48 protein-coding genes and 1 riboswitch (2 of these 49 cut by a window edge) are annotated in these 57,671 nt (G+C 50.2%); of the genes, 28 read left to right on the plus strand and 20 right to left on the minus strand.

The features are described 5' to 3' along the window. Together rapA and JKP77_RS12815 are read right to left on the minus strand one after the other, a co-directional pair. On the minus strand, positions 1-2,522 hold the 5' portion of the coding sequence (gene rapA, locus JKP77_RS12810; protein WP_218311630.1) for an RNA polymerase-associated protein RapA. The gene continues 304 nt to the left of window position 1, outside the view; 2,522 of the gene's 2,826 nt are visible here — the first part of the coding sequence; the start codon lies at positions 2,520-2,522; its stop codon lies beyond the left edge, outside the window. Positions 2,523-2,806: 284 nt separating this feature from the next. Continuing rightward, positions 2,807-3,205, minus strand: a complete 399-nt coding sequence (locus tag JKP77_RS12815; protein ID WP_218311631.1) for a hypothetical protein — start codon at positions 3,203-3,205, stop codon at positions 2,807-2,809. A gap of 282 nt (positions 3,206-3,487) precedes the next feature. On the opposite strand from JKP77_RS12815, the gene JKP77_RS12820 reads away from it, so the two are divergent. Further along, positions 3,488-4,885 (plus strand): PhoH family protein, encoded by a 1,398-nt coding sequence (locus JKP77_RS12820; RefSeq protein WP_218311632.1) that lies wholly within the window; start codon positions 3,488-3,490, stop codon positions 4,883-4,885. A gap of 148 nt (positions 4,886-5,033) precedes the next feature. Here JKP77_RS12820 and JKP77_RS12825 read toward each other — a convergent pair whose 3' ends face one another. The 3 genes from JKP77_RS12825 to JKP77_RS12835 form a co-directional block, all read right to left on the minus strand. Beyond that, positions 5,034-6,005 carry a hypothetical protein gene (locus JKP77_RS12825; RefSeq protein ID WP_246601200.1) on the minus strand — a complete coding sequence of 324 codons (972 nt, stop codon included), beginning with the start codon at positions 6,003-6,005 and terminating at the stop codon, positions 5,034-5,036. Positions 6,006-6,115: 110 nt separating this feature from the next. Beyond that, positions 6,116-7,513, minus strand: coding sequence for a siroheme synthase CysG (gene cysG, locus JKP77_RS12830; protein ID WP_218311633.1), 1,398 nt, complete (start codon positions 7,511-7,513; stop codon positions 6,116-6,118). A gap of 117 nt (positions 7,514-7,630) precedes the next feature. Then, on the minus strand, positions 7,631-9,385 hold the full coding sequence (locus tag JKP77_RS12835; RefSeq protein ID WP_218311634.1) for a DEAD/DEAH box helicase: 1,755 nt from the start codon (positions 9,383-9,385) through the stop codon (positions 7,631-7,633). Positions 9,386-9,542: 157 nt separating this feature from the next. Here JKP77_RS12835 and prsT point away from each other — a divergent pair, with 157 nt between their 5' ends. Beyond that, entirely contained in the window at positions 9,543-12,314 is a 2,772-nt protein-coding gene (prsT, locus tag JKP77_RS12840) for an XrtA/PEP-CTERM system TPR-repeat protein PrsT (protein WP_218311635.1), read from the plus strand. A gap of 249 nt (positions 12,315-12,563) precedes the next feature. On the opposite strand, the gene JKP77_RS12845 is transcribed toward prsT, so the two are convergent. Further along, complete coding sequence (locus JKP77_RS12845) at positions 12,564-13,385, minus strand: ion transporter (RefSeq protein WP_218311636.1); 822 nt, start codon at positions 13,383-13,385, stop codon at positions 12,564-12,566. Positions 13,386-13,977: 592 nt separating this feature from the next. Next, positions 13,978-15,342, minus strand: a complete 1,365-nt coding sequence (gene tolC, locus JKP77_RS12850; RefSeq protein WP_218311637.1) for an outer membrane channel protein TolC — start codon at positions 15,340-15,342, stop codon at positions 13,978-13,980. Positions 15,343-15,619: 277 nt separating this feature from the next. On the opposite strand from tolC, the gene nudF reads away from it, so the two are divergent. The 9 genes from nudF to JKP77_RS12895 all read left to right on the plus strand — a co-directional run bounded on the left by nudF (position 15,620) and on the right by JKP77_RS12895 (position 28,734). Continuing rightward, a complete protein-coding gene (nudF, locus tag JKP77_RS12855) occupies positions 15,620-16,246 on the plus strand; it encodes an ADP-ribose diphosphatase (protein ID WP_218311638.1) in 627 nt (208 codons plus the stop codon). A 38-nt stretch (positions 16,247-16,284) separates the two neighbouring features. Beyond that, positions 16,285-16,680, plus strand: a complete 396-nt coding sequence (locus JKP77_RS12860; RefSeq protein WP_218311693.1) for a DUF1249 domain-containing protein — start codon at positions 16,285-16,287, stop codon at positions 16,678-16,680. Further along, entirely contained in the window at positions 16,677-17,414 is a 738-nt protein-coding gene (locus JKP77_RS12865; protein WP_218311639.1) for a metallophosphoesterase family protein, read from the plus strand. The genes JKP77_RS12860 and JKP77_RS12865 overlap by 4 nt, the downstream gene beginning before the upstream one ends. After that, on the plus strand, positions 17,411-17,995 hold the full coding sequence (locus JKP77_RS12870; RefSeq protein ID WP_218311640.1) for a YqiA/YcfP family alpha/beta fold hydrolase: 585 nt from the start codon (positions 17,411-17,413) through the stop codon (positions 17,993-17,995). Before JKP77_RS12865 ends, JKP77_RS12870 begins: the two co-directional genes overlap by 4 nt. 221 nt (positions 17,996-18,216) lie before the next feature. Beyond that, positions 18,217-20,109: a DNA topoisomerase IV subunit B gene (parE, locus tag JKP77_RS12875; protein ID WP_218311641.1), complete on the plus strand. Its 1,893-nt coding sequence runs from the start codon at positions 18,217-18,219 to the stop codon at positions 20,107-20,109. A 459-nt stretch (positions 20,110-20,568) separates the two neighbouring features. After that, positions 20,569-25,113 carry an EAL domain-containing protein gene (locus tag JKP77_RS12880; protein ID WP_218311642.1) on the plus strand — a complete coding sequence of 1,515 codons (4,545 nt, stop codon included), beginning with the start codon at positions 20,569-20,571 and terminating at the stop codon, positions 25,111-25,113. Beyond that, positions 25,110-26,618, plus strand: a complete 1,509-nt coding sequence (locus tag JKP77_RS12885) for a GAF domain-containing protein (RefSeq protein WP_218311643.1) — start codon at positions 25,110-25,112, stop codon at positions 26,616-26,618. Before JKP77_RS12880 ends, JKP77_RS12885 begins: the two co-directional genes overlap by 4 nt. A 33-nt stretch (positions 26,619-26,651) precedes the next feature. Then, positions 26,652-27,332: an HAD family hydrolase gene (locus JKP77_RS12890; protein ID WP_218311644.1), complete on the plus strand. Its 681-nt coding sequence runs from the start codon at positions 26,652-26,654 to the stop codon at positions 27,330-27,332. A gap of 124 nt (positions 27,333-27,456) precedes the next feature. Then, complete coding sequence (locus tag JKP77_RS12895; protein WP_218311645.1) at positions 27,457-28,734, plus strand: YfiM family lipoprotein; 1,278 nt, start codon at positions 27,457-27,459, stop codon at positions 28,732-28,734. A gap of 298 nt (positions 28,735-29,032) precedes the next feature. Here the strand turns inward: JKP77_RS12895 and JKP77_RS12900 are convergent, their stop codons facing one another. Continuing rightward, positions 29,033-29,347 carry a hypothetical protein gene (locus JKP77_RS12900; RefSeq protein ID WP_218311646.1) on the minus strand — a complete coding sequence of 105 codons (315 nt, stop codon included), beginning with the start codon at positions 29,345-29,347 and terminating at the stop codon, positions 29,033-29,035. A 119-nt stretch (positions 29,348-29,466) separates the two neighbouring features. On the opposite strand from JKP77_RS12900, the gene JKP77_RS12905 reads away from it, so the two are divergent. Then, positions 29,467-29,658: a hypothetical protein gene (locus JKP77_RS12905; protein WP_218311647.1), complete on the plus strand. Its 192-nt coding sequence runs from the start codon at positions 29,467-29,469 to the stop codon at positions 29,656-29,658. Position 29,659: 1 nt separating this feature from the next. Here the strand turns inward: JKP77_RS12905 and epmB are convergent, their stop codons facing one another. Next, a complete protein-coding gene (gene epmB / locus JKP77_RS12910; protein ID WP_218311648.1) occupies positions 29,660-30,685 on the minus strand; it encodes an EF-P beta-lysylation protein EpmB in 1,026 nt (341 codons plus the stop codon). A 36-nt stretch (positions 30,686-30,721) separates the two neighbouring features. On the opposite strand from epmB, the gene efp reads away from it, so the two are divergent. Both efp and epmA read left to right on the plus strand, forming a co-directional pair. Beyond that, positions 30,722-31,291 (plus strand): elongation factor P, encoded by a 570-nt coding sequence (gene efp, locus JKP77_RS12915; RefSeq protein WP_218311649.1) that lies wholly within the window; start codon positions 30,722-30,724, stop codon positions 31,289-31,291. Positions 31,292-31,328: 37 nt separating this feature from the next. Further along, on the plus strand, positions 31,329-32,294 hold the full coding sequence (gene epmA / locus JKP77_RS12920; protein WP_218311650.1) for an elongation factor P--(R)-beta-lysine ligase: 966 nt from the start codon (positions 31,329-31,331) through the stop codon (positions 32,292-32,294). A 44-nt stretch (positions 32,295-32,338) separates the two neighbouring features. On the opposite strand, the gene JKP77_RS12925 is transcribed toward epmA, so the two are convergent. Continuing rightward, positions 32,339-33,106, minus strand: coding sequence for a PEP-CTERM sorting domain-containing protein (locus tag JKP77_RS12925; protein WP_218311651.1), 768 nt, complete (start codon positions 33,104-33,106; stop codon positions 32,339-32,341). Between the two features lie 327 nt (positions 33,107-33,433). Here JKP77_RS12925 and JKP77_RS12930 point away from each other — a divergent pair, with 327 nt between their 5' ends. The 3 genes from JKP77_RS12930 to JKP77_RS12940 all read left to right on the plus strand — a co-directional run bounded on the left by JKP77_RS12930 (position 33,434) and on the right by JKP77_RS12940 (position 37,351). Continuing rightward, on the plus strand, positions 33,434-35,947 hold the full coding sequence (locus JKP77_RS12930) for a TonB-dependent receptor (protein ID WP_218311652.1): 2,514 nt from the start codon (positions 33,434-33,436) through the stop codon (positions 35,945-35,947). 271 nt (positions 35,948-36,218) lie between these two features. Further along, positions 36,219-36,848, plus strand: a complete 630-nt coding sequence (locus JKP77_RS12935; protein WP_218311653.1) for a gamma-glutamylcyclotransferase family protein — start codon at positions 36,219-36,221, stop codon at positions 36,846-36,848. Then, positions 36,845-37,351: a GNAT family N-acetyltransferase gene (locus JKP77_RS12940; RefSeq protein ID WP_218311654.1), complete on the plus strand. Its 507-nt coding sequence runs from the start codon at positions 36,845-36,847 to the stop codon at positions 37,349-37,351. Before JKP77_RS12935 ends, JKP77_RS12940 begins: the two co-directional genes overlap by 4 nt. A 134-nt stretch (positions 37,352-37,485) precedes the next feature. Here the strand turns inward: JKP77_RS12940 and JKP77_RS12945 are convergent, their stop codons facing one another. Both JKP77_RS12945 and JKP77_RS12950 read right to left on the minus strand, forming a co-directional pair. Beyond that, complete coding sequence (locus JKP77_RS12945) at positions 37,486-38,082, minus strand: peptidylprolyl isomerase (protein WP_218311655.1); 597 nt, start codon at positions 38,080-38,082, stop codon at positions 37,486-37,488. Positions 38,083-38,091: 9 nt separating this feature from the next. Continuing rightward, positions 38,092-39,279, minus strand: coding sequence for a methyltransferase (locus JKP77_RS12950; protein WP_218311656.1), 1,188 nt, complete (start codon positions 39,277-39,279; stop codon positions 38,092-38,094). A 37-nt stretch (positions 39,280-39,316) separates the two neighbouring features. On the opposite strand from JKP77_RS12950, the gene JKP77_RS12955 reads away from it, so the two are divergent. The 4 genes from JKP77_RS12955 to JKP77_RS12970 all read left to right on the plus strand — a co-directional run bounded on the left by JKP77_RS12955 (position 39,317) and on the right by JKP77_RS12970 (position 42,072). Beyond that, entirely contained in the window at positions 39,317-39,946 is a 630-nt protein-coding gene (locus JKP77_RS12955; RefSeq protein ID WP_218311657.1) for an alpha-ketoglutarate-dependent dioxygenase AlkB family protein, read from the plus strand. 23 nt (positions 39,947-39,969) lie between these two features. Further along, a complete protein-coding gene (locus JKP77_RS12960; protein WP_218311658.1) occupies positions 39,970-40,293 on the plus strand; it encodes a BolA family protein in 324 nt (107 codons plus the stop codon). Positions 40,294-40,482: 189 nt separating this feature from the next. Continuing rightward, the gene (locus JKP77_RS12965) at positions 40,483-40,911 is read left to right on the plus strand and encodes a DUF2177 family protein (RefSeq protein WP_218311659.1); all 429 of its coding nucleotides are present in this window, start codon (positions 40,483-40,485) and stop codon (positions 40,909-40,911) included. A gap of 285 nt (positions 40,912-41,196) precedes the next feature. Continuing rightward, positions 41,197-42,072, plus strand: a complete 876-nt coding sequence (locus JKP77_RS12970) for a carbohydrate porin (RefSeq protein WP_218311660.1) — start codon at positions 41,197-41,199, stop codon at positions 42,070-42,072. 23 nt (positions 42,073-42,095) lie between these two features. Here the strand turns inward: JKP77_RS12970 and JKP77_RS12975 are convergent, their stop codons facing one another. Then, entirely contained in the window at positions 42,096-43,040 is a 945-nt protein-coding gene (locus JKP77_RS12975) for an AEC family transporter (RefSeq protein WP_218311661.1), read from the minus strand. A 197-nt stretch (positions 43,041-43,237) separates the two neighbouring features. Between JKP77_RS12975 and JKP77_RS12980 the strand changes: the two genes are divergently transcribed. Both JKP77_RS12980 and JKP77_RS12985 read left to right on the plus strand, forming a co-directional pair. Continuing rightward, on the plus strand, positions 43,238-43,912 hold the full coding sequence (locus JKP77_RS12980; protein ID WP_218311662.1) for a phosphatase PAP2 family protein: 675 nt from the start codon (positions 43,238-43,240) through the stop codon (positions 43,910-43,912). 60 nt (positions 43,913-43,972) lie between these two features. Then, the gene (locus tag JKP77_RS12985; RefSeq protein ID WP_218311663.1) at positions 43,973-44,530 is read left to right on the plus strand and encodes a nucleotidyltransferase family protein; all 558 of its coding nucleotides are present in this window, start codon (positions 43,973-43,975) and stop codon (positions 44,528-44,530) included. Positions 44,531-44,594: 64 nt separating this feature from the next. Here the strand turns inward: JKP77_RS12985 and JKP77_RS12990 are convergent, their stop codons facing one another. Further along, positions 44,595-44,882, minus strand: coding sequence for a hypothetical protein (locus JKP77_RS12990; protein WP_218311664.1), 288 nt, complete (start codon positions 44,880-44,882; stop codon positions 44,595-44,597). Between the two features lie 235 nt (positions 44,883-45,117). Next, entirely contained in the window at positions 45,118-46,248 is a 1,131-nt protein-coding gene (locus JKP77_RS12995; RefSeq protein ID WP_218311665.1) for a tetratricopeptide repeat protein, read from the minus strand. A gap of 110 nt (positions 46,249-46,358) precedes the next feature. Here JKP77_RS12995 and JKP77_RS13000 point away from each other — a divergent pair, with 110 nt between their 5' ends. From JKP77_RS13000 to JKP77_RS13010, 3 genes are all read left to right on the plus strand, one after another. Next, positions 46,359-47,924, plus strand: a complete 1,566-nt coding sequence (locus JKP77_RS13000; RefSeq protein ID WP_218311666.1) for a SulP family inorganic anion transporter — start codon at positions 46,359-46,361, stop codon at positions 47,922-47,924. Positions 47,925-48,135: 211 nt separating this feature from the next. Continuing rightward, positions 48,136-49,125: a glycosyl transferase family protein gene (locus tag JKP77_RS13005; protein ID WP_218311667.1), complete on the plus strand. Its 990-nt coding sequence runs from the start codon at positions 48,136-48,138 to the stop codon at positions 49,123-49,125. A 236-nt stretch (positions 49,126-49,361) separates the two neighbouring features. Then, the gene (locus JKP77_RS13010; RefSeq protein ID WP_218311668.1) at positions 49,362-49,844 is read left to right on the plus strand and encodes a GAF domain-containing protein; all 483 of its coding nucleotides are present in this window, start codon (positions 49,362-49,364) and stop codon (positions 49,842-49,844) included. 32 nt (positions 49,845-49,876) lie between these two features. Here JKP77_RS13010 and JKP77_RS13015 read toward each other — a convergent pair whose 3' ends face one another. From JKP77_RS13015 to ccoG, 5 genes are all read right to left on the minus strand, one after another. Continuing rightward, positions 49,877-50,470, minus strand: coding sequence for an HD domain-containing protein (locus JKP77_RS13015; protein WP_218311669.1), 594 nt, complete (start codon positions 50,468-50,470; stop codon positions 49,877-49,879). Between the two features lie 63 nt (positions 50,471-50,533). Continuing rightward, positions 50,534-51,166: a thiol:disulfide interchange protein DsbA/DsbL gene (locus JKP77_RS13020; protein ID WP_218311670.1), complete on the minus strand. Its 633-nt coding sequence runs from the start codon at positions 51,164-51,166 to the stop codon at positions 50,534-50,536. A 391-nt stretch (positions 51,167-51,557) separates the two neighbouring features. Beyond that, complete coding sequence (locus JKP77_RS13025) at positions 51,558-53,477, minus strand: TonB-dependent receptor plug domain-containing protein (protein WP_218311671.1); 1,920 nt, start codon at positions 53,475-53,477, stop codon at positions 51,558-51,560. Between the two features lie 55 nt (positions 53,478-53,532). Then, a riboswitch (cobalamin riboswitch) is annotated at positions 53,533-53,760 on the minus strand. 50 nt (positions 53,761-53,810) lie between these two features. Next, on the minus strand, positions 53,811-54,782 hold the full coding sequence (locus JKP77_RS13030; RefSeq protein WP_218311672.1) for a serine/threonine protein kinase: 972 nt from the start codon (positions 54,780-54,782) through the stop codon (positions 53,811-53,813). 5 nt (positions 54,783-54,787) lie between these two features. Then, entirely contained in the window at positions 54,788-56,221 is a 1,434-nt protein-coding gene (gene ccoG, locus JKP77_RS13035) for a cytochrome c oxidase accessory protein CcoG (protein ID WP_218311673.1), read from the minus strand. A gap of 662 nt (positions 56,222-56,883) precedes the next feature. Here ccoG and JKP77_RS13040 point away from each other — a divergent pair. Together JKP77_RS13040 and JKP77_RS13045 are read left to right on the plus strand one after the other, a co-directional pair. Beyond that, positions 56,884-57,186 carry a hypothetical protein gene (locus JKP77_RS13040; protein ID WP_218311674.1) on the plus strand — a complete coding sequence of 101 codons (303 nt, stop codon included), beginning with the start codon at positions 56,884-56,886 and terminating at the stop codon, positions 57,184-57,186. Between the two features lie 93 nt (positions 57,187-57,279). After that, on the plus strand, positions 57,280-57,671 hold the 5' portion of the coding sequence (locus JKP77_RS13045; RefSeq protein ID WP_218311675.1) for a DUF3016 domain-containing protein. It continues 133 nt past the right edge of the window; the window shows 392 of its 525 coding nt (coding positions 1-392); its start codon is at positions 57,280-57,282; its stop codon lies off the right edge, out of view.

Here is a 57,671-nt window from a genome sequence, read left to right on the forward strand (position 1 = left end):
GGGCGATGGATATCAAATTCCAGGTCGACCTCGCGACCTTGCGCATCCAGACAAATTCGTACCGGCGTTTGCGGCAGGAAGCGGCCAAGTTGCAGGCTTTTGGGCGCATTGGCGTCAAGCACAAACAGAGCTTCCAACCAGTAAGCGCCTTTGGGCAGGTCGGGCTCTTTGATGAAGCCCATACTGGCTTTGCCGTTGACGTCAGTGAGGATCATATCAATGGCGTTGTGTACCAGCGGGTGGTCCCAGCTTAAGTAGTGCACGTGCTCCAGCGTCGTTGCCGCGCGCCGCTTGTATGTCACTGTCATCCCTTCAGGATCCAGCCCAGGCAGTTGCGATACCATCGATTCTGTCGGACGCAATAGGAAACAGTCATTCCCCTGTTCTTCCTGCTGAACGCCGATCGCATCGAACATCCGGCCCATAAACCGTGACAGGTCCTGTGCGCTGTCCAGCTCAATGATCGATTCCAGTAACCCTTCGACGCGGCCTTCTCCAGAGGCATTTAATTCAAGCAGACGGTCGCGACCTTCTTCAAGGCGGGTTTTGAGTTGGTGATTAATGGTCTGGCTGGCTTCAATCAGCTCTTCACGGGCAATAATGTCATCGGGTTGCAGGCACACGCCAAGTAACTGCGTCTGAACCTGTTCGTAAACGCCTGCACCGGTCGGACAGGTGTTCTCGAAAGCACCCAGGCCTTCGTGGTACCAGTCAAGAAGCACATGCTGTGCGGTGTCTTCCAGGTACGGTACGTGAATTTGAATATCCTGTTGCTGACCTATCCGGTCCAGACGGCCAATCCGCTGCTCCAGCAAATCCGGTGTCATTGGCAAATCAAAAAGTACCAGATGATGAGCAAACTGGAAGTTACGGCCTTCACTGCCTATCTCACTGCACAGTAGAATTTGTGCACCATCTTCTTCTTCAGAGAAGTAGTGGGCGGCTTTGTCACGCTCTACTATGCTCATGCCTTCGTGAAAAACGCTGTGACGAATGCCGGTTTGCTGGCGGATCACTTCGCCGAGCTGTTGTGCGGTGACAGCACTGGCACAGATCAGCAGCACTTTTTCCGGTTTGACCGAAGGCAGAAACTCCAGTAACCAGCTGACACGCGGGTCGATCTGAGTCCAGCTGGATACCAGAGCTGGCTGACGTTCAGGGTAGAGTGCGTCAATTAAGTCGGTGTTGGTGACAACGCTTTCGTATGCCTGTGGAATCGGAAGCGGGTAACTCACAAGCTGGCGCTGCGGAAAGCCTTCAATGTTGGCCCGGCGGTTACGGAATAACAGCCGCCCGGTGCCGTGGCAATCGATTAGCTGGTGCAGTAAAGCATCACGTGCGTCTGCGTCGGTTAAATCGCCCGCGTGCTGCATGACATCCGGGGCCAGTGCTTCTAAGGCTTTGCGTTGCTTCGCGTCTGGCTCTGCATCCGATAACAGCGGTGCCACCGCATCGGCTAACTGACTGTATCTGGACTCCTCTTCCAAAAAGGCGTTGTAGTCGTGAAAGCGGGCAGGATCAAGCAGTCGCAGGCGGGCAAAGTGGCTTTCATGGCCCAGCTGGTCTGGCGTTGCTGTTAGCAGCAGTACTGACGGTGTGCTCTCAGCCAGCGCCTCAATACACTGATATTCTTCAGAAGGCGCTTCAGGTGACCAGGCGAGGTGATGAGCCTCGTCCACTACCAGCATATCCCAGTCGGCGGCAAGCGCCTGTTGTAAGCGTTTCGGATGCTGACTCAGTAAATCCAGGCTGCAGAGCACCAGTTGATCATTGTCAAACGGGTTGCCGCCTTCCTCGTCAAGCGCCTCACAACGACTTTCGTCAAAAATAGAAAAGGCCAGATTTACCCGGCGCAGCATTTCAACCAGCCATTGGTGCAGCAAGGAGTCAGGTACGGCTATCAGCACACGGGAGACTTTGCCGGTTTTGATTTGCTGGTGGATAATAAGGGCAGCTTCAATGGTCTTACCCAAGCCTACCTCGTCTGCCAGTAACACGCGTGGCGCATGACGACTGCCCACTTCTGAGGCAATATGCAACTGGTGCGGAATAAGTTCGATGCGGGCTCCCGCCAGACCAATCGTATCTGATTGCAGGTAATCATACTGATGACGCAGAGAGTTAAGGCGCAAATCGAACCATTTGGGTTTATCCAGCTGGTTATTGAAAAGCCGTTTTTCCGGTTGGTTCAGACGAATATGATGATCCAGCAGCGTTTCGGACAGTCGCACATCGGCTTTGGTATCTTCACGCAAACCGTGATAGATGATAACACCCTGATTTTCTTCCACTTCTGAAACGGTCAAAGACCAGCCATCCTGGCTCTTCACCGTCTCGCCGGGCTCGAATGTCAGACGCGTGAGTGGGGCTTCCTGCTTGGTATAAATACGGCTTTCTCCGGTCGCCGGGAACAGCATTTCGACGGATCGGAAATCGACACTAATTACCGCACCAAGACCCAACTCAGTCTCAGTATTACTTAACCAGCGCTGACCCACCGAAAATGGTTTTTCTGTACTCATATTTCACCTACCTGACAAACGGGGGGCGGTATTGTACGCATTGCGACGTGAACTGAAAAGCGCTGCGTGAAAAGCGTTGTCGGCGCAACTCGCCCGGTAAGGCCTGTCATCCTCCGGATTGTCGTGGCCGGATCCACCGTTATGGCCTTGCGCAAAAGACGATATGACATCAAAAAAGCAAAACCGCGGGTTGTCTCACGTCACCGTCAAACACAGATACCACGGGTTGCCACGCTGAAGCATCCGGTCGCGATAATACGCTTTGTTGAGTGTAGCACAGCAAATTAATGGCACCGGTTTGAGGCCCACAGCTTTTCCAGGCGTCGGGTTGGCAGATTTTGGTTATTAAAATGTTTGATTTGCTGAAGGGTCTGACATATCGCTGTACGTGCTGCTTCGACCCGTATAGCGCGTTGCGATTCGGTAATGCTACTATCTTCAAATGCTCGAATTAACGCCTCATGGTGTGTCGCCAGCGTGGCATTCATGGCTGTAAGTAGCTCGTCATCAATCACTTGACTGACCACTTTGGTGCCGGTTTTCAACGGCGACGCCGCACGCTCTCCGGCTTTTCTCAGCGTACTTTTCTTTACCGCGCGTTGGTCCTGTCGTGCGACATAATAAGCCTGCACAAGTGTACCCAGTGCGCTGATACCTGCGACGAGTAAACCTGCTATATCCATTGTAATTTCTCTTTCTGGCAACCGCGTCTGAGTATCATGCCGCAATGAAGGTAAATGTAAACTGTCGTTCGTATGGCAGAGTGCAGATGCGTGTTAGTAATCATGGGATACAAAAATTTTTAAGAAAAAAAGTGCGAAGGGACGAAAACTGGATTATGGTGGAATTGAAAGTCGACGCGACACGGAGTGGTAGTCCGACTCGACCGGTATCCTCTCCAAAGCGAGACTCTTGATTGCACGTCAGCAGTTAGGCGGGCCTGGTTTTACACACTGGAGCGACGGATGCCACGACAAAAATCCACAGATACCAAGATCTACGTCTTAGACACCAACATCCTGCTACACGAACCTCACGCATTTTTATCCTTTAAAGAGCACGACGTTGTCGTTCCGATGACGGTGCTTGAAGAGCTTGATTACATCAAAGACAGTAAAAAAGATGTTGCCCGCGATGCGCGCGTGTCGATTCGCGCGATGGAAGATTTACTTCATGAGGCGACACCGGAAGATATGCTCGCAGGGGTATCGATGGAAGGAATGGGGGCGGGAGAAACCGCACCAACAGGATGTCTGTCTATTTTTACTGACCTCACGATGGCTGAGTCACAGCAGGTTTTTACCAGCAACGAGAATGATAATCGCATCATTAATGTTGCCCTGCATTTGCAAAAGACCTACGCCCCCCAGCAAGTGGTGCTGGTAACCAAAGATATCAATATGCGCCTGAAAGCAAAAGGGGCGGGACTGGCTCATGTTGAAGACTATCGTACCGATCAGCTGATCAGCGACATCAAGTATCTTTCCAAGGGGTATCATACTTTTGAGGGGAATTTCTGGGAGCAGGTAAAAAGTGTCGACAGTCGTACAGAAGGGCGCGATACCATTCACACCGTGCCCCGTTCTGTGTTGCCGGAAGCTTACGTCAATGAATTCCTGCTTGACGATACTAAGCAGTTCGCCGGCCTTGTCGAGGCAAAAACTGAAGAGTCACTGGAAGTGCTGGATTTGGGCTACGACAGGCTGATGGGTCGTCATGCCTGGGGAATTACGCCAAAGAATATTGGGCAGGCACTGGCGCTGCATTCGTTATTAGACCCGCACATTGATCTTGTGATCCTCACCGGGCCTGCGGGCAGCGGTAAAACCTTACTGGCACTGGCGGCGGCCCTGGAAATGGTGGTAGAGCGAAACATGTACGATAAAATTATCGTGACACGCAGTACGCCTGAAATTGCCGAGTCAATTGGTTTCCTGCCAGGCACCGAAGAGGAAAAAATGCTGCCATGGCTGGCGGCGATTACCGATTCGCTGGAAGTGCTGCACAAGCATGATGAGAACACGAAAGGCTCGATGAGCTATATCATGGAAAAGGCCAATATCCAGTATAAATCGGTTAACTTTATGCGCGGTCGCAGCATTCAGAATGCCATTGTGATCCTCGATGAGTCGCAGAACCTGACCGCATCTCAGCTGAAAACGATCATCACCCGCTGTGGTGAAGGAACCAAGCTGATTGTTGGTGGTAACCTTGCACAAATTGACAGTAATTACCTAAGTGCCGTTACCTCAGGTCTGACGTATCTGGTGGAGAAGTTTAAGGACTTTTCTGGCAGTGCGACCATCAATCTGGACGGCGTAGTGCGCTCAAGGCTGGCAGAGTTTGCCGAAGAGCAGCTATAACCGCAATTAAGAAACCGTACAGGCAATGTGAAAAGCGCCGCGATAGTCGCGGCGTTTTTTGTTTTTAATATAGCAATTCCTTTTTTCTCTGAGCTGAGCACACATTAATACCGGTTGGTATTCCACTACCTATTCTGAAAGGTAACCGTTACTGAATTGTTTCAAGTGTATAACGGCGGTTGGCGATTGCCATCGTGGTATCGGGTGACACCTTACCAAAGGGCAGTAACGCCGGCCCTGTGGGGTCAAACATCACGTAGGTTATGCCGTTTTGCTTTATGGTTTTGTCGCCTGCTCGTGGCGGCAGAGCGATCCCCAGAAGCGCATGTTCTTCCAGCAGTACCAGCACCATCGGAGTAGAAGGCAAAAAGGCGCGCACAATTGAGGCGGTCAGCACCGCTTTGCTGTCACAGTCACCTTTGTTCTGGGACAACAGCGTAAATGGCGGTGAGAAACCGGAACCATGACTTTCAGAGCGATCTTCTAGGGTATTGTAGGGAATATTCTGCACCCAGCCGAGCAACAGGTTCATGTAATGGCGGGCGTCTGAATTCTGTTGCAGTTGCTCATAAAACGCCTGCGATAAGGGAATTAGCGCCATGGTGCTTTCACGAATGTAGCGTACGTGGTCAGGCTTGATCGCTTCCTGATTCAGCGGTGTCAGGTATTCTGTATAGTAATGCTTATCAAGATAGTCGTTAAAGGCGGTGTTTTTTGCACTGCTTAACTGTTCCTGGACATCCGCAATAATAGCATCACTGGCAGCGCGCACACCTACCTGAATTTCATCGCCGCGCTGCTGAACATTAACGCGCGCAACCCTCGGGTCGATATCCCGGGCAGCTTTGGTCATCTCTACAGCTACGTAGCGCTGAGCAATGTCCGGGCGGTAGCTGGTTTGCTGAAGCGGAATATCCTGTAGCGCTTCTCGTTCTAGCGCAAACTGAATGGCCTGCTGCTCTCCCTGTTCATCCAGCCAGACGTATTCAAACTGATACTGCGTGTCAGTATTAAGTCGTTTGAACAGGCGTTGCTGGGCCGCTGTCGTAAAAGACAGCATCAGCGCACTCGTGGCAAGTAGCCCCAGGTGCAACAGGCGGGGAGAAATCCAACGTTGCATAGCCTCATTATGGATAGACTATGGGAAAGTACAAGTTTTTGTCGTACGCACCGTCTCGGCGCGCTATGGCGAAGAGTACACCTGCGCCAGCAAGGCCGCTAAAGCGCGGACTATTCGGTAGTGGTCGTCGTGAACCAGTCCAGCGATGGGTGCAAGGTGACAACACCGCCAACAATAATCAGGGTAGGAGGTTGTAACTCAGCCACTTCCTGCTTTCCACATATTGTAGCAAGCGTGCCGGTGACAACGCGCTGATTCTGAAGGGTAGCGGATTGCACCAGTGCGATCGGGGTGTGTTCGGACAATCCGTGCTCAATAAGCTTTTGGCAGATAATCGGCAGGCCGGTAAGCCCCATGTAAAAAACCAGCGTTTGTTCAGGTTGCGCCAGCGAATCCCATTTCAGGTTGATCGTATTGTCTTTGAGATGCCCCGTGGTAAACACAACCGACTGTGCGTGATCGCGGTGTGTCAGCGGGATCCCTGCATAACTTGCTGCGCCACTGGCTGCAGTAATACCCGGAACAACCTGAAAGCCAATACCGGCGTCTATCAGTGTTTGGATCTCTTCACCACCACGGCCGAAAATAAAGGGGTCGCCGCCTTTTAATCGCACCACCCGGTTCCCTTTCTTCGCTTCGCGAACCATCAGCGCGTTTATTTCCTCTTGCGGAAGGGTATGGTTGCTGCGTGCTTTACCGACATACACTTTTTCCGCGTCGCGGCGAACCAGCTCGAGTATTTGCGGTGACACTAAGCGGTCATAAACTACGACATCTGCTTTTTGCATAAGGCGGAGTGCTCGGAAGGTTAACAGATCCGGATCACCTGGCCCGGCACCCACCAGATATACCTGGCCTTCCGGCTTGTTGTTCTCCGCCGCAGCCTGTAGTGCAATTTCAAAGGCATTGTCGGCTTTATCTTCCTGACCTTTTTCCACCAGTTCAGCAATATCGCCATCCAGCACATCCTCCCAGAAGTAACGTCGGGCGGTGACACCGGACAGCGTCTGTTTTACTTTCTCCCGGAATTTTTCTGAAAACGCGCCCAGCCGGCTTAGGTTAGCCGGTAATACCGTTTCCAGTTTTTGTCGCAGGTAGCGAAGCAAAACGGGAGCAACACCGCCGCTGCTCATCGCGACAATGATAGGTGAACGATCCACAATCGAAGGAGTAATGAACTGGCAAAGCGGTGTGTTATCTACCACGTTTACCAGGACTTTCTGTGCTCTGGCCAGATCGTGAACGTGTTGATTTACTGCATTATCATCGGTGGCCACAAATACCATATCCTGCTGATGCAAATCGGTATCGATGAATTTACGCTCGATAAGCGTGACGTTAGGATCTTCCGACAGCTGCTTTACCGTGTCGCACACCCACGGTGCCACCACCGTGACGGTCGCAGGGGTTTTCATGATCAACTCAAGCTTGCGCGCAGCCACTTCACCGGCACCTACAATCAGGCAACGAAGGTTTTTGGCATCAAGAAAGAGTGGAAAGTAGTCCATGAGATCAACGTGCTAAAACAAGAATTGGCGCTATTTTGCGCCAATTCTTATAAGTTAAAAAACAATTTATCGCGCCAAGTTATTTTAAAAAGTTATAACGAGACGGCGGAGTCGTTGTTATGAGCGTTTCTTACGCGCGCCCTTATTTCCGTCTCGACTTCCGTCCCGGCTGTCGCGGCGTTTCGGCGGCGTGTCTGACCATTCACGAATGTTCAGACGCTGACCGGCAACGCGGGTGCCGGTTAACAGGTCGCGTGTTTCACCTGGCATACCGGCAGGTAAATCGACGGTACTGAAATTATCGTAAATTTCGATAGCACCAATGTTCTTTGAACTGATATTTGCCTCGTTAGCAATGGCGCCAACAATGTTACCTGGTTTCGCACCATGCGCATGACCTACCTCGATACGGTAGCGTTGCATACCTTCTTCAGGACGGCGCTGCGTGCGCGGGCCCTTACCTTTACGGTCGCCGCGTTCGCCACGGTCACGTCCCTGACTGCCACGCTCTTTATCGCGTGGTGGCTTGCTGTTTAGGTCCGGTCTGTCGCCTTCTTTAAGCAACAGAGGTTCATCACCCTGTGCAACTTTAATCAGGGCGGCAATCAGTACTTCCGGTGACGCTTCAGACTCACTTTGAATCATGTCCACAATTGGCATCAGTGATTCGAGGTTGTCGTCTTTGGTGGCTTCCAGTACAGATTGTTTGAATCGCGTCAGACGGGTTTCATTTAGCTCGCTGATAGACGGGATCGGCATCTGCTCGATAGTCTGACGTGTGGTTTTCTCAATAGCAAAAAGCAAACGTTTTTCGCGGTGTGAGATAAACAGAATCGCGTCGCCGCTTCTTCCTGCACGACCGGTCCGGCCGATACGGTGAACATAAGACTCGGTATCGTATGGAATATCGAAGTTAATCACGTGACTAACGCGCTCAACATCCAGGCCGCGGGCTACAACATCGGTGGCAACCAGAATATCGATTTTGCCCTGCTTCAGTTTATCTACGGTACGCTCACGCGCAGACTGCGGAATATCCCCGTTCAGAGGTTCAACATCAAAACCACGTGCGGCCAGCTTTTCAGCCAGCTCAACGGTCGCCGTTTTGGTGCGCACAAAGATGATCATGCCGTCAAACGGTTCCACTTCCATGATGCGGGTAAGTGCTTCCAGTTTGTGGTGCTGGGCAACCTGACAGAAACGCTGGCGAATGGTGCTTGCCGTGCTGACTTTAGACGCAATTTTTACGTGCTTGGGATCTTTTAAATAACGCTGCGTGATTTTCTTAATCGGTCCGGGCATGGTCGCAGAGAAAAGCGCAGTCTGACGTTCAGCCGGTGCGTGGCTTAAGATCAGTTCCACGTCATCAATAAAGCCCATTCGAAGCATCTCATCCGCTTCGTCGAGTACCAGAAACTTAAGGCCGCTTAAATCCAGCGTTTTACGTTTTATGTGGTCGATAATACGACCAGGTGTGCCGACAACAACCTGGACACCGCGCTTTAACTGGCGAATTTGGTTGTCATATGACTGGCCACCATACACGGGCAATACTTTAATTTTCTTGCTGAAACTGGCGTATACCTGGAACGCTTCGGCGACCTGAATCGCCAGTTCACGGGTTGGAGCTAAAACAAGAAGTTGCGGGCTTTTTTCGTCGGCATCAATATTTGCCAGCATTGGCAAGGCAAAAGCGGCTGTTTTGCCGGTACCGGTTTGTGCCTGACCCAGCAGATCATGACCCTGCAGTAGCAACGGAATGCTTTCTGCCTGAATTGGGGAGGGTTTCTCGTAGCCAACTTTCTCTAAGGCTTGTAAGATGGGTTCAGGTAGGTTGAGGTCGCTAAATGTCAATTCGACAGTAGTGGTCATTAAGGGTCCTGGTGCTAAGGCGGGCGCTGCGTCGGGATGACTTGCCGGCAAAGGTTGCAAAACCTGTATTATATTAGAATAACGGACGAGTTGCCATGCAATGTTGCATACTCTCTCCAAAGGGAACAAGAATTATAATTATTAGTAGGTGTACAGGATGAATAAAACAGGCTTCATGAGACGGTCTTTGCTCTCGGCAACACTGGCCGCATGCGTAATCACTGGCCTTACCGGTTGCAGCGAAAAAACGGTGGAAGAACACCTTCAGGCAGCCAAAGCCCATATCGACGCTGAAGATACTCAGGCTGCCGTCATCGAATATAAAAATGCCATTCAGCTTGACCCTAAGGCTGCGCAGCCACGATTTGAGCTGGGTAAGCTTTATCTGACACAGGGCGATTATGCCGGTGCAGAAAAGGAGCTGAACCGGGCGATGGATCTTGGGCAGCCGGCGTCAGACGTTATTCCGTTGCTGTCTCAGGCCTACCAGCGAACCGGCGCGGAAAATGCCCTTGCTGATGTTGATCATAAAACCGCCGGGCTTTCCGCGGTTGAAAAAGCCGAAGTGGGATTTTATAAACTTCAGGCACTGATGCAGCTGGAAAAAAACGAAGAAGCTGAAGCCTTACTGGAAGAGCTGTCTGGGCTGGATACGGCCTCGGTGTATAAAGGTCTTATTGACACCTATTCATCCATTATCCAGAAAGATTATGAAACCGCCCTGACCCAAACTCAGGCGTTACGAGAGCAGGCCCCGTCGAACAAAGATGTGCTGATGCAGCTGTCGAGACTTTATCTGATACTTCAGCAACCCGAAGAAGCGGTTGAGGTTTATCAGGCCTATATCGACCGTTATCCGTCTGATATCACCAGCCGCTTTGCACTGATTTCATTATTGATTGAGCTTAGACAGCTCGACGCCGCGAAGCCTCACGTAGATGAACTGCTGAAAATTAATGACGATCACGGACTACTGAATCAGTACAAAGGCATTATCGCTTCTTCTGAGGGCGATTACGAAACCGCGCTGATGCGCCTGGAAAAAGCGATTCAGAACGGTCGTAACGATCCGGTTGTACGTCTCATCGCCGGATTCAGCGCCTATCAAATGCAGGACTTTGATGCCGCCAGCCGCCACCTGACGATGATTGCATCGCAACTGCCGGACAATCATCCGGGGCTGAGAATGCTTGCTGACAGCCTGCTCCAGCAAGGAGAGAGTGAAGATGCTACCGCCATACTGGACCGCGTTGAGGGTGGCATGCAGGAAGACGCAGCATTGTTCTCTAAAGCCGGCTTCCAACTGCTTCGAGAAGGCAATATCGTCGATGCGCAGAAAATGGTCGACCGTACTGAGACGGTCAGCACAACGTCTGACGATTTAGCGCGTCTGGGCATATTGCAGTTATCGTTAAATAACGTAAGTGGGTTGGTGAATCTGGAAGCGGCAGTAGAAAAAGCGCCGGAATCCGTCGCTACTCAGCGCACACTGATGACAGCCTATATTGCCACCGGCGAGCTGGAGAAAGCCCGTGCACTGGCGGAGCAAATCAGGGAAGCCAAGCCAGAAACCGTGCTTCCCTATGTTTACCTTGCCGATATCAGCTTGCTTGAGGGTAACCTTGAGCAGTCACAAAGCTACCTTTCACAAGCCAAAAGTGTCGACGCAAGCGCACCAACAGTGAGGATGCTGGAGGCGCGGTATGCGCTGGCCAACGATAATCAGGAAAATGCAGTTAGCGTGCTCAATGCGCTTATTGAAGACACACCTGACAACGTGGAAGCCATCACGCTGCTGTACTCCATTAAAAAGGAGAACGGCGGAGAGTCTGTGGTGCGTCACGTTGAACAGCGGTTGAAAGCCCGCCCTGGTAACCTGGCAATGCGCATACTATTGTCGCGGATGTATTTTGCAAACGACAAGCTGGACAGCGCACTGGCAACCTTAAGCGAAGTGAAGCCAGATAAAAATACACCAATGACGTACTGGAACCTTAAAGGTCAGGCTTTGGTGAAAAGTAATGATGTAAAAGAGGCAACTGCGCATTTCAGCCAATGGCTGGAGCTTTACCCGCAGGACAAAAACGCCGCATTGGGGATGCTTCTCATCCTGGATGTTCAGAATAAGTTTGCTGATGCGATTTCACTAACCGAGGCGTTTCTGAACAAACGTCCCGATTCGCAAATTCGGGTGTTGAAGGCTTATTTTCACGCCATGAACAGAGAGCCGCAGAAAGCCCGGAACATTATTGAACCGTTGCCTGACAATGTGAAGTCACTGCCGTTTGTACGCGGCATTCTCGGTCGAGTATTGGTACTGGAAAATAAACCTGCGGAAGCCATTCCGCATATACAAGCAGCCTATGAGGCGAAACCAAACGAGCAAAACGCTCTGTTACTGGGCACTGCTCACGAGCTTGCGGGGCAGGGTGAGGAGGCGTTGGAGTTTTTACAACTGCATGCTAACGCCGAACCGCAGGACATCCGCGTGTATATGCTGTATGCCGAGCGTCTTATTCCCCACGACAGGAATAAAGCGAAGCTGGCTTACGAGCATGTGCTGGAACTTGTGCCGGATAACTACGTGGTTTTGAATAATCTTGCGTATATCTACTTTGAAGAAGGTAATCTGGAAAAAGCTGAACCGCTGGCAGCCCGTGCTGTTGAGCAGCAGCCCAGAAATCCGGACATCGTGGACACGCTTGCGCAAATCGAAATGAGCCTCGGGAAAACACAAAAAGCATTGTCGCTGTATGAAGGGATTGCCAATGAGCGTATTCGCTCTGATGATGTTTTTCTTAATTACGTCGAGGCACTGCTGTTGACGGATAAGACTGCGCTGGCGAAACGCAAGCTGGAAGACCGTACATTAACGTCGCAGGCAGCAATCTCACGTCTGGAAGAGATGAAGCAGACGTTCGGGCTCTGATCCGCTTCAGTCAGGTTAGGGCCACGTGCGTAGCGAACCATGGCCCTGACAGATGAGGCACGTATTCTTTGTCAGGTGATACGGTAGGATGCCAATTTGGGCAGGTAGTATGTCGTGGTCTTTAGGTATCAGGCAGATATCCCGGCAATTTTAGCCGTCCACCTGGGTGTTCTTAGTCGTCAGGACGCGCTGCCGGTATACTTAAGGATGAAATAATTAGAGAAAGGGAGTTGATAACTCCCTTTTTTCTTACTCGTTCTCTTTCCCGCCTTGCTTGATGGTATGCAATTCACGTCGCATAACCCGCAACTCCTCCATGACATCCTGTAATGTAGGCTCGTTATTTTCTTCCGCCTCTTCTTTTCTGAGCTTCTCGTTTTCCTGCTCCATGACATTGACCACAATACCAATAACCATATTTAAAAAGGCAAATGCGGTTAAGAAAATAAAGCTGATATAGAAGAAGGGGCTCAACGGATAGACTTCCATCGTTTCATACATAACATCAGTCCAGTCTTCAAATGTCATAACTCGGAACAAGGTTAGCAATGAGATGGTGATGTCACCCCACAGCGTCGGGTTGATATTTTCAAACAAGGTGCTGCCTATCGCTGCGTAAATATAGAAAATAATGAACATCAGCAGCATAACGTAGCCAAGCTGTGGCAGCGCCTTTACCAGCGACACCAGCAACAGCCGCAGCTCCGGGATGATAGATATCATCCTCAGGACGCGAAATACTCTGACCAGGCGTGCTACCAGCGCCAGCTCGGTATCGTCCGCAGGAATGAGCGAGACAATAACAATGACGGTGTCGAACCAATTCCAGAAACTCTTGAAGAAATTGCGCTTACGCTTCTCGCCGAGGAAGCGAATGGTAATTTCGGTGAGAAAAAATGCGCTGATAAACCAGTCGAGAAACAACGTGACGGTGGCGACACCGGCAGGCATATCGTAGGTCTTAGCGCCAACCAGTAATGCAGACGCAATAATGACGACGATAACAAACGTCTCGAATAATTTGTTCGCTCGAATACGTTCAAATTTTGCTTGAAGAACAGAGGCTTGCATTTCTTATTTTTCCACCTGGGAATCGCTGGGGTTGATAGGATGGTTTATCGGTTTCGAAACCACCTGCTTGCTGGCTGCATTATCATAAAGAGCAAACAGAGACCGTTTCATGGACGAAAAACATAAACTACGTAAGGGATGAGGTTTCACCTCGCCCGATTATCAGGGGGGATGCGAACAAGTCCAAAGCGACTTTGCTGTGTGCCAGCGCAGCCAAAGACGTATTCATCTCTTCCCGGAAGGATTGTAATCTTACCCGCGATAACGCTCAACAGTTGAAATGCGAAGTTCTGGCAACACCGACAATACATTCTCTCTCGTAACGTTAAAATTCGAACGAAAATGGCGTGCTCGGTATCATCACCTTTACCCAAAATGGCCTAATACACAGGGTAAGATATTTTTTCATCAGATTAGTATCGCACAGCATTTTACGATGGTAGTGAACTGTACTGTCAGTGAGAGTGCGACGGCGTTTGTTGTCACCTGGCAAGTAAGACGTTGTTCCCGGGCAGGGACGCATAAACTGGTGTGAGGTGACGTGAACTAAGTGAAAAAACGGAGAGACTTATGCAGTCTCTCCAGCATAATATTATTCCGCTGAGACCGGCTCCAGTCCGCGGTTGATTTGCTCAATGTCTTCGTTAGTCAGTGTTCCTGCAGCCTCTTTCAGGCCAACAACAGACTGGATGAAGTCGTAGCGTGCACCGGCAAGATTCCGGCGTGCATCGAATAGGTTACGTGTGCTGTCCAGAACATCTACGATAGTACGGGTACCAACATCAAAGCCGGCTTCTGTGGCTTTTAATGCACTTTCTGCAGATACTACAGCTTGTTCCAGCGCCCGGATCGTAGAGATTGCGGCTTTCACATCATTGTAAGAGCTGCGCACTGACTGCACGGTTTCACGGTAGGTCTGCTCAGCCTGCTGGCTTGCCGCTACGTACTGGTAACGTGCCTGATCGGTCTGGGCGCTTACACGCAGGCCCTGGAAAATAGGTACACTTAACTGTACGCCAACGCTGTAGTCATCCAGAGAAGGAAGCGAGATGTCACGGCCCTGACTCTCAAAGTCACTTTTGGTTCTGCCGGCTGAAGCATTTAACCCCAGTGTTGGCAGGTGACCTGCGCGGGCTGACGAAATGTCTTCTTTCGCAATATCTACCGCCAGTTTATCAACTAACAGTGCCAGGTTCTTATCCTGTGCGGTTTCCAGCCAGGATTCTACGGCATTGGGGGTAGGTACCGATGCTGAGAAGGTGCTGGTGTCCAGGCCGTAAAGACGGTCATGGTACTTACCGGTAATCACGCGCATCGCTTCCAGTGCCGACTCAAGCTGATTCTCAGCCTGAATTTCCTGAGCGACGGTGTTATCGAAATTCGCCTGCGCTTCGTGAACGTCAGTGATAGCCGTTAAGCCCACTTCAAAACGCTGACGGGTTTGTTCAAGCTGGCGTTCAATAGCGCGTTTTTCTGCACGAACAAAGTCTACGTTATCGCGTGCACGCAACACATCAAAGTAGGCTGTGACGACGCGGACAATCAACTGTTGCATGGTGGCAGCATACTGAGCATCGCTTTGCTGAGCGACTTTCTCGGCGCGATCCAGTCCAACCCAGTTCGCATGGTCGTATAAAGACATATCCAGATTGAGCCCGTAAGACAATGTCTCGGTATCTGAATCAATGATGTTGATAGCCAGCGTGCCGTCATCATTTTGGGCAAAGTCGGTACGCTCTGAGCTACCCATTGTGTAGCCGACTGAGCCTGAAATCTGGGGTAACAGGTTCGCACGGCTAATAGAAATACCTTCATAGGCGGCATCGCGTTGTGCTTTCGCCTGGTTTACCAGCGGATCATTGGCCAGGGCCTGTTGGTAAACCTGGAGTAAATCATCGGCTAATGCGGATGAGGTGATTCCCATGCCAATCATCAGCGACAGTAGAGTTCGTTTCATGCTTGCGCCTTCCTGTTTGTAAAATTTTAGTCCCTGGGACTGCTAATGGTTGAAAGTGTATGAAAATCAACGGCAAACCAACAGCCTAGAGTGGTAACAGTCTTTGTTCAACTGTAACAGAATATGTTTCCACACCGGTTTTGATTCAAAAATGCACCTGGATGGGCTTCTTGATTTATCCAGAATGAAAAGCTTGGAGCGCAGGGCACGCATTCACAACGGGCTTTCCAATCTGTACTATGCATCATAAATCTTTTACAGGCAAAAGTGACTGCTAATGAGCAAAGAAATCCCCGCATTTACCTCAAATGATGTGGAAATAACTGATGTTACTCCGGTATATAGTGGCTTTTTTAAAATGCAGCAGTATACCTTTCGCCACAAACTTTTCGCTGGCGGCTGGAGTGGCGACGTAAAACGCGAGATTTTTGAACGTGGCCATGCAGTGGGTGTCTTACCCTATGATCCCGAGCGCCAGGAGTTTGTGTTAATCGAGCAGGTAAGAATTGGGGCGCTGGCAACATCTTCAAGCCCATGGCTGATAGAAATTATCGCCGGTATCATTGATAAAGGGGAGACGACCGAATCAGTGTGTCACCGTGAGGCGATGGAAGAAGCCGGAATTGCCTTACAGCACCTGACTCCTGCCTGTAGTTATCTGTCAAGCCCAGGGGGCACAACCGAGCGTTTACACATTTTTGTGGCTCAGACCGATGCTTCAACGGCTGAAGGGATCCACGGACTTGAGGAAGAGTCAGAGGATATTCGCGTTCACCGCGTTGCAGAAAAAACTGCCCTTGAATGGCTGAAAAACGGCCATATTGACAACGCAGCGTCGATAATTGCGCTACAATGGTTTTTCTTACATAAATCCGAACTTATGGAGCAGTGGCAGTCACAGTGACTCAATCAACGCGCAAGTACGTCCCCCATTTACCCACCATGCAAGCGCTCGGTGAGCTGAATTATACGCATTTTATGCGGATTCTGCCTGACTGCGATACCGAAGAGCTGTGCTATCAGTTTCGCGTGGGTAAATCGTTGTGCTATGCCATAACCATCACTGACTCTGCGCGCTACACCAGCACCTTAACGATAGAGCAGCGTCATGCTGCAGGGCCCGCGTATCTTAAGCCAGCCATGACGGTACGTTTGTATCATGACGCCAGAATGGCAGAAGTGATAAGCAGTCAGAATACAGGCGCATTCAAGCCGTCATATTCCTATCCAAACAGTAAGATGCGTCAGCGCAATGAAAAGCATATGGTTAATGTTTTTCTGGCTGAATGGCTGGATTTTTGTCTTAAGCAAAAGCCGCAGGTGATGACGGAAGCGTGAAGCGTCTTATACAGATAAGCGATTGTCACTTGCTTGGCGATCCTTCACGATATGCTTACAACATCAATCCTGCAGCATCGCTGCAAGCGGTATTATCGAATCTGATGCAAGCGTCACCGGATATGCTGATAGTCACAGGCGACATCAGCGGCGATGATTCTGTACAAAGTTACCGCTTATTTCTGAGATTACTCACCGACGCTCTGGGTGACACGCCCTGGTATGTGATACCCGGAAACCATGACGGAAATCCCTCGTTTGAATCCTTGCTGGGTCACAAGCAGCTGCGCGCCGGCAGTCCGGTCAGCCTGGGCAACTGGCAGATTCACGGTATAGATACACGTTTTAAAGGCACGTTGGGGCATGCCAGCGTGTCCGAACTGGACGCAGTAGCCAAAGTGATGCAAGCAAATCCGCAACATCACCATTTGCTTGCCTTGCATCATCATATCCGGCCTTCTGACAGCTGGATGGACAAGCATTATCTGACTAACGCTGACGACGTAGCGAAGTGGATTGCCCGGCAGTCCGGGCTGCGTGCAGCGATACACGGACATATTCACGCGCAAGACCATTATCCGCTTTCTGACTGTACAGTGATATCGGTGCCATCGACGTGCTGGCAATGGGCAATGCAGCCGGACTTCGGGGTAGCCGACACACAACCCGGATACCGCGAGTTATTGCTGGGGGATGATGGAAACTGGACGACAACAATCAGGAGACTCCCTTGACACATGTGCTGTACCTTCATGGCTTTCTTAGTTCGCCACAATCCGTAAAAGCACAGGCGACCAAAGCCTGGTTTGAAAAGCATCGCCCGGATGTCACACTGCATACCCCGCAGCTCTCAAATTATCCGGCTAAAGTGAAAGCACAGTTGCTCGATTTGCTGGATACACAGCCCGCTATCAGAGAGGGTGGTTTGAAAGTGATTGGCAGCTCGATGGGCGGCTTTCTGGCCACCTGGCTGGTTGAATCCTTTGGTGGAAAAGCGGTGTTGGTGAACCCTGCGGTTGCACCCTATGAATTGCTTAAAGACTTTCTGGGTAAACATGTAAATCCGTATAGCGGCGAAGAGTTTGAACTGGTGGCCGATGACATGCAGTTTCTGCGTGATCTTGATTCAGCCGAAATCCGTCAGCCAGAGAGCTATCATGTGATGCTGCAAACCGGCGATGAAACACTGGACTATCGCGAAGCAAAACAGAAATATAAGGCCAGTGCGTTGGTGGTGGAAGAGGGCGGCGATCACAGCTTTACTACCTATGAAACGCATCTGCCTGCCGTTGCCTCGTTTTTGCTGGAGACGTGAGTGCGGATTGTCTGATGCCGTCGTCAGAAGGCGTAAGCGCAATCTGACCGGGAGCGTCTGGATGGAGGCGTCAGCCTGTTTTTGCTGGCTACGTCAGCGTATCTCAACAGGCCGGCGGTCTGGTTTACGATAGAACACAGTGGGGCATTGCCGGTATACCAAACCCCTGATAACATCATCAAAGAAATGACCTCTAACTGCGCGCAACCATAACGATAACTATGTCTAATCAATATAATTCTGATGCCATTGAGGTGTTAAACGGCCTGGAGCCTGTCAAACGTCGTCCTGGCATGTATACCGATACCACTCGCCCGAATCACCTTGGGCAGGAAGTCATTGATAACTCCGTAGATGAAGCGCTGGCTGGTCATGCTACGAATATCAAAGTCATATTGCATGAAGACCAGTCGCTGGAAGTTATCGACGATGGTCGGGGAATGCCGGTAGATATTCACCCGGAAGAGAAAATATCCGGTGTGGAACTGATCATGAGCAAGCTTCATGCGGGCGGTAAATTCTCCAACAAAAATTACGAGTTTTCCGGTGGTCTTCACGGCGTGGGGATTTCGGTAGTCAATGCGTTGTCGAATCGTGTTGAGGTGACAATTCGTCGCGACAGTAATGTGTACCAGATTGTCTTTGCCAGCGGAGATAAAATTGAAGAGCTGCAGGTAATCGATACCTGCGGTAAACGCAATACCGGTACACGGGTACATTTTTGGCCTGACCCGCAGTATTTCGACTCGGCAAAGTTCTCTGTCACGCGACTAAAGCATAACCTGCGAGCCAAAGCGGTGCTTTGTCCGGGCCTTCGTATTCGCTTTGACAACAAAATTGCCAAAGAAACCGATGAATGGTATTTCGAGGATGGGCTGCGCGATTACCTGTACCAGGCCGTTGAGCAATATGAAACTGTGCCTCAGGATGATCCGTTTGTTGGTACTTTCAGCGGTAACCATGAAGCTGCCGACTGGGCGGTAATGTGGCTGCCTGAGGGCGGTGAACTGGTTACTGAAAGCTATGTGAACCTTATCCCGACAGCACAGGGCGGAACGCACGTAAACGGATTGCGGCAGGGGCTGCTGGAGTCGATGCGCGAGTTTTGTGAGTTTCGTAATCTGATGCCACGCGGTGTGAAATTATCGCCTGATGATATCTGGGACCGCTGTGCCTACATTCTCTCAACGAAAATGCAGGATCCGCAGTTTGCAGGCCAGACCAAAGAGCGTTTATCTTCTCGTCAGGCATCGGCGTTTGTTTCCGGTGTGGTAAAAGATGCATTCAGTCTGTGGCTCAACCAGCACACTGATATTGCCGAGGCGCTCGCGGAAATGTGTATTAGTAACGCACAGCGCCGCTTGCGTCAGAATAAGAAGGTGGCGCGCAAAAAGGTCACGCAGGGACCCGCATTACCGGGCAAACTGACAGATTGTTCATCTCAGGATATCTCAATGTCAGAGCTGTTCCTGGTGGAAGGGGATTCTGCTGGCGGGTCGGCTAAACAGGCACGCGACCGTGAATATCAGGCGATCATGCCGCTGCGAGGAAAAATCCTTAACAGCTGGGAAGTGGATTCTTCGCAGGTGCTTGGCTCACAGGAAATACACGATATTTCTGTGGCGCTGGGCATTGACCCGGATTCAACAGATCTTAGTGGTCTGCGCTACGGCAAGATCTGTATTCTTGCTGATGCTGACTCGGACGGGCTTCACATCGCAACATTGCTATGTGCGCTTTTCGTTAAACATTTCCGAACGCTGGTCGATAATGGCCACGTGTATGTTGCGATGCCGCCGCTGTTCAGAATTGATGTCGGCAAGGAAGTGTTTTACGCCCTCGATGAGGGAGAAAAACAGGGAATTCTGGACCGCATTGAAGCGGAGAAAAAGCGCGGTAAAGTGAATGTTCAGCGGTTTAAAGGTCTGGGCGAAATGAACCCGATCCAGTTGCGTGAAACGACAATGGATCCGAATACCCGCCGACTGGTGCAGCTTACCTGTGATGACGCTGAGGATATGCTGGAGCTGATGGACATGCTACTGGCAAAAAAACGCTCTGGCGACAGAAAAACCTGGCTGGAAAGCAAAGGCAATATGGCGGAAGTCGTATAAGCTTGTTTTCGTTCAGCTATGTCTCTTCGTGGTATGTCTTGCCTGCCACGAGGCGACTCTCAATAGTAAGCTAACGGAATCTGATGAGTTATCGTGGCGGCGAATGTATTGACACCGTACACCTTCTCCAGGCTGTGCAATTGCCACGATAACGCGCTAAACCGTTTGATATGAAAAAACCTTCATTTTCATGCGGGATCCCTTTTGGAATGTGTAGACCGATTTTTTACCTCCTGGTCGTTTCTCAAAGGTATTTCGTTATAACGGTAACAAGTTTTAAAGCATAAAAACACGAAACCTCTGATAGTGCCTGACAGCATGAGATTCACTTACTTAAAGAGGTATAAAGTGCTGTCTGTTTTGTGAGCAATTGTTTAATGTCACGGCGTAAAAAATTGTGCTACCGTCTCGTTTTAGACTTAAGTCTAAGATGAATTAACCGAAGAATTTTAAGAATAAGTGAAAGGTCAATCTGACAAGATGGAAAAGGACACCGAAAAAGCAGAAAAGCACTCACAGAAAGCACCATTTGTCGTAGGCGTGGGCTCTTCTGCTGGTGGTATTGAGGCGCTGATTGGGCTGGTTTCAGGGCTCCCCGATGATCTCAATGCGTCATTAATTGTTGCACAGCATCTTTCACCCAGCCACAAAAGTCAGATGGCGGATATCCTCTCCCGTGAAACAACGTTTCCGGTAAAAGAAATCAGTCACGGCATGGTGGTAGAAAAAAATACGGTTTACGTGGGTCCGCCCGGCCGCCATATCCTCTTCCGTAACGGTACCTTGCATCTTGAGAAAGAGCCCGCTGAAATCGCGCCCAAACCGGCAGTGAACCTGCTGTTCGAAAGTCTGGCCGATGAGTTGGGTGATCATGCAATAGGGGTGGTGCTCTCCGGAACGGGCAACGACGGCTCACGTGGTCTGAAGGCAATAAAGAGTGTTGGCGGTTTTGCGCTGGTACAGGATCCCCGGTCCAGTAAATATGACGGCATGCCGCAGTCCGCACTGGAAACGGTAGATGTAGATAAAATCCTTGAACCTGAAGATATCGGTCAGGAAATTGCACATATTTCGCAGAACTTTGCGCGCAGTTTCTTTCCACCTTCAGAAGAGGCCAGAGCCGAATTGATGTCAGCGCTTTACAACAAAATTCGTGAAGCGACAAAAATTGATTTTAGTTTTTATAAGCAGTCTACGCTATTGCGGCGGGTTAACCGGCGGCTGATCGCAACTCAAAAGAGTAGTCTGACTGAATACCTGACTTATCTGGATCAACATCCTGAAGAAGTGACCGCGCTGGCGAAAGAGCTGCTTATTTCAGTGACAGACTTTTTCCGCGATAAACACGCATTCAAAGCAATCAGAGGTTACATCTCCGACATTATTGAGCGTAAAGGCGAGTCGGACAATGTTCGGGTGTGGGTGGCAGGGTGCGCCACTGGTGAAGAAGCGTATTCGATTGGAATTTTGTTTCTGGAAGAAATCGAGTCGCAGGGCAAGTCATGCAAGCTTCAGATCTTTGCTACTGATATTGACGATCACGCCTTAGCCGTCGCCCGTAAAGGGGCTTACAGCCCGCATGCCGTAAACAGTCTGGATACGGATCTGGTCGATAAGTATTTTAAGCTGACGAATGATGCGTATTATCCGAATAAAAAGCTACGCGATGCCATCACCTTTTCGCGTCAGGATATCACTCGCGATCCACCCTTTTTACATGTGGATATGGTGTCGTTCCGTAACGTGCTGATTTACTTTAACAACGAACTGCAACACCGGGTGTTGTCGTTGTTCCGATATTCGTTAGTCGATGATGGCGTACTGTTCCTGGGAAAATCCGAGTCTATCGGCCTGAAGGAAGAGTTTTTTGTGCCTCTGGACAGGCGCAGCCGTATCTTTAAGGTAAGCGAAAATACTAAGCCACCTGTTGTCCCTAAGATGCTGAAAAGCAGCATGCCCGCCCCCCGAATGAAAGAAGCGGTAAGTAATAGCTACGAACGCATCTTTACTAATGGGGTGCTGGAGGAGTTTGGGCCGTCCATTCTGATTAATTCACGGTTTTCGGTGCTTCACTCTCATGGAAGGTTAAAGCCATTCATTAATTTCCCGTCCGGCGTGCCAGAGCTAAATCTGTCCAAGCTGATTACCCCGGAGTTCTCCGCAGAACTGATTTCTGCCATGAACAAAGCAAAGCGCACCGGGGATATCGCTGTCAGTCGCAGCCGAAAAGTCGAGGCGGATCACGATCGTCCCTGGAAGCTGGCGGTGATCCCACTGGAAAAGCGGGACGCAGAGCACTACCTGATCAATTTCAGGGAGGCCGAATCCGCCACACCGGTGGAAGACAACAGCGATTACGATATTGACAATGCGGATGTGGCCGAGCTGATCGCGGCAAGAGAGCAGCTACAAACGCTGACCGAAGAAATGGCAGCGTCAGCTGAGGAGATGCAGGCGCTGAATGAAGAGGTTCAGGCCGCAAACGAAGAGCTGCAGGCGAATAACGAAGAGCTTGAGGCCACAAACGAAGAGCTTCAGGCGACCAATGAAGAACTCATCAGCGTAAACGAAGAGAGTATGAAAAAGTCGTCAGAACTGGCGGCGATTAATAATGAGCTCGAAAGTGTCTATAACACGCTGGATTTCCCCATCCTGGTATTTGACACCGATCTACGCCTGAACCGAACGAATGATGCGGCAAATCGACGCTTCCATCTGAATAATGGCTCGTATCAGCGTATGTTCGGGGATTTAAATCTGCCCGATTATTTTGAGGATATTGGACGGCGCATCGGCAACACGCTGCAGACTGGAGCAAAGACCAACATTGTCATAAAACCCACGTCCTCAGAGACTTACAATGTATTCATTACGCCGGTGTTTAATAATCGTCATCGCATAACCGGTGCCATATTGGTTATCATTGATAATTCTGAACTGGTTATGGCGCACGAGCGCATTGAAAAAAGTCAGGAGCAACTGTTATCAATAATGAATAACTCGCTGGCGGTAGTGGCGCTAAAAGACAATTCCGGGCGCTACGAGTTCGTGAACGCCCGTTTTGAAGACATTTTCGGCGTTGAAGCCAAAGACGTGTTAGGTAAAACCGATTTGCAGTTATTCGAGCGCGACGTGGCTATCAGCTTTCGCGAAAAAGATCTCGATACCATGCGAACGCTGACACCTGTCAAAACAGTGGATGAGTTTGACTTAGGTCGGGGCCGCATTGTCCTTGAAAGCGTCCGCTTCCCCATCTTCGACGCTGAGGGAACTATCAAGTCAATCTGTACACAGGCTACGGATATCACAAAGAACCGACACGCTAACGAGCAGTTAAAGCTGGCCGGTAAACTTTTTGATCGGGTTGGCGAGGCCATTCTGATCACAGATAAAGACGAAACAATTATCACCAGTAACGATGCGTTTGCCGAATTCACCGGATACTCACTAAGCGACATCATTGGTAAAAAGCCCTCTTTGCTGGCATCGGGTCAGCATACCGATGAGTTTTATCAGAACATGCTCGATACGCTTGACGAAAAAGGGTATTGGCAGGGCGAAATCATTAATCAGCACAAAAATGGTCAGGAAATTCCGATGTGGGTGACGATCAATAAAGTGCGCGATGCCAACGGCGAACATCAGAATTATGTGGCCACTTACAGCGATGTTAACGAAATTAAGGGGGTGCAGAAAAAAATTGAATTTCTGGCCACGCATGATGAGTTAACGAAGCTACCTAATCGCACGGTCATGACTGAGCGTCTGGACTTTATGATCAGTAATGCGAGCAGAACCGGCACATTATGTGGCGTGATGTTTATCGACCTGGATGATTTCAAGCAGGTGAACGATAACCTTGGACACAACGTTGGCGATGGCTTGCTAAAGCAGGTTACCCGGCGTTTGCAATCCTGTACTCGCGATACAGATATGCTGGCCCGGTTAGGCGGCGACGAATTTGTGGCACTGATACCGGCGAACGACTTGAGCGAAGTAGACGATGTGGCAAAACGCATCATCGACCTGATCGATAAACCGTTTGATATTCACGACCATGAATTGCGGATTTCTGCCAGCGTCGGTATCAGCGTTTATCCCAATGATGGTGAAAAACATCAGGCTTTGCTGAAGCATGCAGACGAAGCGATGTACATTGCCAAGCAGAAAGGCCGCAATCAGTATCAGTACTTTACTCAGCAGATGAAAGAAGACGCAGACAGGCGACTTAAGGTTGAGCGGGCTATTCGCGACGCCCTGTCCAATGATAGCTTTGAGGTGGTATTGCAGCCTCAGGTTGAGGTGCTCACCGGGGTTATCGTAGGAGCTGAAGCGTTACTGAGAAGTGATGATGACATACTGAAATCGCTACCGGCATCAGAGATGATTGATATTGCCGAGAAAAGTAAGCTTATCGACAGTGTGGGTATGCTGGCGTTAGAGAAGGTGGTGCAGATTGCTGCACACCAGGAAAAGTGCGGGGTGAAGTTGCCGCAGATAGCAGTCAATATTTCCACGAAGCAACTGAAAAAGCCCGAATTTGCGACAGAGGTTGGCGATATGCTCAGAGAGCATAAGGTGCCTGCCAGTGCCATCAAATTGGAAATCGCCGAAAATGCCTTGCTGCACCGTATGGATAAAATCAAAGGAACGTTAGAGGCGCTTTCCGAGATGGGCATTGCACTTAGTGTTGATGACTTCGCCTTAAATCAGTCCTCCCTGATCTATTTACGCAAGCTTCGTATAAGTGAAATAAAGATTGATCGTGATTTTATAAAGCACATTGCTGATGACGATGACAGCCGGGTTTTGACTCAGGCCTTCATTAAAATGGGAGCGGCGATGGGATTGAAAGTCGTGGCCGAAGGGGTCGAGGAAGAAAACCAGTTCGTCGTATTAAAAGACTCAGAGTGTGAAATTGCTCAAGGTTATTATTTTAATGAACCCATGACACCGGATGCGTTTATGACGTTGATTAAAGAATCGCGCAACTCATCGACATGAGCGACGCTCAGCTAAGCATCGATGACGTTGTTGCTAACTGTGAAAAGGAACAGCTGCATTTAAGCGGGCAAATTCAAAGCTTTGGGGCGCTTCTGGTAGTAGACAGTGAGTTGCAGGAGATCCGCTATGCCAGCGTCAATACCGAGGATATTCTGGGTATTGAGGCCGCCACGTTGATCGGCCAGTCATTGACCGGACAGTCCTGGTTTGATGACGTACTTTGCACCGAAATCGGGAAGAGTGAGGGAGATCGTGTTTGCCGGTTTGACCATCAGCTGGATGGCAGGGTCGTCAACCTTCGGGTATTACGTGGTGACAATACGTTTATTGTGGAAGTCGAGCCGGTCAACGAGGATGGTAGTCACTGGTCATTATCTGAACTGAGAGCAATGCTCTATCCGCCGGCAAATAACGAGTGGGGGGCTAAAGATTACTGGAATCAATTGCTGGCCGCCATTGCCTCCGTGTTACCTTTCCATCGCTTGTTGCTTTATCGGTTTGAAGAAGACTGGACAGGCGAGGTTATTGCCGAACAGGCCCGAGAGAACGATATTCAGTATCTGGGGCTGAAGTTTCCTGCGTCAGATATTCCACAAATCGCCCGCAAGATGTACTTTGAAAACCCATCGCGACTGATAGATCACGTTGACCAGCCACCTGTTGATCTGATAGCAGATTCTGACGCTCCGCCAGACCTGACCTGGTCTGATTTACGCAGTGTGTCTCCTGTGCATGCCCAGTATCTCAGAAATATGGGAATTACGACGTCGTTTTCTATCCCGATTATCCTTTCAGGTAACCTGTGGGGCATAGTGTCGTGTCATCATCCGTCACATTTATATGTCGATGCACAAAGCCGTTACCAGTCTGAACAACTGGTAAAACATTTTTGTTCCATCTATGCCACTTATCTGTCGCGACAGCGCTTATCACTGCTATCCACTATCGATGACAAAATCAGCAGCATCACGGCACAAATGTCGCTGCTTGAGGGCTCTGACGAAGCGCTGAATCTGCTGTTAAATGAAACGACAGACACCTGCAACGGCAGCTTTTCAGCGGTGGTCATGAATGGAAGCTGGACCTGTTCAACGGATGACACAGATATTTCGCTACTGAACAGCATTGATAAGCACTTTCGCCAGGACACCTCTGATTATATCCTCAGTGCGACCAACGTACGGGCACTGCCTGGTCTGGAAAGTGTCGAAGAGGCAGATGTCAGGGGCGCGTTGGTGATAAAGCTGGACCATTCACGCGAAAACACCCGGCTTTACATTTTTCGCGGTCCGGAAAAGCAACTAGTTGAATGGGCTGGCAACCCGGACAAGTCGAAGGCACAGGTGAATGAAACCGGCGCACTGTCTCCTCGTCAGTCATTTGAAAAGTGGACAGAAGTAAAAGGCGAAGCGTCGTTACCGTGGTCTAAATCAGACGTTCTGTTTGCGAAAAAAGCGCGGGTAGGCCTGATGCGATTTTTCAATCATATACGCCGGAACGGCTAGTAGGGTGAAGTACACAACACGTCAGGGAATGCTATGGCTTTAACAAAAACAGTTACCTCCGCAACCACCGTTATTTTGTTTGATCATGATGGTACCCTCATCGATTCTGAAGCAACACATTACCGGCTGTGGCAGGAGGTGCTTGCCCCCTACGACATCACATTGAGCGAAAATTTTTACTCTGCAGAAATGGCCGGGATCCCGGTGAACCAGAACGCGAAAGATGTGGTCAGACACTTCGGCATGAAGGTCGAGCCACAGGTGCTCGCCGATGCCAAGCATGAAAAAACCAGATTGTTTTTGCAGTCGCAGGCGTTCCCGTTGATGCCTTTTGCAAAAGAGACAGTTAAGGCCTGCGCTGAAGCCGGTTATACACTGGGGATTGTCACCGGTGGCAGCGGCCTGTCAGTGAAACGCACGCTGGAAACCTATGAGCTTGCTCAGTATATAAAAACCGTAGTCGCGGCAGAAGATGTCGAGCACAGTAAACCTGCGCCAGACTGTTACCTCAAGGCTGCTGCACACCTCAACATGACGAGCGAGCAGTGTATCGCAGTGGAGGACACACAGCATGGTCTCGAGGCAGCCATCAATGCGGGAATGCGTTGTGTAGTGATACCGACTTCACATTCGGAAAAGCACGATTTTCGCACCGCAAGCTCGCAGTATTCGTCACTTCAGGAATGGGTTGAAGCAGAGATCATCTCGCACTAACCATTTTAAGAAAATTCAAACTTTTAAACGCTAATCAGGTCTATAGCCACGACGTTGCCGTTGCAAATTTTACGCTCATGACAAAAAATACCCTTTATTCCCCTGACTTCCGGATACGCTTTCAATGATTTTTCGCACGCTGCTTGCAGTTATGGCGTTGCTATTTTTGCTGTCGGTAACAGCGATTGTCCTTATTGTAGAAAACGAGCCTCTGGTAAATGCCTCTGCCCCGGAGCAAGTAAATAACGCAGACACGGTAAATGGATTACTGGCGCAGCTGGAACGTAGTCTGAAAGACCGGCACCAAAGTCAGCAGTTGACCATTACCGAATCGCAGTTTGATTCTCTGGTTGGTTTTGTGCAGCGAGCCTCTTCTGACTTTCGCGGACAAGTGAACCTTACACCTGAAGTCAGCGCCGTTTACCTGACACTGGCGCTGCCTTATACCGGCGGGAATGGGTTTCTCAATGTCAGTATTGAGGTAGTGCCCGGTGACAGACTGATTATCGATGAGGTGCGTCTGGGCGACCTGACTGTGCCTGGTTCGCTGGCCTTCAGCATTACTGAGTGGCTGGTCAACACATGGACGCAAAGTGATATCGCAACCTATGCGCGTACCCAGGTAGAAAGCGTGTCGATGACGCATGACGATGTCACAGTTAGCCTGGCACCATTGGATGGCTTATTGAAACGCCTCAATGAAGTGAAAAACGGACTGACGGTTGAACAGGATACCGAATTACGCGACCTTACCGCGTATTACCTGCGCTATATTTCCTGGCAGGATCTGTCGATTGATTCCCAGTCTCATTCTCTGGCCGATTATATGCAACTCACGTTAGCCCGGGCCGGTCAGCGCAGTACGCCGGAAACTGCACCGCTACACAACAAGGCGGCGATTCTCGCGCTAGCGGTCTTTGTTGGGCATCATCGCATTGCAAATTTTGTTGGCGATATTCAACCCGACGCCGAGCGCGCGCTGAAGCCAGCCAAACCCGCACTGCTTCGCGGCCGCGAAGACCTGGCCCGACATTTTATCATTTCTGCCGCGCTAAAACTGTTGTCAGAACAGGGCGTGTCGCTGGCTATCGGTGAGTTCAAAGAACTTATGGACAGGGCTATGGGCGGCAGTGGGTATAGTTTTGTCGATCTTGCTGCAGATATGGCTGGCGTCGAGTTTGCCAGCGTGGCTACCGATCCTGACAAAGCGGTAGAAGTGCAGAAACTAATTGGTTCAGTCAGTGATGAAGGTTTGTTTATGCCGCCTGTTGAGGGGCTTCCCGAAGGGCTCAGTAAGCAAAAATTCGAAGCGATTTACGGGCAGGTAGACAGCGAGAAATACCTCTCAGAAGTCAGTGAAATAAAACAGCGTCTGAAGACGATTGCACTTTATGCTGAATAGGGGCTACTGACCTTTATATGTCCATTTTTGCAGCGAACTGCTTCGGTGCAGGCAGGGAAGCGTCCATGCTTTATAGTTACTGCACATAAGCAGAGCTTAGACTGCAAACATATGCTGCCCGGCGTGCGCTTCATAAGCGCATTTTGCACAGCAATGCTCGTTATTCTTTCAGTCGGGCTAAATCACACTCCCCGTGCCTTGCTGAACATTTGCCTGGGTTGCACAGAATTCGTAAGTTAAGGGCCAGCAGACCCTGGAGGCGGGTCAACGTAAACGTCAGAGTCAGACTGGGCTGCCGCTATCCCTTCGTTAATGTGGCCTGGAAGTGCGCCAGCGTTGTCAGCATCATTTCAATTTTTTTCACCAGTGCCGGCAAAGCCGCTTTCGCCTCGTCATCATTCATGTCTTTAAGCGCCTGCCAGTCACGTGTGACCTCTTCAACATAGGGGCCGAATCGTTTGGCTTCGGTATCAAAACCGGCTTCGGCAGGGAAAATGGCAGCAAACTTGCCCTTTTTGTCCTGCTGCAGGCGATCCAATGCCTGGTCTGCGTCGATTGACTTACGATACAGGGTTTGAATGGTGTCCTGAAGCTGCTGATGAATTTCTTGCATGTGATTCCTGAAAAAAGTGAAAAAAAGATCTAAAGGTTGTTAAGTGCCTGTCGATAACAGTTGAGGTGGGCAATTCTGCCTACTTTTTAACTTTGCGACAAGCAACAAAGGAAACTGGTATGGATCTACAAGGTGCTAACACCTCTGGAACGTCCGGTGCGTCACTTGAGTTGGCTTCTCTTAAATTGGCTAAAAACCAGCAAAAACAAGAGGGACAAGCGACGCTTCAGCTGCTGGAATCAGCCGCTGACGTACCAAAAAGCACTTCGGCAAACCCTGCGGTAGGCGCCAACATTAATACCTACGCGTAAGTTACGGGTGCAGACGTAAGTCTATTGGCGTTTTGCCAGGCTGGCCGCCGATCTCTCTGACGAGTTTCGGCACCAGAAACCCTGGCAAACGTCTTATTACTTCGGCCATTAACCCAGTGGCCAGCTCATCTGTTACATAAAAATGCCCCGCACCCTGCACCTTGTCCAGGACGTGCAGATAATAGGGTAATATTCCCGCTTCAAATACCGCTTCACTTAACGCTACCTGCGCGTCAGCCGTATCGTTGATCCCCTTAAGTAACACAGCCTGATTCAACAGGGTGATACCGGCTTGCTGTAATGAACGCAGTCGATCACGTAGTGGCTCGCTGACTTCATTGGCGTGGTTAATATGCAGTACCATAATGCGCTGCAGCGGGAGGTTCGTAAACCAGGCGGTAAAATCCTCATCGATACGCGCTGGCAGCACGACCGGCAATCGGGTATGAATGCGTAATCGCTTGATGTGCGGGATGTCGGCGATTTCTTCTGCCAGCCACTTCAGCTGTGTGTCTTTTGCCATCAGCGGATCGCCGCCGGAAAAAATCACCTCGTTGATTTCATCGTGGCGTCGCAGGTAGTGCAGGGTATCTTCCCACTGACTTTTGCTGATGCTGTTGTCGGCGTAAGGGAAGTGGCGGCGAAAGCAATACCGACAATTTACCGCACAACCGCCGCGCACAATGAGCAGCGCGCGAGATTCATATTTATGCAGTAAGCCACGGGCGGCGGTGTCGTGCTCTTCCAGCGGATCTTCACTGAACCCCGGCGTAACAACGAACTCGTCCTTTAGCGGCATGACCTGCCTGAACAGCGGATCATCCGGGTTGCCTTTCTCCATCAAGGCTGCGAAGTGACGAGGTACACGCATGGGAAATAAACGCCTCGCTTTGCTATCCTCCTGATAGGCGTTCACAGGCAATTGCAGATAGCTGAGCAACTCTTCCGGGTTAGTAAAACTAAAAGCTAACTCTTTTTGCCAGTTATGCTCTACAGCAATCGCTTTTTTAGGTATTATTTGCGCCACTTTGTATTTTGCACCTTATGTTTTATCAGAGGATATATGGCTAATTACAGCACTAACGAGTTCAAAGGCGGCCTGAAAATCATGCTGGATGGCGAACCGTGTAACATTCTGGAAAATGAATACGTAAAACCTGGCAAGGGTCAGGCGTTCAACCGGGTTAAAATTCGCAAACTGATTTCAGGCAAAGTGCTTGAAAAAACGTTCCGCTCTGGTGAAAGCGTAGAAGGCGCGGATGTCATGGACACCGAGCTTGCCTACCTGTACACCGACGGCGAATTCTACCACTTTATGAATAATGAAACATTCGAACAAATCGCCGCTGACGAAAAAGCGGTAGGCGATGCGATCAAATGGCTGGTGGAAAACGATGTGTGCACGATCACACTGTGGAACGGCTCTCCTATTACGGTAACACCACCAAACTTTGTTGAGCTGGAAATCACAGAAACGGATCCTGGCCTGAAAGGGGATACAGCCGGAACTGGCGGTAAGCCTGCAACGTTAAGCACTGGCGCTGTAGTTCGCGTCCCGCTTTTCGTACAGACCGGCGAAGTGATCAAAGTGGATACCCGCTCTGGCGAATACGTCTCACGCGTACAAAAATAAGTGATGTCGTGCACCTGTTCGGGTGCACGCCTTTTTTATGTCCTGGCAACCTACCACTACCCATCAGGCACGCGTCGACCGTGCGTCCTTATTAAAAACCATTCGTACGTTTTTTGAAGACCGGCAGGTGCTGGAAGTGGATACCCCTTTGTTGTCATCGGCAACGGTGACCGATGTGCATCTGGACGCCTTCCACACGCAGTTTGTTCACGCTACTTCGGGGAAGCCGCAGACATTGTGGTTACAAACCTCGCCGGAATATGCGATGAAGCGGTTACTGTGTGCACAGAGCGGGCCGATTTACCAAATTTGCAAAGCTTTTCGCCACGAAGGACAGGGTCGCTACCACAACCCCGAATTCACCATGCTGGAGTGGTATCGGCCCGGCTTTACCCATGAGAAGCTGATGGACGAAGTGGATGCATTGCTTGTCGCGACGCTCGCCTGTGAGCCTGCTGACAAGCTCAGCTATCAGCGGGCGTTTCTTACTCATACCGACATTGACCCTTTGACAGCATCTCAGTCGGAACTGGTGTCAGCGCTGACGCACCATGGCATTGATATTTCTGAACCACAAACGCTGAATACAGATAGCCTGTTACAGCTTATTTTCAGCCTGGTGATAGAGCCCAAAATCGGCGCAGAGCGCCCGGTAATGGTATATGGGTTTCCTGCATCACAAGCCGCACTGGCAAAAGTAAATACTCACGATCCACGCACTGCAGACCGATTTGAGGTGTATTTCAAAGGAATTGAACTAGCTAACGGCTTCTATGAATTACAAGATGCCAGCGAGCAGCGTAAACGGTTTGAGGCCGACAATCTTGAGCGATTGTCGATGGGGCTGCCTGAGAAGCCGGTAGACGCCCACCTTTTGCATGCACTGGAAGCCGGATTGCCAGATTGTGCGGGTGTTGCGCTGGGTATAGACCGGCTGTTGATGCTTAGAGCCGGCGCTACCGCTATCAGCGATGTCATCAGTTTTCCTGTAGCGAATGCGTAAGCAAGCTGACGGGCTCGATTCCTACGAGCCCGTCATTAGCTGATTTATTTGATTTTCTTTCTGGTTCTAAGAGCACATAGTAGGCCTAAACCAAATAGCCCAAGTGTCGCTGGAGCCGAAACTTCAGCAGGCTCAAGGTCAAAAGCAAGAAGCCCTTGGTTGCCAAAATCAAATACGACATCGTCAATTGAGCCTTCAAAGGAAGATGCCCAACCGCTGCCAGTACCTATTTTAATGCCAAGAATTTGTTCAGAAGCATAATCTACATCACTAGAACTATAAACATTATCATCCGTGTATGCAGGATCGAGAAGTTGAGCTAGCGTTGGACCAGAATAACCTCCAAAAAAACCATTCGCGGAATCATAAACAGCTAAAATATTTTCTGTACCGTTAGTACTCCATGTATTCCAGGTATTGCCAGGAGCATTTATGTTTGCAGCATAACGAGGGTCGAAAGTCACTCTCTGACCAAACCAAGACCCATCACTGATACCATCCTGTGTTGTGTAAATCTGAACAAAAAAGTCGTTTTGTTCACCGCTAGTAGGCTTTTTCGTTTTAAATGATACGGACTCTAAATTGCCTAAGAAATACTCAGCGGTTGATGTGTCAAAATCAAAGTAGAAATAGTACTCTGAATAGGGAGCAGCTCCGCCAAACGTATCTGCTGACCAGGCTCCATCTCCAACAGGTGCAGACGGGTCTGTTGTACCTGTAATACCCGTGCCTAATCCATTATAAGCGACAACAGCTGCTTGACTGGAAAATGAAAGTGCTGCGACTAAAACTAAACTCAATCTTTTGAACATTGTTCTTCCTTATTGTATTTATATAATTTTGAGCAAAGATGTTTATGCAAGATTTACACCTCAAAAAAACCTCAACATAAACAAACTGATATGAAGGTGTTGTGTTTTATTTGTAAAAAAAATTGACACTTTATGTTAACCGTCTTCTTGGTACCCTTTTGCCAGGCCACTTCCGATTTTCGCTACTTACTTACCACGATATTGGTTTTGTCGGAGAACATTGCTGTTCATCCGTTATCCGGAAAAATACCATTGACATCGAAATGCGCAAGGTTAAAAATGTTATAACATCACATAATGAATATTGATAACCGATAAGAGATAACCATGTTCAGACATTCGCTACTTGCACTCACGGTGGCTGCTGCGTGTTCCGCCAGCCCAGTTGCGCTTGCTCATAGCAGCCAGGTTACACATTCCGGGCTGGCCGGAGCAATCGCCAGTACGCCAGTTACCATCACCGGAAGAGTCACTGCAATTGACGGTAGCCCCGTATCGGGGGCGCGCATTGAGGTTGAAGGCTCTCGCAAGACGGCTTATACCAATGAGCAGGGTGAGTACACATTAGCAGATGTGCCGCTTTCCCATATCCACCTTCATGTTTACAGCAACCGACATATACACGGTGATAAAGATCTTGGCGATGTGTCTGGGAATCAGCAGGTAGACTTTGTGCTGGAGCCAGCGTCGGTAGAAAATATCGTGGTTACAGCCACCGCCATGGAAACCTCGGTGCTGGAGTCGGTAACGCCAGTTACCGTGATTGGGGCTGAGAAGCTCAAAAGAATTCAACAGCCTACGCTGGGGGAAACCTTAAAGCAGACTCCGGGTGTGCATAGTACGTATTTTGGTCCGGTATCCAGTAGTCCGATCATTCGCGGTAACAATGGTCCACGTGTAAAGATTGTACAAAATGGCCTGGACGTATCCGATGTCTCACGTGTTGGTCCTGATCATAACGTTGCCAGCAACACGTCAAGTGCGACGCAGGTAGAAGTATTGCGCGGCCCGGCCACACTGCAGTTCGGGAGCGGCGCCATTGGTGGTGTTGTGAACGTAGTGGATAACCGGATCCCACGCGAGTTGCCCTATGGCGTAGAAGGCGAAGCGGAAGTCAGCTATAGCAAGGTGGACGAAGGAAAGTACGGCAAGGTTGACGTTACCGGTAATCAGGGAAAACTGGCCTATCATTTTGATGCTTACTCACGTGACACTGAGAATGTAGACATTCCCGGTTATGCCTCGCTGGAACCGGATGAGGACGAACCTAAAGGCACGCTGGAAAACAGCAGTATGGAAACGACGGATTTCGTTGCCGGGTTATCATGGGTAGAAGATGAAGGCTACTTCGGTTTTTCTGTCGAAAAACTGGATAACCTTTACGGTGTTCCCGGACACTCTCACGCGCATGGCCACGAAGATGAAGATCATGAGGACGAGGAACACGACGAGCTTGATCACGAAGAGCATGGCGACGACGGCGTAATGCTGGATGTTGACATGACGCGTTACCAGATGGCGGGTGAATGGCATTCGCCAATAGCGTTCATTACTAATGCCAAATTTGCTGCAGCATATACCGATTACGAGCATGCGGAAATTGAAGGCGACGAAATCGGCACCGTATTTACTAATAAGTCCAGTGATATCCGCTTTTCTGTGTCTCATGAAGAAGTGGCCGGCTGGCACGGCGTTCTTGGCCTGCAGCTAAATGACGCCGAGTATGAAGCCGTCGGTGAAGAAGCGTTTACGCCCGCAACCGACTCAAACAGTTACGCACTGTATCTGGTTGAGCAGCGTAATATCGGCAATGTAACGCTGGAACTGGGCGGACGCATTGAGCGCACGGAATATGATGCGGCAGATACTGTCGTTGATTTGCATGTAGATCACAGTGATCACGATCATGAAGAAGAGCATGGTGAAGATGATCATGAGGAGGAATTGCACACTTACGACTTCGATACGTACGGTTTCACGGCAACCTCACTATCTGCAGGCTTTAACTGGGAATATGTGACGGGACAGGCAATCGCGCTGACGCTGTCTCGAAGCGAACGCGCCCCAAGCCTGCAGGAGCTGTTTGCTGCGGGACAGCATCTGGCGACGGAAACCTTCGAAGTCGGACTGGTATTTGACATGGATGACGATGGTGAAATCAGCGAATCGCTACGAAATGTGGAAAAAGAAGTCAGCACGAACATTGATCTGACATTCAGAAAGTTCACCGGTGACTGGGGTTACTCTGTCTCGTTCTTCTACAATCAGGCCGATGATTATATCTACCAGAGTGCAACTGGCTTAACAGCGCTGAGTGAAGCACATGAAGATCACGACGAGCACGAAGATGAGGTCGTTGGTGAGGAGGAGCATAGTGATCATAGCGAAGAGGGAGTGCCAGTATTCTACTTCCAGCAGGCTGATGCCGATATCTGGGGGATGGAAGCGGAAGCGTATTATGATTTGAATGACCAGTGGCGTGTGACCGTGTTTTCTGATCTGATCAACGCAGAAGTGGATGGTGACAACCTGCCGCGCATCCCGCCAATGCGAATCGGATCGGAGTTCAGTTATGTTAACGATGGTCTCAGCGCATCATTCGGTGCTACCTGGCATGATGAGCAAGACCAACTGGCTGCATATGAAACCGTCACGGACGGCTATACCCTGATTGATGCAAGCATTCAGTACGAATTTAACCATACAGGTATCGACTGGGTGGTGTTCGCAAAAGGCAATAACCTGACTGACGAGGAAGCGCGGGTTCATACCTCATTCCTTAAAGACAAAGCGCCGTTGCCGGGTCGTAACCTGACGCTGGGCGTACGCGCTTACTTCTGACTAATCGTGAGCGGCTGACAACGTTCAGCCCGTAAAGTGTTCTGTAAAATGCAGTTTGTTCTCATCGGCAAGCTGCATTTTTTTATGTCTGCCAAATATTGTCTTTTCTCCACTTCCAGTGATTCACCGAGCCACCGTTCTACCCATCCGCGATGCTGTGTGATTGATATTACCTGCAGATATGTGACGTTGAAGCGCACTCGACAAACGGCTTTGCGTCTCACCGATAACCCTTGTAGGCTCTACTATTTCAACGCAGGCGAAGGACGCTATGGACGTAGCAACTATCAAAAGCTGGATGGCGGACATTGATGAGCAGCACATTGTGCTCGGTTATGGCAGTTTGATGAATACTGACAGCCGACAACGTTTTTCTGCCATTCCTCATGATGGCATCCCGGCGACGGTAAAGGGCTTTGCCCGTGCCTGGCTTACGCGTAGTGAAGCCGAAAAGCAGACTTACGTTGGCGCGGTGCCTGACAGCAATGCGCAGCTGAATGCCCAGTTACTTCCCAGTAAGATGGATCCTGGTCTGGCCGAACGTGAGCGCGATTATCAGTTCGTGAGCGTAAGTACTGCGGATCTTGAACTCGACCTGACGGAAGCGGCCAGTACGTTGCTCTTTCCCTGGCTGGAGCGCAAATCGCTTTGGATTTGCGAAACCTTGTTGCAACAGCCCGCTGATCCGGATTTTCCGGTGAGCCAGACTTACATCGATACCTGCATGGCCGGGTGTATAGAACATGGCGGCGAAGACGAAGCTGTGAAATTTATAAAAACCACTTCGCTGTGGGAACATCCACGCAGTAATGACCGGCATGATCCGGTGTATCCACGAGCCGGGCGTGTTCCAAAATCAGTTTGTGCGCGTATCGATGCATTAATGGAGGCATATTTATGATGATTCAATCAGGACATATCCGTTTACGCCGCCTGCATCAGGATGATGCAGACTGGGTACTCAGATTAAACAACGACGCCTTGTGGCAGCGTTTTATCGGAGATCGTGGCGTTACCGATTTAGACTCGGCAAAACAGTACATCATGCAGTGTAACAAAAGCTGGGAGACCAACGGTTTCGGGCTGCTGGCGGTGGAAGACACCCAGCACGATCAGGCATTTGGAATGTGTGGCTTTGTCACTCGTGACAGCTTTGACTGGCCAGACTTAGGCTTTGCATTGTTACCAGAAGCGCGAGGGAAAGGCATCATCAAAGGCGCGGTAAAGGCACTGTGTGCCTGGGCATGTGAAAATAAACTCAGTTCTCGGATCACGGCGATGACGCACCTGGACAATAAGGCGTCTCAGCGCATTCTTATCTCCGCAGGTTTTACCCGTATCGGCACCATTTGTCATAACGGCAAGCAGGAGTATCTGTACTGGCGGGATTTGCCGGAGGAGTAGCCCGGCCATATCGCGCGAGGAGACTTAAGCGCATAGCTTCGGCTGGGAAAAACACATACTGATAGTGCAACACAGCCCACTGGTAAGGGCTGTGTCATGACTGTCTGCTACATGCTGGTATTGACCGCGCAAGATTAAAATGGCGGCAGCAATGTCACTTTTTCGAGGATAATCGGTTCTACCGGCACATTCGGCGCATTCAGGCGCAGCGAATATTCGGTTTCTACTTCTGACATTTTATCGACAATATCACCGCCTTCCACAATCATACCAAACACGGCATACCCCCATTCCCGACCGGGATCCAGGCTGGTATTGCTATTCACGTTGAAAAAGAACTGACGGTTAGCAGTGTGTGGATCGTTCTGACGCGCCATCGCAATAGTGTGAATTTCATTTTTCAGACCATTGCCTGACTCATTAAAAATTTCCGGAAATTTGGATTTCTCATCGAACTCCGGCGTGTAGCCGCCGCCCTGAACGACGAATCCCGGAACCACACGATGAAAGATGGTGCCATTAAATGCCTGTTTATCGACATAGCGTAAAAAGTTGTTCACCGTAATGGGCGCGCGCCGGCGGTCCAGTTCAACCACGATGTCACCCATGGTGGTTTCCATTTTCACGCGGGGATAATAATTATCTGGCTGCACATGCGAGCCATCTTGCTTGTCTTTCGCCGAAACGCTGGCTGACACAAGCAACAACGCGGCAATCAGTAATCGAATCATAAAAGTTCCTTATCGTTTGGCTGCACTCAAAATAACGAATTTCTGCTGGCTTGCAAGTACCTTCACGCCACCAAATAGTCGTTTGAGCTTTACGTGATAATCGAGGTGACGGTTTGCTACCACTATCAAATGGCCTCCCGTGACCAGCAATTCCCGCGAGTCATGGAACATTTGCCAGGCGATATGATCGGTGATGGTATTCTGCTGATGAAACGGCGGGTTACACAAAACCTTGGTGTAAGCCTGGGCATCTGGCTGATGTAGCAGTGCTTCCAGGCAGTTGCTGGGCTCAAAACGGCATTGCGAGAGTTGATCCGGGAAGTTGTCTGATACATTCTGGCGTGCCGATGCCAGTGCCATAAAGGATTCATCCACGAAGGTGACCCGACATTCCGGTGCCATCGACAGCGCGTTTAGCCCGAGGATGCCGTTACCACAGCCTAAATCAATCACGCTGTCGGTATTCTCCACTCGCATATGTTCAAGCATAAAGCGGGCGCCGATATCCAGCGACTGACGGGAAAACACATTCGCATGGTTTACCACCGAGATGGTTTGCCCCGTGGCCAGTTTTGCTGACCAGCGGGTAGGGAACGCAGACGCTTGTACCTTAGGTAGCGGCGTCGACGGTGTGCAGAATATCAGCCGTGATTTCTTCTTCGCCAGCGAGGTGGTGGTTGGGCCTAAATACTTTTCAAACAATGCCAGCACGGACTTTGTGACGGCTTTCACTTTCCCTGCGGCAACAATTTGTGTGTTTGCATCAACGCAGTCACGTAAGTCAGACAACTGTTGCTCCAGCAACGCCAGCGTTCTTGGAATTTTCATTATCACCGTGGTCGGCACGCCTGGGAGCTTATCCACACTGGTGAGTGCCGTGACCGGTGCTGTTACCCGGTTTTCGTCACCGGTTTCACAGGTAAGCCCGTTGGCGTTAAGGTTTTCCTCAAGTGAACGATGGGCAATCCAGGAGTCGGAGATCCAAACGGGCTGGTTATGCGCATACCAACACCCAAGAGCCCCAAAGTCGTCGTTAAAAATCATGAGCCGGACGTCGTCGAGTAGCGTATCGTCACAATGAGACATGATCAGTTCATCGGCGCTGTCCCATGCCTGTAAACTTTTGTGCTGGTGATTGGCAGGATAGCGGATAAGGTTGAAACTTCGCCCTGCGTGTGAAAAATGCGTATTGTTCATTGTCTGTCGTTATTGCTTAATACCTTGGGGAGTCGCTGTGCAGTTTTCTTTATTCGGGGATGATCAGGATAGTCGTGGTAACGAGCCCATAAACCTGGCCCTGCCGGAAGCCAGTGTGCACTATTATCCATCATGGCTGGCAGGTTCTGAGGCCAGCAACTTCCGGCATCGGCTGGAAACTGAGCTCCCCTGGTCACAGGATACCATTAAACTGTTTGGTAAGGCGGTAAAAATTCCAAGGCTTCAGTCCTGGCATGGGGATCCCGACTGTGCGTACACTTATTCCGGATTAACGATGACCCCAAATCCGTGGACACCGGCATTGTCCGAAATCAGGCAGCGATGCGAAGCGACGCTGTCGACGCCCTTTAACAGCGTTCTGGCAAACTGGTACCGTCATGGGCAGGACAGCATGAGCCTGCATGCAGATGATGAGCCGGAACTTGGGCCAACACCGACGATTGCCTCGGTAACGTTAGGCGAGGCGCGCCCGTTTATTTTTAAACACCGTGAGACTGGCAAACGATACACCCACGTGTTGGAGCACGGCAGTTTACTGGTAATGGCGGGAACCACCCAGTCGCATTATGTCCATGGTATTGCAAAGACCCAAAAGCCGGTTGATGGTAGAATTAACCTCACGTTTCGATTTCTTTATCCGCGCTAAGCGCACACCTGCGAGGTTGGCAAATGAATGTAAAAGCTTTTATCGAGTCCACACTGACAGACGCACTAACGCCCCAGCTTCTGGATGTTCAGGACGAGAGTCACATGCATAATGTGCCGGACGGCGCACAAAGTCACTTTAAGGTAACGATTGTTTCTGCGCAGTTTGAAGGCAATCGCCTCATCGCCCGTCATCGCGAGGTGAACACTTTACTTGCTGAAGCGCTGCAGGGACCAGTGCACGCGCTGGCGCTGCACACCTATACAGCGCAAGAGTGGGAAGCCCGTGGCGGGACGTTTAATGAATCTCCTGCCTGTTTAGGCGGTAGCAAATTCGATAATCGTTAAGCGGCACTCACTGGCGTCAGGCTCAGTCTTGCCAGAATTTACTGTGGCGCGACATAGTATTGAGCCGGCTTCCCCTTGATGAATTTCAGCGGAATAGGCGGGGGAGTTCGGGCTGCCTTTTGGTGATTGTCAATTCTCTGCTGCACGTGCACACTATAACGCACACATTTCTTACTACATAAAAACCTCATGCTCGCCAATATTATCCGCTTCGCTTCTAATATCGTCGTGGCCATGCTTGCCATTTTACTCAGTTTTGCCGTGTTAGATGGTATCTGGCTGGGGGTGATAGCGGGCGACTGGTATCGCGCCGAAATGCAATCACTGTTACGTGAACAGGTTATCACCTGGCCCTGGGCGGTATTTTACCTGCTGTATGGAGGTGTTATTTTCGTTCTCGCGGTAGTCGCCAATCGTGATAAGCCGCTGTATTACGCAGGTATTGATGGAGCATTACTCGGACTGGCAGCTTATGGTACCTACAACCTGACCAACTACAGCCTGATTGACGGATTTTCACTTACTCTCGCACTGGTTGACTGGTGTTGGGGGATCGTGGTTACCGGGCTATGCGCTATGGCGGGCTGGGCAGGATTCCGTTTGAAAAGAGGCGGTTGACGCTGTAACGGATGTAGACGGGAGTGAAGGCAAGACTCTTTTAAATGATCAAAAGGCAGGCGCCTGCAGTATCACAAAAAAAGGTGTAATCACTTTTAAGTAATACTGGAGTCTGTTATCCGTTCAACTGCATTTTGCTGCCCAGCATTAACAGAGGCAGGTGGCAGCGCTCTCTGCCTGTTACCCTTTTCACAGGCTCAGGGGGCTGAACTGGGTGTCAGCACCATTGTAGAAACCTCGTATTTTGAATCCCGTAATGACGAGGACGAATGGATCACGCGCGGGTTGATCACTGTTTCATTGTCCGGCAAGAAAGGCGCCCTGGATTACTACATCAGTGGTCAGATGCTGGAAGGCAGGAACGCATCCACCCAAATCGGCGATATTCAGGTAGCCTCGAATATTGATGCTGAAAAATTCGCTAGACTTTACGAATACTGGCTGAGCTATGAGATTGCATCACTCGATGGAAGAGTGACGGTGGGACAGATGGATCTGAATACCAGGTTTGCCTACGCGGATAATGCCAGCGAATTCCTGAATTCCTCCATGGGAATAAGCCCGACAATTTTCACGATCCCGACCTACCCGGAGCCTGCACTATCACTGGTGTACGAGCAGAATATAACCTCGCAGCAATCGCTTTCCGGTGCCGTTAGTGCCGGTGCTGACAATGATGATTTTTCCGACTTGTTTTATATGGCGGAGTGGCAATATCGGGCTGACAATTTCACAGTGAAAGCTGGTGGCTGGCATCATACCGGTGATCTGACGAGGCTGGACGGAACTGTCGATAGCGGCAGTGAAGGGTGGTATGCGTTACTGGAGGGGCACTCGGCAAGTTTACCACTTCGCTATTATGCACAGTACGGCTACACGGATGAACGGTTAACCGAAATGTCCCAACATGTGGGAGCTGGTGTTACCACAGATCACTTTTTGTTTCAGAAGAAAGCACAGATTGGCGTTGGCGTTACCGCGGTCAGGCTCAGCGACCTGGTAGATTCACAAAAGCGCTGGGAGACCGTTGCCGAAGTTTTCGTTAAATTTGTTCTTAATGAGTCTGTCTCGGTAAAACCGGATCTTCAGTATGTGATGTCACCGGCCGGTGATGACCGCAATGTGTGGGTAAGTACGCTGCGTCTTGCGCTGACCTTTTAACTGCCACTGCCAGAGTCCGTCAGTTACAACGCCCCGGAATACACAAGAAGGCCATAGCCCGCTACGGTCACGGGCAGTGAAAACACTGTGGTTATTACAATGATACTTGCCGCCAGACGGGCATCCCCGCCAACGCCTTTCGTCATCACATAGCTGACAGCCGCGGTGGGGGCGACACAAAGCAGATAGACCACACCTAACGCCATGTCCCGATACCCGAGCATATAACAAGTCAGTGTAATCACTAATGGGTAAAGTAAGCATTTACTAACTGTGCTAAATGCAATATTTCTGGCATTGCCACCCACCGCGCGAAACTCCAGCGAGGCTCCGGTGCACAATAATGCCAGCGGTAATGTCAGTTGTGCAAAGTAATTACCGGTTTTCACCGCGAACTCTGGTAACGGAATTTGCCAGTAGGAGATGGGCATAGCCAGCAAAATAGAGATGATCAGCGGATTGGTGATCATTCCCAGCACGTGCTGCATGGGGGAGCGTTTCGCCGGTAGATAAAAGTTAAGCACAAAAACGGATAAGACGTTAAACAGCGGCGTCACTACGCCAAGCACCACGGCAGCCAGTGCCAGCCCCTCAGTACCATAGAGGTTATCGCAGTAGGCCAGTCCGATGATGCCCATATTGGCACGAAAGCCACCCTGGACGACGACGCCGCGAGCGGCTTCAGGTTGCACAGTTTTATGCGCAACGAGTGTCAGTGCAATGAAAAACAACAGGGTGGAAAGCAGAGTTGCTGCAAGTAACTCAGGATTGGCGGTTAGGGAGAAATCTGCCTGACTGATAGACAGGAATAACAGGGCTGGCAACGCGACATTAAACACCAGCTTTGAACCGGATGTAACAAACGCTTCGTTGAGCAATCCCGCGCGAAACAGCAGGTAACCGGTTGCCAGCAGCACCAGTACCGGGCCGGTTACATTAACAGCGAAGAATAATGTTTCGGTATTCATTGAAATCAGGTCAACACTCTCTAGCAACTGAAACTTCCGACACAGGTAGATAGCATCACGACATATCATCGGCTATGTGTGCCGTTTAACGATAACTTACCGGAATAAGTGAACAATTTCTTCATTTGCGCGAATAAATTGAAAAGGGAAACGCGACATTGAAAATTTGTGTCGCGCCACTATCAGGGTGAAGAGAAATGTTATCGCGTATAAATCTGAATCTGAAACATGTCATTTTGCTGGGAGTACTTTGTGGATTAGCGTGGCTGTTTATCGAGTTGGCCATTGTCATCAGTACCACAGAAACCGTGCAACTGGATCGGAGTATCTTACTGCTGCTGCGGGATCCCAACGATTTAAACAATCCACTCGGCCCTACCTGGCTGGAAGAAATGATGCGTGATGTTACTGCTTTGGGCAGCAACTGGATTTTGTTTTTTCTTGTTCTGGTGTCTGTAGTTTACCTGTTTTTGGTCAGGCAGCGCAGGCTGGCTGTCCTTCTTATTACGTCGATTGTCACTGGCTTTGTTGTGGCATTTTCACTTAAGCATGGCATAGACAGGCCCCGCCCCGACCTTGTTTCTCACGGCACAATGGTCTATACCGCTAGCTTTCCTTCCGCACACGCGATGATGTCGACATTGGTTTATTTTACGCTGGCAGCATTGCTGTCTCAGACACAGACCCGACGATCAGTAAAATTGTTGTTATATATCTGTGCAGGCTTTCTGGCACTTTGGGTCGGCTCCAGCCGGGTATATCTTGGGGTACACTGGCCTTCAGACGTCGTTGCCGGATGGTGCGCGGGTGGATTCTGGGCACTATTGTTTTATTATCTGGCGAAGCGGTTGTCTATAAAAGAGAAGCTGTAGCACAGTGATCATGTTGTGCTCCAATATAGAACAGTGAATGAACGTGATACCGGAGGAAAAATGACTCTGTCCTGGGAGCAACAAACTGCGGCTTTGCTGGCAAACGATAAGCACAGAATGGCGTGTTTACGCGTAGCGCGTTCACTGCAATTGCCTGACTGGTTTATCGGTGCCGGCTTCCTTCGTAATGCCATATGGGACGCCTGCCATCAGCACTCAGACCCAACGCCGCTAAATGATATAGATCTGGTTTATTTCGATAGCGCAGATAAAACACCCTCCCGGGACAGCGCGTTGGAAGCAAAGGCGCACCAATGCCTTCCTGTGGAGTGGGAAATCCGAAATCAGGCCAGAATGCATGAAAAGTATGGCAGCCCGCCCTATAAAAATACTGCGCATGCCATTGCGCACTGGGTTGAAGTACCAACCTGCGTTGGTGTCAGGCTCAATGACGATGAAACGCTGACCTTTACCGCACCTTTTGGGCTGGGAGAAAACTGGTCTTGTCAGGTGAGGATGAATCCGGAAGTACCACGGCCGGAAGCGTACAAAAAACGTATTGAAAGCAAACGCTGGTCAAAGCGATGGCCTCGTTTGATATTTACGAGACCAGTGTAGAGGTTATCCGGGCAAAAGAATGTAGGGCCATATTGTTGCGACAGACGCATCAGCCGAGACAGATTCAGGTTCTCACCACCTGCAAAAACCAGCCGACAAAAACCGATACCAGCAGACCGAAAAAAGATACCAGCGCCGTGATGTACATCAGATAACTGGTGAGGTCTGGTTCCTCTCCGGACTTTGGCGCGGTGAGCATGCCAGAGGCCTGGAAAATATACAGCGCCGCAACGGACAATAGCAGGATAACCGCCGTTGACATTAGTGTGGCTTTCCAGAAAGTGCGTGGCGCATTCCAGTGAATGATGCCTGCCACTAAAACAGACAACCCGGTAAGTAAATATGGGACCACGACAACCTCGTTAGCGTTTACGGATAAATTCGAAACAATGCGGGGTAAGCTTTGCTTATGCTAGCCCGATTTCAAACCGCCATGTTACCGCAGTACGAAGGGGCTTTCAAAAAACGGTGGCTAAAAACCGCAGAACGGGGGCGTTGGCGAGCCTCATCTGCCCGCCGACTCAGGGTGGCTGTACCCCTGAAACGAAATGGCTCCCCCTGAAACAACGTCATGTATGACAGTTCGCTCATTTACCGGATTGCAGTGTCATCAGAAATGCCTGCATTTTCTTAACGTGCCAGGTACGGCGGTTTTCTTTGGCCAGCTTAACCGCCTGTTGTTGTGAAGCAATTGCCTTATCCAGTTTGTCTGCCTGCCGCTGCGCCCGGGCAAGGTTATACCAGCTGTATGCGTCGTCGGGAAAACGTGAGGCTACCTCGGTAAAAAAGCGCAGTGCATCGTCAGTCTGGCCGTTATCCAGCAGCCAGTTTCCCCGGTTTTGCAGGCTGAGGAAGGGCGATACAGGAAAGCCGTACTTGTCCTCTGAAAGTGTTGCTACGGCATCAATTATTGCGGCCACGCCTCGCTGACTTATTTCAGTATCGCCGGGCAGACCGTTATTTGCCTCGTCAAACACCCACTCCAGTCCGTCCAGCAGTGAGCGGACCGGAAAGCTCATAAAAGCGTGGCCTGAAAGGTCATAATATCGGGTGTTTAGTGGCTTAATGTCTGTCAGCAGCTCATGAAGTGTCTTAATATCATCGATAGTATGCGCGGTCTTGACATGATCATCGGCACAGCTCAACAGTACATAGCGATAGGGGGGAATGTGATTAGCCTTGTCGGTGATATCTGACATCACGTTATTGAAGTTATTTTGTACCTCCGGACAGCTGATAAAGTAAGCCTGAAAGGACTGCGGATGATTTACCAGCATTGACAGACCAATAGTGCCGTTATCTCTGAAACCATTAAAAATCCGAAAGCCTGTCAGCGGGTACTTTTGTTCTATCGCCGGTAACAGACTGTCGGCGATAAAGTCAGCCAGTGGCGTTGCTTTCTGGTCCGGCGCGAACAGCATACCGCTGCGGTTTCCCGGTGCGGGTGTCACGATGATGGTTGACGGCCAGGGGGAATTGCCGTTGTGGCTTAACCAGAATTGCAGCCCTTCAAGGTATCGTCCTGCAAGGGGATGATAGTCGAATAATAAGTTGTATCGGCGCTTAGCCTTAGCATCATAATTGTCAGGCAGATAAACGGTGAAGTGAAGCGGAGCATCTATACTGTCATGGTGAAGTGTCAGTGTGTCGGTTTTTGACTCGGCAAAAGTCGCGATACTCAGGAGCAGTGCTGACAACAATACGGGCCAGATTTTCATGGCATTCCCTGCTATTTTTTTATCAGATTAACAAACTGTTAAAAGATTTTCATTAGCGATGGTGATAGAATCGCCGACCGTTTTTTAACCATCAACAGAATTGGAAATACATGTTTGACATCATTACCAATCGCGACAGCAATGTAAAAAATGACGTGCTGTCGGGAATTACCGTTGCGCTCGCGTTAGTGCCTGAGGCGGTAGCGTTTGCTTTCGTGGCGGGCGTAGAACCCATGATTGGCCTGTATGCGGCATTTATCATGGGGTTGATTACCTCTGCTATCGGTGGTCGGCCGGGAATGATTTCCGGCGCGACGGGCGCGATGGCTGTCGTTATGGTAGCGCTGGTTGCTGAACACGGCGTGCAGTATCTGTTTGCTGCGGTATTACTCGCCGGGGTGCTGCAGATTCTGTGTGGCATATTCCGGCTGGGTAAGTTTATCCGGCTGGTTCCCTATCCGGTAATGCTAGGATTTGTAAATGGCCTTGCTATCGTTATTTTTCTTGCGCAGTTAGGTCAGTTTAAAGTGGTAAACGCCATGGGGGAACTGCAGTGGATGCAAGGCACCATGCTCTACTGGATGCTGGGGCTGGTTGCCATGACGATGGCGATAATCTATCTGCTACCCAAGCTGACAACAGCGGTTCCTGCCTCATTGGTGGCCATAGTAAGCGTGACCTTACTGGTACATGGTCTGGATCTGGAAGCGCGCACCGTCATCGACTTTGTGAGAGACCTGTTGCCAGCGGATCAGAAAGATACCGCTACACTGGCTGGCGAGCTGCCTGGCTTTGCGATCCCTATGGTGCCGTTCACCTGGGAGACCTTCATGATTATCCTGCCTACTGCGGTGATTCTGTGTTTGGTAGGTTTGATTGAATCCCTGCTGACGTTGACGCTGATTGACGAGATGACAGATACCCGCGGTCGCGGGAATAAAGAATGTATTGGTCAGGGCGTGGCAAATACTGTAAACGGCTTCTTCGGAGGTATGGGGGGGTGTGCCATGATTGGGCAGAGCATGATTAACATCAATTCCGGTGGTCGTGGACGCTTGTCTGGGATCACGGCGGCACTGGTGTTACTCGGCTTTATTCTGTTTGCGGCACCGCTGATTGAGATGATCCCTCTGGCGGCGCTGGTGGGCGTGATGTTCGTAGTGGTCATTGCGACCTTCGAATGGGCGTCATTCCGCATCGTGCGTGGTGTAAATAAAGAAGATGCATTTGTGCTGTTTTTGGTTACGGCGGTTACCGTAATTGCCGACCTGGCGATAGCGGTTGTGGTTGGTGTGATTGTCTCGGCACTGGTATTTGCCTGGAAACATGCACGTCATATTGAAGTGAAAAGCCACATTGATAGCGACGGCTGGAAAGTCTACGACCTTGAAGGTCCGTTGTTCTTCGGTTCAGTGACGCATTTCAAGGATCTTTTCGATATCGCAAACGATCCTGAAGATGTCGTTATCGATTTCCAGAATTCACGTATCTGGGATTCATCCGGCATTGATGCCTTGGATACACTGGCTGACAAATATGAAGAGCAGGGTAAGAAGCTGCATATACGCCACATCAGCTCGGAGTGTCGCGGGTTGCTGCGTAAAGCAGGCAAGTTCGTTGAAATGAACGTTAATGAAGATCCGCGCTATCGGGTTGCTACCGACGAACTGGCATAAGGTCCGAAGAAAATGCGACTAAGTCTGTAATCCTCCGCGGGCCCTGAAGCTGGCAATTGCCAGATAGGGTTCGCAGGGAAGGGTAGTCGTCTTTGCCGAAAACGAAAGCCCGGATAGCCAATGCATCCGGGCTTTTTTGTGCCTGACAGGCAGCCATTGCGTGCGTTACACTTCAGTAAATCCGCAATGTTTAGTATTGATTATCTTTTTTATGTCGCACCCGTTCAGCAACTACATCAAAATTATTGGCAAGGGCAAGAAAGGCAGCCGCAGCCTGACCGAGCAGGAAGCGTTTGATGCTATGGGAATGCTGTTGCGCGACGAGGTAACGGCTGAGCAGCGTGGTGCATTTCTGATGCTGCTGCGCACGCAGGAAGAGACCCCGGCAGAAGTGACGGGCTTTTTGCGGGCCTGCCGCTCGCTGATTCGTGATGATTTCCAAAATCTGAACGTGAATGTGGATATCGGTTGCTACGCGGGCAAGCGCAGACAACTGCCTTGGTATCTGCTCGCAGTCGCGCTGCTGGCGAAATCCGCTGGCCCTGTACTGCTGCATGGTGCCCATGAGCCAGGCTCGGGCAGGCTTTATGCCAGCAAGGTGCTGCCAGCGTTAGGGTTGCCGCTCGCTGGCAGCGCAACTGAAGCAAAAACGCATATAGCCCGGCACCAGGCGGCATACCTTGATCTGGGCGAACTTCTTGCACCGCTGAATGAATTGATAAAATTGCGTGAGTGGTTTGGTCTGCGATCCTGCGCCAATACGCTGGCGCGGTTGTTAAACCCCTCTCTTGCGCCCTTTGCCGTGCAAGGGGTGTATCACATGCATCTGGATTACAAGCATTGCCGGGTTAATGAGGCCTTTCCTGAGTATGATTCACTCTGTTTTCGTGGGGATGGCGGCGATCCGGAAGTCAATGCGGAGCGGCCCACAGACTTGCTGATAACGCGACGCGGCCACACCGAGCTGGTGCCGTTTCCGGAGTCATCATCGCGGTGGGCACTCAAAGACAAAGCGATGGACGTGCAAACTCTGTTAGCGGTATGGCGCGGTGAATCGACTCATGCTTATGGCAATCAGGCGATCCTGGCAACTCTCGCAAGCCTGTTAGTTTTCACTCAGTCTTTACCGGTAGAGACTGCCATGAGTCAGGCGAAAGCCATGTGGGAGAAGCGCGATACCAGTACGTTGCCTTTTCTCTGAAGGTCGTTATTGGTCCACTCTACGTAACATTGAAACCCGAATAAGGCATTCACCCGCGCGCTAAAAAAATGTAATTAAATAGCATTTTGTAAATCGCTCCTTTGCCCCTATACTCGCACGTCACCTCCTCATAACGCGTTTCGTTATATCAAACAGAAACAGCACTACATTCATAGCGCTACACTGTTGTTTTTCCATATAGCGGTGTTAATCACTGACTTTTTCAAGGATACGATGTGAGTTACCCTCAATTGCCCCATGAAGTTGCCAGGCTTCAGTCATTAATTGATTTACAGATCCTGGACACGCCCCCTGAAGCTCGCTTTGATGCGATTACCAGTGCGGCACAGGATTACTTTAACAGTAAATCTGCACTGATTTCGCTGGTGGCCGAAGACCGACAGTGGTTTAAATCTAAGCAAGGCCTGGACGTAAACGAAACGCCCCGGAATATTTCATTCTGCACTTATGCTATTGCTGAAGAGGCTTATTTATTGGTACCTGACGCGTTGCAGGATGATCGGTTTGCCAACAATCCGCTGGTAAAAGGTGAGCCCTATATCAGGGCTTACGCAGGCGTTATTTTGCGTTCGCCAGAGGGGTATGAAATTGGCACTTTATGTGTCTTGTTCGCCAGTGCCAGAACCTTTAGCAAAGAAGATATCTCCATGCTTCAGCATTTAGGAAAACTGGCCGAACGCGAGTTCCACGAGGAGTAATTTAGGTGGGGGCCGATGGATGCGGCCCAGGCTTATGCGTCTTTAAGGTACCCTCGCGCCACGGCGATGTCTGCCTGTTCAATGACATAGTCCCAAAGTGCCGGGGCACTTTGTTCAAGAAAGGCATTCCGTTTCAAAATCTGGCTGCGGGCAATGCCGTTTCTGGCCCAGCTACCTCCACCGGCTTTCATGTTCTGAAATACCGGTAATATCCTGTCCATGGCTTTAGCAAACTGCGCATCTGGCGTTTCCGCATCCTCGAACTCCTGCCAAAGTAAACGAAGCTCGGTGTTCAGCGGTGTTGGCAACAGCCCGAATATACGGTCGGCTGCCGCCTGCTCCTTGACTTCCTGTTCTTCGTGATGAGCGTCACTGGCAAACGCAAACATATCGCCGGCATCAATTTCTACCAGATCATGGATGAGGATCATCTGCACCACGCGGGCAAGATTGACGTCACTTCCCGCATACCGGGACAAGCTGACAGCCATGAGCGCTACATGCCAGCTGTGTTCAGCTGAGTTTTCCTGACGATCACCGTCTTCAGGTATACGGACCTGACGCTTTACCGCTTTAAGTTTGTCCAGTTCCCGAATGAAGTCGCTGATTGCTGAGAGGTCGGTCATAGATTACTTCTCCGAAAAAAAACGCGCCATACCGGCGCGTCTTTTATTTCCTGTGAATTGCGGTTAGTCCTTTGCAGACAACCACACAATAAGGTCGACGATGTCGTCCATGGTCATATCAGAGGTGAATGTCGGCTGATATTTGCCATTAACAATAAAGCTTGGCACGCCACTGAGGTACTCGCGGTACTGCTCAATTTGCTTATTGTTCTTTTGCAGCATGCTGTTCACGCCAAAGCTGTTTGCCAGTTTGTCAAATTCAGCAGCGTCTACACCGTTAACAATAAAGATATTACGCAAGTCTTTCAGGCCAGTAACAGAGGCACGTTGCTCATGAATGTAGTTGAAGATTGCCGCGTTCATGGCATCTTCCTGTTTGATCGCGCGGGCAATCATCATGGCACGTGTCGCTTCATCCTGCACTTCTGTGCTGGCAAAGCGCATGAAATTCGCGTGTACTTTGGTCAGTTTAACGTCATCGCCTGCTTTCTCTTTCATCTGCTTTACCAGCGGTTCAAAGCGATAGCAGTGAGGGCACCAGTAAGAAAAGAATTCTTTAATTTCGGGCTTTGCCGTAGCTGGCTCATCAAGCACGATATAATGCGTACCTTCTTTCCAGCGCGCTCCCTGTTCCTGAGCACAAGCCTGAAGTGGCAGCATCAGCGCCATCAGAATAAATAATGCAAATTTTTTCATTTTATTTTCCTTGGGGTAATGCCTAACAGCCGAAGAGAGTATCACAAGGGTTTTGACTCGCCTAGGGTAGACTTATTCGCATCTGCCCTGATTCGGTTGCAACGTATCCACAATGTATTGTTTAGTTTTCGCTTTTCGCATTGCCAGCTGAATATAACCGCTTGCCCGGTTGAGCGGGGCAGTAATCCTGCTAGCGTAATCCGGCTGTTAAAATCGGCGTATGGGCCTATCGTACGGATATTGAAACGCAATTCGATAAAAAGTGCCCGAAAACACGACAGGATTAACAAAATTTCAGTCGAGAATAGTATGGGTGAAAAGCCGGGTTTATATGAGAATATAACCCCGGCATGCGTTGGCAGCTATCCCGCTTGAGTTGCTGGCAGGGACATTAATATTGCAGCGTGACGCTCAACAAGGCGCTGCGGTCATCACCCTGATACCCGACGATATCCTCAAAACCCGCATTGAACGCATTGTTTATCCTCAGGTTCGTGCTCCAGGTGTCGGTAATCTGATACCGGGCATTCAGCGTTACCAGCGTGTATGGATGCAGGCCGATAGTTTGCGCATCTGCTGGATAGGGAGGATAAAAGGTATCCAGACGCGAGCCGGTATAGGCAAGCTTCGCATATCCGGTGAACTTGTCGGTATTAAAGTCGCTGCGAATGGTGATCGCGCCCTGATGACGAGCCCGTCTTAACTCAGTGATGTTATCTGCGCCCTCTTCCTGGCTGGCATCCAGGTAGCTATAACTCAAGGTGATATCCGTGCTGGTAAAGGCCCAGTTCACGCTGGCATCAATGCCCTGACGCTCGCTGTCACTTCCTGCGTTCTGTGCCGTGGCTCCGATATCGGGGACAAACACGTAGCCAAGGATTTCATCTTCGAGCCTGGTGAAATACGTGCTGACTTCTGCACTGGCGTCATTCCAGTTGGCACGAAACCCTAACTCTATTTCACGACTGATTTCTGGTTCCAGATCGGGGTTGCCAGTAAAGGTTCCGGGATAGTAACCGAAACGTTCTGTGAAAGTGGGGTTTTTCACTGCCTGGCCGACACTGGCAAAAACGGCATATTGTGTGTCGAGCTGCCAGGTAACGCCAGCGCGGGTGCTGAACGCCTCGTCAAACTCTGTGTTATCGTCATATCGCGCGCTCAAGGTGGCTGTGACGCTGTCTGTAAACTGCTTACCCGCCTCCCCAAATACACTGGTTGTGGTGTCGTGACGGTGCTGGTTCGGATCGCCATAATCTGTCGGACCACGCTGCTCAAAGAAGCGCTGCAGATACTCCAGACCACCGGCAAGCTGCCAGCCGTTCCCGGTTTCGAAACGATTCAGCCATTGAAGCTGCATACGCTCACCGGTGGTACCGCCGGCGTCAATGCCATTGGTGATATTATCCGCTTCATCGCTACGCCACTGTATGGAAACATCGCTCTGATATCCATTTTGCGCCGGTGTATACCGCCAGTTGATCTTACTGGTGAGCTGGCTGCCTTCGGTTATGTTATTGGCATCGGCAGGCAGGCCGGTAGTGAAATCTGTTGCATCGTACTCGTTTTCGTAATCTACCGAGCGCAGGGTAAACGTCAGGCTGTGGTTATTCGTCAGGCTGGTGTTGAGGTTAAGCCCGGCGGTGAGGTTTTTATAGCCGTCATCCTCGGGTCCCTGTCGTGAGATGTTGTCACCTGCAGTTTTCAGATAATCTGCATACACTGTGAATGAGGTATTCTCACGCTGCGTGGTGGCATTTACGCCGCCCTGCCAGGTTTGCTGAGTGCCGGCACCGGCATGGGAAGTAATGTGATTTCCGGGTTTGACATTGCCATTTGCCGATGTGGTGATGCTAAGCACGCCGCCAACAGCACCGCTTCCCCACAATGCGCTCTGCGGACCGCGGAGTAATTCAATGCGCTGAACATTGGCGGTAGTCAGGTGGGCGAGATCTACCAGGCTGCCCTGACCGATATCGTTGGCAATAACACCATCGATGAGTACCAGCAGGTGATTACTTTCGCTGCCGCGTAACCGGATTTCGGTCAACGAGCCAGGGCTGCCGGATGCAGCAATACTGACGCCGGGAAGACCGCGTAACAAAGCAGTGAGTTGCGTGGCACCGGAAGCCTGAATGTCTTCTGCAGACAATACACTGACTGATGCTGCAAGATTCGATAAGTCAAAGGGCAGGTGAGTGCCGGTGACGGTCAGGGTTTCAATGTCGTTGTGAGATTCAGCCAGCGTGTGGCCGGAATAAGAAAAAAGGGCAGCCGCAAGTGGCGCCACAAGTCGTGCGTGTGTTTTGGTCATGTTGGTTCTCGTCTCGCACTCCGCCCGAGTGCATTACGTTGAAAAGGGCCCAGTATCTGGACATGCATGTCGGGCCGGTATCCGGGCTTGCTTCTGGCGCTGTGAGGCCGCTTGTCACGCCTTCCCATCAGTTATGCTGACAGTGGCTTTTGCGGATTGTGACAAGTGATCGTATGACGATCGAAAGCTTACCGTTGCGGGGGCAGCGTCAGAATTTCACTGACTTCCCGTTTACCCTCAGTCACTGGCCTGTGGCTGAGGCACCACGAACGCGGCGGAGTATATCTAAGTGTATGATAAATAGAAAGTGTTGTAGCAATGAAGTGCCGTGTGCTACATCCCTACCGTGAGTGTCGGTTCATCCAGTGCAGCAAGCTGCTCTTTCAGAGCCAGGATTTGTCCTTCCCAGTATTTGGGCTCGGCAAACCAGGGGAAAGCACGGGGGAAGGCAGGATCTTCCCATCGACGTGACAGCCACGCCATATAGTGGACCATGCGCATGGCGCGCAGCGGTTCGATAAGTGGCAACTGTCGTTTGTCAAAAGTGTGAAACTCTTCATAGGCTTCAACCAGCACGTCCAGCTGCAGTAATTGCTGCTGCCGGTCTCCGCACAGCATCATCCATAAGTCCTGAATGGCTGGCCCCATTCGACAGTCATCCAGGTCGACAAACATGGGGCCATCACGCCACAGAATATTACCCGGGTGGCAGTCACCGTGCAGGCGAATTGAATCGTGGGGCGCAAACCGGGCAATGGTCTCTTTTATAACCGGATCGAGAATAGCAAAAAATGCCGTTTTCAGTGAGTCTGGTAGCAGGGTACTGTGTTCCAGAACATCCCGTGGCTTTAGCAGAAAACTGTCAGTGTCCAGTTGTGGGCGCTGCGTGAAGGGTTGACTCTGGGCCACCCGGTGAATACGCCCGATAAAGCGGCCCATCCACTCAAGCTGGTCTAAATTGTCGACCTCGAATTGACGGCCTCCCACTGAAGGGAAAACAGCAAAGCGAAATCCCTCGGCATGGTGAAGGGTTTTCCCATCGATGATCATGGGCGGAACCATAGGGATGTCGGCATCCGCCAGTTCCAGTGCAAAGTTGTGTTCTTCCTGAATTTGCGCATCGGTCCAGCGTGCCGGACGGTAGAATTTCACTACCATCCGTTGGCCATCATCGGCCTGAAACTGATAAACGCGGTTTTCGTAACTGTTTAAGGCCAGCAGGCCGGTCTGCGGAAAAATACCGCAGGCTTCCAGGGCGTTGAGAATGGTATCTGGCTCAAGCCCTGAAAAGGCAAAGTCTGTCATGAAATCTACCGGTAGAGGAATTTGGTTGGCTCTTCAACCTCTACTGTATCACCGTCACTGTTGGTTGTAGACACACGGAAGTAAATTTCGGTTACCGGATCCTCAAGATTGTAGGCGTCAGTGGCTACCGATACCGGCATGCTGTACACTTCGCCACCATCCACAGTGATGGTGGTGTCGCCAATAAAACGATAATCCGGCAGGCCAAGAACTTCAATCGAGTAAGCGTATTGCGTCTGCGATTTATTCAGTATTTTTAGGGTATACACATTCTCTATGAGACCGTCATTGGTTTCCCGGTACAGTGAATTGCGATCGCGGATAATGTCGACTTCCAACGGAATGCGCATCATCAGGTTAGCGGTCAGCAGGCCAACCATTACCAGCAGAACCGCAAAATACCCTACCAGTTTGGGGCGCACGATGTGCGTTTTTCCGCCCGACAACTCTTCTTCAGAGGTGAAGCTTATCAGGCCTTTGGGATAGCCCATCTTGTCCATCACGCCGTTACAGGCATCAACACACGCACCGCAGTTAATGCACTCATATTGCAGACCGTTGCGTATATCAATACCGGTTGGGCAAACCTGTACGCACAAGTTGCAATCCACGCAATCACCAAGTCCTTTTTCCTGTACCTGCTCATGTGTGAGTTTGCGGGGACGTGGACCACGTTGCTCGCCGCGGCGGGCATCGTAAGACACGGTAAAAGTATCTTTGTCAAACATCGCCGACTGGAAGCGGGCGTAAGGACACATGTGCGTACACATGATTTCGCGCATGTAACCGGCATTGCCATAGGTACACACGGTGAAAAACAACACGGAAAACACCGCCCAGAAGCCGGCGCTGAAGGTGAAGAAGTCGATAAACAACTGACCGATTGGGGTAAAATAACCCACGAAGGTGAGTGATGTGAGTAGCGCTACAGCGACCCAAGCGGTGTGTTTCAGCGTTTTGCGCCAGAACTTGTCGACATCCATCGGGCGTTCGTCAAGCTTCATACGCTTGTTGCGGCTACCTTCAATTTTCTCTTCAAACCAGATGTAGATATACGTCCAGGTAGTTTGTGGGCACATAAAGCCGCACCACACCCGCCCGGCAAAGGTGGTAATAAAGAACAGGGCGAAGGCCGACACAATAAAAATATAAGCCAGCAGGGTAAGATCCTGTGGCCAAAGGGTAAGCGCGAAAATAGTAAAGCGTTGCTCCATGATATCCAGCAATACCGCCTGATGGCCGTCATACTGAATCCAGGGGATCACGGCAAATAACGCAAGAAAGAAAAAGCCAAAAAAACGTCTGAAGGTTTCCAGAGGCCCCTGTACGGCCCGCACGTAAATCCGACTGCGTGATGCGTAGCGTTTGTCCTGGTCACTTTGGGCTGGCTTGTGGACTTTCACCGGTGTCACGTTTTTCACCGGGATCTGCTCGTTCATTCGATACCCTTTTTAATGCAAATGGTGATTCAGCAGGTCGAAGTATAACAACCCTGTAAACCCCTGGCTTAATGTAGATCAAATTATTGCGTGCTGGTTTAGATAAACGCTGTCCCCCGCGTATTACAGACCGCGTCAGGACTGATTGCATTGCAGCCAGGATAAAAAAGTGTGCATAGTCTAACGCTTCTATATGGTCATTGACTATGCGCATTTAGTGGTAATCCGTTGTGCGCCTCATCCTGTGCGGTTAATGAAAGAAATACTGAGGTTTTTCTATTGCGCAAAAGGCGCGCGCATCACTGTGGATTGGTATATGCGTTATCCATGCCTGTCATCGGGCCTGCGCAGACACAACCTTCAACAGGTCGCTGTCTTGTTAAGCATATGGTGCGTTAAATTTGTCCGCCCGTGGATGAAAAGTAAGTACCCGCTTAGCGATGCTGGAGTGTTGAACGGGGCTCTGCGTATATTAATTGCTATATCTACGTATAAAACCCATTACTGTAAGCGCGCAAAAATCGGACTATCGTTACGCTGTCTTAAAATCACACAGCGAATTGCTTTACTAAGTAGGCTTAAAAGTTATGTTCCGTTCCTTTGTTGTCATCGCAGAAATTATTGTCCTTTCGATCGTTCTCCGATCGTCTTTTGTGCAATATATGTTTACGGATGCACAAAATACCGTTTCAAACTGGCTGGTTGCCATTGCTGAAATTCCGGATAAAGCTGAGCTGGCCAAACTTAATGAAAAGGTGTCGCCTAACTTTCAGGCAATGCGTCCTTATCAGAAAGCGTACCTTGATGAAGTTATGCAAAGCCGTACCGGCGTAAATCATTTTTACGATCTTTACTGCATGAAAGGCGATAAAAACCCGTATATTTCCGGTGCGTCGCTCCGTTACTTCTGTACCTCAATTCAACAAACACAGCTTCTTGACGTGGCGATGAACCGTTCAGGTTGAATTCAGTAACAATATATATACTTACATAGGTAAGAAAGCCGCGCTGCGTGCCTTTACGTACAGGCGGTAATGAACCTGAGACAGGGGGTATATATGAAATATCGTTCAGCCTTTTCCGCCATCCTTCTGGCGGGTTTGTCGGCACCCGTCTGGTCTGCCGCAGAAGTAGAAGTGAAATGGGAAGATCCGGACTCCTACACTGACGTGAAGCCCGCAAATGAGTCGCGAGGCGGATTTCAAAAACGCACGTTTAACGCCCTTGAAGAATACTTTGCAGAACTTGCAGAGTCTCTGCCTGATGGGCAAACGTGGTCTGTCACCGTGACTAATTTAGACCTTGCCGGGCAGGTATGGCCAAGCAGTTTCGTTGGCTTTGGAAGTTCAGCCGGAACGGATATTCGACTTATTAAAGAGATAGACATTCCACGTATCGCATTCAGCTATACGTTGACAGATGCGTCAGGTGCAACCATCAAAAGCGCAGA

This window comes from Alteromonas antoniana (assembly GCF_019249295.1).
In the GTDB taxonomy this organism is placed as follows: Bacteria; Pseudomonadota; Gammaproteobacteria; order Enterobacterales; family Alteromonadaceae; genus Alteromonas; species Alteromonas antoniana.

Bases quoted from the DNA above. Each gene is read 5' to 3' on its own strand.
- JKP77_RS13040 (WP_218311674.1), top strand. From the start codon at position 56,884: ATGTTTACGGATGCACAAAATACCGTTTCAAACTGGCTGGTTGCCATT.
- JKP77_RS12980 (WP_218311662.1), top strand. From the start codon at position 43,238: ATGTTATCGCGTATAAATCTGAATCTGAAACATGTCATTTTGCTGGGA.
- cysG (WP_218311633.1), bottom strand. From the start codon at position 7,513: ATGGACTACTTTCCACTCTTTCTTGATGCCAAAAACCTTCGTTGCCTG.
- JKP77_RS12965 (WP_218311659.1), top strand. From the start codon at position 40,483: ATGCTCGCCAATATTATCCGCTTCGCTTCTAATATCGTCGTGGCCATG.
- JKP77_RS12985 (WP_218311663.1), top strand. From the start codon at position 43,973: ATGACTCTGTCCTGGGAGCAACAAACTGCGGCTTTGCTGGCAAACGAT.
- JKP77_RS12935 (WP_218311653.1), top strand. From the start codon at position 36,219: ATGGACGTAGCAACTATCAAAAGCTGGATGGCGGACATTGATGAGCAG.
- JKP77_RS12820 (WP_218311632.1), top strand. From the start codon at position 3,488: ATGCCACGACAAAAATCCACAGATACCAAGATCTACGTCTTAGACACC.
- JKP77_RS13005 (WP_218311667.1), top strand. From the start codon at position 48,136: ATGTCGCACCCGTTCAGCAACTACATCAAAATTATTGGCAAGGGCAAG.
- JKP77_RS12960 (WP_218311658.1), top strand. From the start codon at position 39,970: ATGAATGTAAAAGCTTTTATCGAGTCCACACTGACAGACGCACTAACG.
- JKP77_RS12890 (WP_218311644.1), top strand. From the start codon at position 26,652: ATGGCTTTAACAAAAACAGTTACCTCCGCAACCACCGTTATTTTGTTT.
- tolC (WP_218311637.1), bottom strand. From the start codon at position 15,342: ATGAAACGAACTCTACTGTCGCTGATGATTGGCATGGGAATCACCTCA.
- JKP77_RS12900 (WP_218311646.1), bottom strand. From the start codon at position 29,347: ATGCAAGAAATTCATCAGCAGCTTCAGGACACCATTCAAACCCTGTAT.
- JKP77_RS12975 (WP_218311661.1), bottom strand. From the start codon at position 43,040: ATGAATACCGAAACATTATTCTTCGCTGTTAATGTAACCGGCCCGGTA.
- JKP77_RS12905 (WP_218311647.1), top strand. From the start codon at position 29,467: ATGGATCTACAAGGTGCTAACACCTCTGGAACGTCCGGTGCGTCACTT.
- JKP77_RS12925 (WP_218311651.1), bottom strand. From the start codon at position 33,106: ATGTTCAAAAGATTGAGTTTAGTTTTAGTCGCAGCACTTTCATTTTCC.
- JKP77_RS12860 (WP_218311693.1), top strand. From the start codon at position 16,285: ATGCAAGCGCTCGGTGAGCTGAATTATACGCATTTTATGCGGATTCTG.
- JKP77_RS12895 (WP_218311645.1), top strand. From the start codon at position 27,457: ATGATTTTTCGCACGCTGCTTGCAGTTATGGCGTTGCTATTTTTGCTG.
- JKP77_RS12995 (WP_218311665.1), bottom strand. From the start codon at position 46,248: ATGAAAATCTGGCCCGTATTGTTGTCAGCACTGCTCCTGAGTATCGCG.
- JKP77_RS12815 (WP_218311631.1), bottom strand. From the start codon at position 3,205: ATGGATATAGCAGGTTTACTCGTCGCAGGTATCAGCGCACTGGGTACA.
- JKP77_RS12885 (WP_218311643.1), top strand. From the start codon at position 25,110: ATGAGCGACGCTCAGCTAAGCATCGATGACGTTGTTGCTAACTGTGAA.
- JKP77_RS12845 (WP_218311636.1), bottom strand. From the start codon at position 13,385: ATGCAAGCCTCTGTTCTTCAAGCAAAATTTGAACGTATTCGAGCGAAC.
- prsT (WP_218311635.1), top strand. From the start codon at position 9,543: ATGAATAAAACAGGCTTCATGAGACGGTCTTTGCTCTCGGCAACACTG.
- JKP77_RS12945 (WP_218311655.1), bottom strand. From the start codon at position 38,082: ATGATTCGATTACTGATTGCCGCGTTGTTGCTTGTGTCAGCCAGCGTT.
- efp (WP_218311649.1), top strand. From the start codon at position 30,722: ATGGCTAATTACAGCACTAACGAGTTCAAAGGCGGCCTGAAAATCATG.
- JKP77_RS13020 (WP_218311670.1), bottom strand. From the start codon at position 51,166: ATGAAAAAATTTGCATTATTTATTCTGATGGCGCTGATGCTGCCACTT.
- JKP77_RS13000 (WP_218311666.1), top strand. From the start codon at position 46,359: ATGTTTGACATCATTACCAATCGCGACAGCAATGTAAAAAATGACGTG.
- JKP77_RS13025 (WP_218311671.1), bottom strand. From the start codon at position 53,477: ATGACCAAAACACACGCACGACTTGTGGCGCCACTTGCGGCTGCCCTT.
- JKP77_RS13030 (WP_218311672.1), bottom strand. From the start codon at position 54,782: ATGACAGACTTTGCCTTTTCAGGGCTTGAGCCAGATACCATTCTCAAC.
- JKP77_RS12950 (WP_218311656.1), bottom strand. From the start codon at position 39,279: ATGAACAATACGCATTTTTCACACGCAGGGCGAAGTTTCAACCTTATC.
- JKP77_RS13015 (WP_218311669.1), bottom strand. From the start codon at position 50,470: ATGACCGACCTCTCAGCAATCAGCGACTTCATTCGGGAACTGGACAAA.
- parE (WP_218311641.1), top strand. From the start codon at position 18,217: ATGTCTAATCAATATAATTCTGATGCCATTGAGGTGTTAAACGGCCTG.
- ccoG (WP_218311673.1), bottom strand. From the start codon at position 56,221: ATGAACGAGCAGATCCCGGTGAAAAACGTGACACCGGTGAAAGTCCAC.
- epmA (WP_218311650.1), top strand. From the start codon at position 31,329: ATGTCCTGGCAACCTACCACTACCCATCAGGCACGCGTCGACCGTGCG.
- JKP77_RS12940 (WP_218311654.1), top strand. From the start codon at position 36,845: ATGATGATTCAATCAGGACATATCCGTTTACGCCGCCTGCATCAGGAT.
- JKP77_RS12835 (WP_218311634.1), bottom strand. From the start codon at position 9,385: ATGACCACTACTGTCGAATTGACATTTAGCGACCTCAACCTACCTGAA.
- JKP77_RS12930 (WP_218311652.1), top strand. From the start codon at position 33,434: ATGTTCAGACATTCGCTACTTGCACTCACGGTGGCTGCTGCGTGTTCC.
- nudF (WP_218311638.1), top strand. From the start codon at position 15,620: ATGAGCAAAGAAATCCCCGCATTTACCTCAAATGATGTGGAAATAACT.
- JKP77_RS12825 (WP_246601200.1), bottom strand. From the start codon at position 6,005: ATGCAACGTTGGATTTCTCCCCGCCTGTTGCACCTGGGGCTACTTGCC.